The sequence below is a fragment of the Actinacidiphila rubida genome (genome assembly GCF_900110255.1).
GTDB classification, from domain to species: Bacteria; Actinomycetota; Actinomycetes; order Streptomycetales; family Streptomycetaceae; genus Actinacidiphila; species Actinacidiphila rubida.
The window spans coordinates 1-57,671 of the sequence record NZ_FODD01000002.1; the positions used below are offsets into that span (position 1 = coordinate 1).

General features: G+C 72.7%; 40 protein-coding genes and 1 pseudogene (1 of these 41 running past the window's edge). 23 read left to right on the forward strand and 18 right to left on the reverse strand.

Annotated elements, in window-relative coordinates; all coding sequences use genetic code 11:
* Positions 1-495: pseudogene (locus BMW99_RS01665) on the reverse strand (galactosylceramidase); the annotation flags it as partial.
* Between the two features lie 243 nt (positions 496-738).
* Between BMW99_RS01665 and BMW99_RS01670 the strand changes: the two are divergent.
* Positions 739-1,809: a glycoside hydrolase family 43 protein gene (locus tag BMW99_RS01670; RefSeq protein WP_075016103.1), complete on the forward strand. Its 1,071-nt coding sequence runs from the start codon at positions 739-741 to the stop codon at positions 1,807-1,809.
* Positions 1,810-1,831: 22 nt separating this feature from the next.
* On the opposite strand, the gene BMW99_RS01675 is transcribed toward BMW99_RS01670, so the two are convergent.
* Positions 1,832-2,878 carry an FG-GAP-like repeat-containing protein gene (locus BMW99_RS01675; RefSeq protein WP_079138717.1) on the reverse strand — a complete coding sequence of 349 codons (1,047 nt, stop codon included), beginning with the start codon at positions 2,876-2,878 and terminating at the stop codon, positions 1,832-1,834.
* 303 nt (positions 2,879-3,181) lie between these two features.
* On the opposite strand from BMW99_RS01675, the gene BMW99_RS01680 reads away from it, so the two are divergent.
* Positions 3,182-5,551 carry a chitobiase/beta-hexosaminidase C-terminal domain-containing protein gene (locus BMW99_RS01680; RefSeq protein WP_079138716.1) on the forward strand — a complete coding sequence of 790 codons (2,370 nt, stop codon included), beginning with the start codon at positions 3,182-3,184 and terminating at the stop codon, positions 5,549-5,551.
* Between the two features lie 141 nt (positions 5,552-5,692).
* Here BMW99_RS01680 and BMW99_RS01685 read toward each other — a convergent pair whose 3' ends face one another.
* A complete protein-coding gene (locus BMW99_RS01685; RefSeq protein WP_069465437.1) occupies positions 5,693-6,997 on the reverse strand; it encodes an MFS transporter in 1,305 nt (434 codons plus the stop codon).
* A 492-nt stretch (positions 6,998-7,489) separates the two neighbouring features.
* Between BMW99_RS01685 and BMW99_RS01690 the strand changes: the two genes are divergently transcribed.
* Positions 7,490-8,413: an alpha/beta hydrolase gene (locus BMW99_RS01690; RefSeq protein ID WP_075016172.1), complete on the forward strand. Its 924-nt coding sequence runs from the start codon at positions 7,490-7,492 to the stop codon at positions 8,411-8,413.
* Positions 8,414-8,634: 221 nt separating this feature from the next.
* Here BMW99_RS01690 and BMW99_RS01695 read toward each other — a convergent pair whose 3' ends face one another.
* The 3 genes from BMW99_RS01695 to BMW99_RS01705 form a co-directional block, all read right to left on the reverse strand.
* Positions 8,635-9,114 carry a cupin domain-containing protein gene (locus BMW99_RS01695; RefSeq protein WP_075016105.1) on the reverse strand — a complete coding sequence of 160 codons (480 nt, stop codon included), beginning with the start codon at positions 9,112-9,114 and terminating at the stop codon, positions 8,635-8,637.
* Positions 9,115-9,203: 89 nt separating this feature from the next.
* Entirely contained in the window at positions 9,204-10,010 is an 807-nt protein-coding gene (locus BMW99_RS01700; RefSeq protein WP_075016106.1) for an SDR family NAD(P)-dependent oxidoreductase, read from the reverse strand.
* Positions 10,007-10,816: an alpha/beta hydrolase gene (locus BMW99_RS01705; protein ID WP_069467194.1), complete on the reverse strand. Its 810-nt coding sequence runs from the start codon at positions 10,814-10,816 to the stop codon at positions 10,007-10,009. The genes BMW99_RS01700 and BMW99_RS01705 overlap by 4 nt, the downstream gene beginning before the upstream one ends.
* Positions 10,817-11,303: 487 nt before the next feature.
* Between BMW99_RS01705 and BMW99_RS01710 the strand changes: the two genes are divergently transcribed.
* From BMW99_RS01710 to BMW99_RS01725, 4 genes are all read left to right on the forward strand, one after another.
* Entirely contained in the window at positions 11,304-11,921 is a 618-nt protein-coding gene (locus tag BMW99_RS01710; RefSeq protein ID WP_069467193.1) for a YceI family protein, read from the forward strand.
* Between the two features lie 437 nt (positions 11,922-12,358).
* A complete protein-coding gene (locus tag BMW99_RS01715) occupies positions 12,359-13,075 on the forward strand; it encodes a TetR family transcriptional regulator (RefSeq protein ID WP_075016107.1) in 717 nt (238 codons plus the stop codon).
* Between the two features lie 7 nt (positions 13,076-13,082).
* Positions 13,083-13,874 carry an SDR family NAD(P)-dependent oxidoreductase gene (locus tag BMW99_RS01720; RefSeq protein WP_075016108.1) on the forward strand — a complete coding sequence of 264 codons (792 nt, stop codon included), beginning with the start codon at positions 13,083-13,085 and terminating at the stop codon, positions 13,872-13,874.
* Between the two features lie 22 nt (positions 13,875-13,896).
* The gene (locus BMW99_RS01725; RefSeq protein WP_069462984.1) at positions 13,897-14,937 is read left to right on the forward strand and encodes an NAD(P)-dependent alcohol dehydrogenase; all 1,041 of its coding nucleotides are present in this window, start codon (positions 13,897-13,899) and stop codon (positions 14,935-14,937) included.
* A 69-nt stretch (positions 14,938-15,006) separates the two neighbouring features.
* On the opposite strand, the gene BMW99_RS01730 is transcribed toward BMW99_RS01725, so the two are convergent.
* Positions 15,007-15,954, reverse strand: a complete 948-nt coding sequence (locus BMW99_RS01730) for a TrmB family transcriptional regulator (protein WP_069462983.1) — start codon at positions 15,952-15,954, stop codon at positions 15,007-15,009.
* A gap of 115 nt (positions 15,955-16,069) precedes the next feature.
* On the opposite strand from BMW99_RS01730, the gene BMW99_RS01735 reads away from it, so the two are divergent.
* Positions 16,070-20,242 (forward strand): S8 family serine peptidase, encoded by a 4,173-nt coding sequence (locus BMW99_RS01735; protein ID WP_069462982.1) that lies wholly within the window; start codon positions 16,070-16,072, stop codon positions 20,240-20,242.
* A gap of 141 nt (positions 20,243-20,383) precedes the next feature.
* On the opposite strand, the gene BMW99_RS01740 is transcribed toward BMW99_RS01735, so the two are convergent.
* A complete protein-coding gene (locus BMW99_RS01740) occupies positions 20,384-22,945 on the reverse strand; it encodes a tetratricopeptide repeat protein (RefSeq protein ID WP_075016109.1) in 2,562 nt (853 codons plus the stop codon).
* A gap of 171 nt (positions 22,946-23,116) precedes the next feature.
* On the opposite strand from BMW99_RS01740, the gene BMW99_RS01745 reads away from it, so the two are divergent.
* Both BMW99_RS01745 and BMW99_RS01750 read left to right on the forward strand, forming a co-directional pair.
* Entirely contained in the window at positions 23,117-23,335 is a 219-nt protein-coding gene (locus BMW99_RS01745; RefSeq protein ID WP_069462972.1) for a DUF397 domain-containing protein, read from the forward strand.
* On the forward strand, positions 23,320-24,600 hold the full coding sequence (locus BMW99_RS01750) for an MFS transporter (RefSeq protein ID WP_069462973.1): 1,281 nt from the start codon (positions 23,320-23,322) through the stop codon (positions 24,598-24,600). The genes BMW99_RS01745 and BMW99_RS01750 overlap by 16 nt, the downstream gene beginning before the upstream one ends.
* A gap of 384 nt (positions 24,601-24,984) precedes the next feature.
* On the opposite strand, the gene BMW99_RS01755 is transcribed toward BMW99_RS01750, so the two are convergent.
* A complete protein-coding gene (locus BMW99_RS01755) occupies positions 24,985-25,338 on the reverse strand; it encodes a hypothetical protein (protein WP_069462974.1) in 354 nt (117 codons plus the stop codon).
* A gap of 98 nt (positions 25,339-25,436) precedes the next feature.
* Positions 25,437-33,851 carry a DNRLRE domain-containing protein gene (locus BMW99_RS39010; protein ID WP_069462975.1) on the reverse strand — a complete coding sequence of 2,805 codons (8,415 nt, stop codon included), beginning with the start codon at positions 33,849-33,851 and terminating at the stop codon, positions 25,437-25,439.
* 388 nt (positions 33,852-34,239) lie between these two features.
* Between BMW99_RS39010 and BMW99_RS01790 the strand changes: the two genes are divergently transcribed.
* The 3 genes from BMW99_RS01790 to BMW99_RS01800 all read left to right on the forward strand — a co-directional run bounded on the left by BMW99_RS01790 (position 34,240) and on the right by BMW99_RS01800 (position 36,139).
* Positions 34,240-34,707: an MmpS family transport accessory protein gene (locus BMW99_RS01790; protein ID WP_069462976.1), complete on the forward strand. Its 468-nt coding sequence runs from the start codon at positions 34,240-34,242 to the stop codon at positions 34,705-34,707.
* The gene (locus BMW99_RS01795) at positions 34,700-35,392 is read left to right on the forward strand and encodes an RNA polymerase sigma factor (protein WP_069462977.1); all 693 of its coding nucleotides are present in this window, start codon (positions 34,700-34,702) and stop codon (positions 35,390-35,392) included. The genes BMW99_RS01790 and BMW99_RS01795 overlap by 8 nt, the downstream gene beginning before the upstream one ends.
* A gap of 171 nt (positions 35,393-35,563) precedes the next feature.
* Positions 35,564-36,139 carry an RDD family protein gene (locus BMW99_RS01800; protein ID WP_069462978.1) on the forward strand — a complete coding sequence of 192 codons (576 nt, stop codon included), beginning with the start codon at positions 35,564-35,566 and terminating at the stop codon, positions 36,137-36,139.
* Positions 36,140-36,305: 166 nt separating this feature from the next.
* Here BMW99_RS01800 and BMW99_RS39840 read toward each other — a convergent pair whose 3' ends face one another.
* The 4 genes from BMW99_RS39840 to BMW99_RS01820 form a co-directional block, all read right to left on the reverse strand.
* A complete protein-coding gene (locus tag BMW99_RS39840) occupies positions 36,306-36,713 on the reverse strand; it encodes a hypothetical protein (protein WP_079138319.1) in 408 nt (135 codons plus the stop codon).
* Positions 36,710-36,964: a hypothetical protein gene (locus BMW99_RS39845; RefSeq protein ID WP_069462979.1), complete on the reverse strand. Its 255-nt coding sequence runs from the start codon at positions 36,962-36,964 to the stop codon at positions 36,710-36,712. The genes BMW99_RS39840 and BMW99_RS39845 overlap by 4 nt, the downstream gene beginning before the upstream one ends.
* A gap of 53 nt (positions 36,965-37,017) precedes the next feature.
* Positions 37,018-37,443: a hypothetical protein gene (locus BMW99_RS39850; protein ID WP_069462980.1), complete on the reverse strand. Its 426-nt coding sequence runs from the start codon at positions 37,441-37,443 to the stop codon at positions 37,018-37,020.
* A 110-nt stretch (positions 37,444-37,553) separates the two neighbouring features.
* The gene (locus BMW99_RS01820; RefSeq protein ID WP_075016110.1) at positions 37,554-37,940 is read right to left on the reverse strand and encodes a hypothetical protein; all 387 of its coding nucleotides are present in this window, start codon (positions 37,938-37,940) and stop codon (positions 37,554-37,556) included.
* Positions 37,941-38,497: 557 nt separating this feature from the next.
* Between BMW99_RS01820 and BMW99_RS01825 the strand changes: the two genes are divergently transcribed.
* Together BMW99_RS01825 and BMW99_RS01830 are read left to right on the forward strand one after the other, a co-directional pair.
* Positions 38,498-42,688 carry a Pls/PosA family non-ribosomal peptide synthetase gene (locus BMW99_RS01825; RefSeq protein ID WP_245791132.1) on the forward strand — a complete coding sequence of 1,397 codons (4,191 nt, stop codon included), beginning with the start codon at positions 38,498-38,500 and terminating at the stop codon, positions 42,686-42,688.
* Between the two features lie 71 nt (positions 42,689-42,759).
* Positions 42,760-44,112, forward strand: coding sequence for a M1 family metallopeptidase (locus BMW99_RS01830; RefSeq protein WP_069464431.1), 1,353 nt, complete (start codon positions 42,760-42,762; stop codon positions 44,110-44,112).
* A gap of 103 nt (positions 44,113-44,215) precedes the next feature.
* Here the strand turns inward: BMW99_RS01830 and BMW99_RS01835 are convergent, their stop codons facing one another.
* Both BMW99_RS01835 and BMW99_RS01840 read right to left on the reverse strand, forming a co-directional pair.
* Positions 44,216-45,898 carry an APC family permease gene (locus tag BMW99_RS01835; protein WP_069467001.1) on the reverse strand — a complete coding sequence of 561 codons (1,683 nt, stop codon included), beginning with the start codon at positions 45,896-45,898 and terminating at the stop codon, positions 44,216-44,218.
* A 271-nt stretch (positions 45,899-46,169) separates the two neighbouring features.
* Positions 46,170-46,964 (reverse strand): SDR family NAD(P)-dependent oxidoreductase, encoded by a 795-nt coding sequence (locus tag BMW99_RS01840; protein ID WP_075016111.1) that lies wholly within the window; start codon positions 46,962-46,964, stop codon positions 46,170-46,172.
* Positions 46,965-47,125: 161 nt separating this feature from the next.
* Here BMW99_RS01840 and BMW99_RS01845 point away from each other — a divergent pair, with 161 nt between their 5' ends.
* Positions 47,126-47,551 (forward strand): VOC family protein, encoded by a 426-nt coding sequence (locus BMW99_RS01845; RefSeq protein ID WP_075016112.1) that lies wholly within the window; start codon positions 47,126-47,128, stop codon positions 47,549-47,551.
* Positions 47,552-47,611: 60 nt separating this feature from the next.
* Here the strand turns inward: BMW99_RS01845 and BMW99_RS01850 are convergent, their stop codons facing one another.
* Positions 47,612-48,718, reverse strand: a complete 1,107-nt coding sequence (locus BMW99_RS01850; RefSeq protein WP_075016113.1) for a metallophosphoesterase family protein — start codon at positions 48,716-48,718, stop codon at positions 47,612-47,614.
* A 327-nt stretch (positions 48,719-49,045) separates the two neighbouring features.
* Here BMW99_RS01850 and BMW99_RS01855 point away from each other — a divergent pair, with 327 nt between their 5' ends.
* From BMW99_RS01855 to BMW99_RS42855, 7 genes are all read left to right on the forward strand, one after another.
* Positions 49,046-49,957 (forward strand): amidohydrolase family protein, encoded by a 912-nt coding sequence (locus tag BMW99_RS01855; protein ID WP_069467513.1) that lies wholly within the window; start codon positions 49,046-49,048, stop codon positions 49,955-49,957.
* A 202-nt stretch (positions 49,958-50,159) separates the two neighbouring features.
* Positions 50,160-51,479, forward strand: a complete 1,320-nt coding sequence (locus BMW99_RS01860; protein ID WP_079175892.1) for a hypothetical protein — start codon at positions 50,160-50,162, stop codon at positions 51,477-51,479.
* A 306-nt stretch (positions 51,480-51,785) separates the two neighbouring features.
* Positions 51,786-54,515 (forward strand): YfhO family protein, encoded by a 2,730-nt coding sequence (locus tag BMW99_RS41870; RefSeq protein WP_075016114.1) that lies wholly within the window; start codon positions 51,786-51,788, stop codon positions 54,513-54,515.
* Positions 54,400-55,371 (forward strand): glycosyltransferase family 2 protein, encoded by a 972-nt coding sequence (locus BMW99_RS01870; protein ID WP_245791155.1) that lies wholly within the window; start codon positions 54,400-54,402, stop codon positions 55,369-55,371. The genes BMW99_RS41870 and BMW99_RS01870 overlap by 116 nt, the downstream gene beginning before the upstream one ends.
* A gap of 95 nt (positions 55,372-55,466) precedes the next feature.
* A complete protein-coding gene (locus BMW99_RS01875; RefSeq protein ID WP_407640257.1) occupies positions 55,467-55,895 on the forward strand; it encodes a GtrA family protein in 429 nt (142 codons plus the stop codon).
* 60 nt (positions 55,896-55,955) lie between these two features.
* The gene (locus BMW99_RS01880) at positions 55,956-56,177 is read left to right on the forward strand and encodes a helix-turn-helix domain-containing protein (RefSeq protein ID WP_069467011.1); all 222 of its coding nucleotides are present in this window, start codon (positions 55,956-55,958) and stop codon (positions 56,175-56,177) included.
* Positions 56,174-56,887: a Clp protease N-terminal domain-containing protein gene (locus BMW99_RS42855; RefSeq protein ID WP_079175893.1), complete on the forward strand. Its 714-nt coding sequence runs from the start codon at positions 56,174-56,176 to the stop codon at positions 56,885-56,887. The genes BMW99_RS01880 and BMW99_RS42855 overlap by 4 nt, the downstream gene beginning before the upstream one ends.
* Before the next feature lie 68 nt (positions 56,888-56,955).
* Here the strand turns inward: BMW99_RS42855 and BMW99_RS01890 are convergent, their stop codons facing one another.
* A protein-coding gene (locus BMW99_RS01890) for an endonuclease/exonuclease/phosphatase family protein (protein WP_245791133.1) crosses the window boundary here: on the reverse strand, positions 56,956-57,671 show its 3' portion. Its footprint extends 484 nt past the window's final position; 716 of the gene's 1,200 nt are visible here — the last part of the coding sequence; its start codon lies off the right edge, out of view; its stop codon occupies positions 56,956-56,958.

A 57,671-nucleotide genomic window follows, 5' to 3' on the forward strand; every position in this document is an offset into this window, starting at 1 on the left:
CCAGGAGATCAGGTAGTTGATCGTGTCGGTCGACCAGAACCCGCCGTTGATCCAGCCCGGGGCGGCCCACGCCAGCCCATAGAGCTTGATCGACGGATTGCGGGCCTCGGCCTGCTCGGCGAGCCAGAACTCGTACCCGGCGTCGCAGTTGACCTGGCCGCGGGTGTGCTCGACCGAAGGCTCGGAGCCGTCGGTGGAGTTGGCGTCGCCGCCGATCTCCAGCTTCAGCATCTGCAGGTTCGCGCCGTACCCCGGCTTGAACAGGTAGTCCAGGATCTGCGACTGCTGGGCCACCGGATAGTCGCGCAGCAGGCGGGAGTTGCCCCCGCCGCCACTGATCGCACCGATCCCGTCGAACGTGCGGCCGCCTTGCGTTCCGTCCACGGTGACGGTGGTGGTGGTCGCGGCCCGGGCCTGGCCGGCGCCGACGGACAGGGCGGCGGCCAGGAGCGCGAGGAGCCATAAGGGCAGGAGGAGTCTCAGGTGTCGATGCACGGCGTGGTCCTTCGCCAGTGGGGGGCGGGACAGCTCATTGGGGCTTCCCGGCCCGGGGGCGTGGGGGCCGAACGGTCCGGGAGACTGGGCGACAGTGTGAGGTCGTGTTCATTTGAGCGTCAAGGTCCGTATCAATAAAACATGTTCCAACGAAAGGGAAATCCGGCACGGCGCCCCCCGGAGCCGGACAACCTGGGTTCATACGGTTGACATGTTCACAGCCTCTGTGGAATCTGTGGGTCGATGACACTTCTGAGAAGGCTCCGGTGCGCGCTCGCGGTCACCCTGTCCGGCGGCCTGGCCGCCGCGCTCTCACTGCTGTGCCCGGCACCCGCCCAGGCATCGCAGACCACCGTCCACAACGCCGATCCGAGCGTGATCCGGGTGGGCGGCACCTACATCTCCGCGGAGTCCGCCGGCGGCGGCATCGCGGTGCGCGAGGCGTCCTCCCCCGGCGCGCTCGGGGCCGCGGCCTCCCACACGGTCTGGTCGGACGCCAAGGGCCGCGGTGAGGTGTGGGCGCCGGAAATCGTGGTCGACGGCGGCCGGTACTTCATCTATTTCACGGCCGGCACCGGCGCGGCGCACCGGATGTACGTGATCAGCTCCGCCACCGCGAACAGCGGGTACGGCGCCGAGACCCAGCTGGCGCTGCCGGACGGCAAGTGGGCCATCGACGGGAACATGTTCACCTTCGGCGGCCAGCGCTGGTTCGTCTGGTCGGGCTGGGCGGGCGACACCAACGTCGAGCAGAACCTCTACCTCGCCCGGATGAGCAGCCCGACCACGCCGACCGGCGCGCGCTTCGTCATCTCCCAGCCGCGCGAGAGCTGGGAGCGGGTGGTCGGCAACCCGTACATCAACGAGGCGCCGGCCGCCATCAAGGACCCCAACGGCCAGCTGCACATCGTCTATTCGGCCAACGGAAGCTGGAGCGACCAGTACTGTATGGCCGATCTGCGGCTGCGGCCGGGCGGCGACCCCACGTACGTGTGGGACTGGTACAAGTCCAACGGCTGCCTGTTCGGCTCGCACGCGGCGACGATGATGTCCGGCTGGGACCCCACGCTCCACGTCGACGGCCCCGGCAGCCACAGCTTCGTGCTGCTCGACGGTGACATCGGCACCAGCCCGCCGGCCGGCCCGACGTTCCCCCTGATGTTCACCGCGGTCCCGAAGGGCACCCCGTACTCCTGGTCCAACCGCTACTGGTTCACCGGCAGCTTCTGCTGGTGGGGCGGCACCACCTACACCAGGGCCGACGTGCCCGGCGCCACCAGCAGCACGGGATGGGGCCTGAAGTTCTTCGAGTGACCCGGGACCGCCCGCGGTCGCGTCAGTACGCGGTGTCCGTCCTCTCCAGGCCCACGTCGCCGTAGACCTTCTGGAAGAGCCCGTTCCCGAGGCCTGAGTAGAAGACGTAGGCGTCCGGGGCGAAGCCGTAGAGGTCGTTCGTTCCGTCGCCGTCGGCGTCGCCGGGTGCGAGCAGGAACGTGTACATGTTCCACCCGGCACCGATCCTGCTGCGGGCGCCGAAGGCGCCTCTGCCGTTGCCGGGGTAGCGCCAGAGCACCCCGGCGGAGTCCCGGGCCAGCAGGTCGCCCCTGCCGTCGCCGTCGAGGTCGCCGGCCGCGGTGATCCGCTTCATCGTGTTCCAGCCGGCGCCGATCCTGACCCGCGCGCCGAAGGCACCCCTGCCGTTGCCGGGATAGAACCACAGCACGCCGGCGGTGTCCCGTGCCAGCAGGTCCTCGGTGCCGTTCCCGTCGAGGTCGCCGTGCCGGGTCAGCGCCGTCATGGCGTTCCATCCGCCGCCGATCAGCGTGCCCTTCCCGTCGCCCTTGAGGAACCACAGGCGCCCGGCGGGCGAACGGAACAGCAGGTCCGTGTGCCCGTCGCCGTTCAGGTCGCCGAACGGCTTCGCCGCGCGGGTGACCGAGGCGTCGTCGGAGCGCCAGGTGAAGTACTCGACACCCGTCTCGCACTCCCGCCGGCTGCTGGTCAGGAGGAAGGACCGGACGTGCCGGTCGACGTCCAGGCCGTTCAGGTTGACGACGGCGTCGTTCCCGCTCATGACCCACTTCTCGGGATCGGCGTACTGCGCGGAGCGGTTGGGGCAGAAGTACGTGTACCCGGTCCGGTCCACGTAGGAGCGCGCCCGGTCGGCCCAGGTGCCCAGGGACATCTGGCTGCCGGTGTAGCCGACGACGGCACCGGTACCGTCCAGGCCGTCGAAGAGGCAGAGCTTCCCCTTCGGGCAGCGCGCCACGGGACTCGTGACCGATGTCGATGCCGAAGCCTGCGGCGCGGAGACGGCGGCAAGGCCGGTGGCGGCCGCCAGGCCGAGAACGGCGCCGACGGCAGCGCTACGGACGGTACGCATGAACCCCCCCAGGTCTGAAGAGGGTCAATGTAGCGGCTCACGCGGGCGGTTGGGGAAGCAGGGGCGCGGAAGCCGTAGAAGCAATCCCGTCCGACTTCTTGACGGTCGGCCGGGGCCACCTGACACTGCCTTACGGATCCATGGCCCCTTGAACCACAGATTGAGAGCGTTCTCTGAAAACGATTCAGAGGCGGAAACAGGAATGCTTCAGCTCATCACAAGGGAACGAGCGCGATCTACCCCCACAATCCGCGCCGCCTCGACGTTCAGTTCATGAACTCGGGTGAAAGGACCCCCCACTTCATGCGTACATCCCTCACCGGGAGCCGACCCGGTCACGCCACGCGGGCCAGACGGCGGGTCGTCGCCGCGCTCGGCGCGCTGGCCCTGCTGCTGGCCGGACTGCTCGGTCTGTCCGAGACAGTCGGGACCGCGTCCGCGGACTCCTCCGACTACACGCAGAGCGTCGCCCAGACCAGCAGCGCCCAGGCCCAGGTCACGTTCACACCGACCTCGACGTCGTCCTACGTGATCATCCACTACCTGGTGAACAGCGCGAACCAGCAGAACGTGCAGATGGCGGCGTCCGGTTCGGCCTGGACGTACACCGTCGGCGGGCTGTCCAGCGGGTCCGTGCTGACCTACTCGTTCACCTACACCAAGAACGGCCCGCAGTACGACACCCCGCAGTTCACGTACACCCAGGGCGGTGGGACCACGACGCCGCCGGGGACCGTGGCCACCCCCACCTTCAGCCCGGGCGGCGGCAGTTACACCTCCGCCCAGCAGGTGACGATCTCCGACGGCACCTCGGGCGCGGCGATCCACTACACCACCGACGGCTCCACGCCGACGGCCTCCTCCCCGGCGTACAGCGGCGCGATCAACGTCGCGAGCACCAGCACGCTCAAGGCGATCGCGGTGAAGTCCGGATCCACCGACTCGGCCGTGGCCAGCGCCACGTACACCATCGGCACCACCCCGGCGTCCTGCCCGGCGCAGTCCGACACCCCGGACTTCGGCTCGAACGTGCACGTCTTCGACCCGTCGATGGGCAACGCGGCCATCCAGGCGCAACTGGACTCCCAGTTCAACCAGATGAAGGACACCCAGACCGCGCAGTTCAGCGAGAACCGGGTGGCCGACCTGTTCAAGCCGGGCACCTACAACGTCGAGGACAACGTCGGCTTCTACACCTCGGTGGCCGGCCTCGGGCAGAACCCCGACGACGTCACCATCAACGGCGACGTCACCGTGGACGCCTTCAACGCCTCCGACGCGGGCAACGCCACGCAGAACTTCTGGCGTTCGGCCGAGAACCTCGCCATCAACCCCTCCAGCGGCACCGACCGCTGGGCCGTCGCCCAGGCCGCGCCGTTCCGCCGCATCGACGTGCACGGCAACCTGGCCCTCTACCCGGCCAGTTACGGCTACGCCAGTGGCGGCTACATCGCGGACACCAAGGTCACCGGCCAGGCCGCGTCGGTGTCGCAGCAGCAGTGGTACACCCGCGACAGCAACCTCGGCAGCTGGGCGGGCGGCGTGTGGAACATGGTGTTCTCGGGCGTGAACGGCGCCCCGGCCACCACGTTCCCCAACCCGCCGGAGACCACCCTGGGCACCACCCCGGTCTCCCGTGACGTGCCGTACCTGTACATCGACAGCTCCGGCAAGTACCACGTGTTCCTGCCGAGCCTGCGCACCAACGCCTCGGGCCCGAGCTGGGCGAGCGGCAGCACCCCGGGCAGCTCGCTGCCGATGAGCCAGTTCTACGTCGTCAAGGCCGGCGACACCGCGGCCACCATCAACAACGCGCTGGCCGAGGGCTGCAACCTGTTCGTCACGCCCGGCGTGTACCACCTGAACCAGACGCTGAACGTCACCAAGGCCAACACCGTGGTCCTGGGCGTCGGTTACCCGACCTTCGTCCCGGACAACGGCGTCAACGCGATGCAGGTCGCCGACGTGGACGGGGTCCGGGTCAAGGGCCTGCTGTTCGACGCGGGCACCACCAACTCGCAGGCCCTGCTGACCGTCGGGCCGTCCGGCTCCTCGGCGAGCCACGCGTCCAACCCGACCACGATCCAGGACGTGTTCTTCCGGATCGGCGGGGAGGTCGCGGGCAAGGCGACCCAGAGCCTGGTCGTCAACAGCAGCAACACGATCATCGACCACATCTGGGCCTGGCGCGCCGACCACGGCAACTCCGGCACGGTCGGCTGGACCACCAACACCGCCGACACCGGACTGACCGTCAACGGCGCCAACGTGCTGGCGGACGGTCTGTTCGTCGAGCACTACCAGAAGTACGAGGTGGTGTGGAACGGCCAGGGCGGCCGGACGATCTTCTTCCAGAACGAGAACCCGTACGACCCGCCCAACCAGGCCGCCTGGATGAGCTCGTCGGGTGTCAACGGCTACGCGGCCTACAAGGTCGGCGCCAACGTCACCACGCACGAGGCGTGGGGCCTGGGCAGCTACTGCTACTTCAACGTCAACCCGGCCGTGAACAACTACCACGCGTTCGAAGTCCCCAACACCGCGGGCGTGAAGTTCCACGACGCCCTGACCGTCTCCCTCGGCGGCGTGGGCACCATCACCCACGTCATCAACGACACCGGAGCGGTCACCGCCTCCAACACCACCCCGAGCAACGTGGTGTCCTTCCCCTGACCCCGAGCGCATCACTCGCCTGACGACCGTGGGCCCGCCGCACCGCCGGCCGGGCCCACGGCCGTTCCTGCGTCAGCTGCCGGTACCCGCCCGGCGCGGGCGGCTGACCGGGGGGGGCGGAACGCGCGGTGCCCGGGCGCGTCACGGACGTTCGGAGGCCGCCGGCACGCAACTCCACGCGAGGAGGGCCGCGGTCAGGTAGGCGAAGGCGCCGACGGCCATGCTGGTCCGCACACCGGAGCTGTAGCCGGCGGCGGACGCGAGCAGGCTGCCGCCGAGGGCCACACCGGTGGCGCTGCCGACCTGGCGCGTGGTGTTGAACAGCGCGGAGGCCGCACCCGCGTACCCGGGGGGCGCGGCGCCCATCACCGTGGTGGTCGAGCCGGTGAGGGCGAAGGACGTGCCGAAGCCCGCCGCCATCATCGGCGCCACGAGCAGCGGATACGCGGCCTCGGCGCCCGCCACGGCCCAGCCGGCCAGCCCCAGGGCGGCCACGAGCATGCCGCAGACCACCAGCGGGCGGTCACCGGTGCGGCGGGCCAGGCGCCCGGACAGGACGGACGCGAACATCGTCACCGCGACCGCGGGGAACAGCGCCAGCCCGGTCCGCAGCGCGCCGAAGCCGCGCTGGTGCTGGAACTCCAGGCTCGCGGTGAACACCATGCCGTAGAACCCGAAGTTGAAGAGCAGACCGATGACGGCGCCCCCGCTCATGGCACGCGAGCGCAGCAGGCTCAGCGGAAGGACCGGGGAGCGCGCCAGCCGTTCGCGCACCCAGAACGCGGCGGCGGCCAGCACCGCCAGGCCGACCCCCGCGAGGACGGCCGGATCCGACCAGCCGCGGCGCCCCGCCTCGTTGAGCGCCGCGGTCAGCAGCGCCACGGCCGCGACCACCGCGCACTGCGCCGGCCAGTCCAGCGTCCGCGACGCGTGGCGGGGCGAACGCGCCACGTGCCGGAGCGTCAGCACCAGGCAGGCCGCGCCGACCGGCAGGTTGACGAGGAACACCCAGCGCCAGCCGACGGTGGAGACCAGCAGCCCGCCCAGCAGAGGGCCGGCGGAGGCGGCGATCCCCGCCATGGACCCCCACAGCCCGAAGGCCCGCGAGCGGGCGGCCGGTCGGGGGTAGGCCTGCTGGAGCAGGGCCAGCGAACCGGGCACGATCAGCGCCGCCCCCAGCCCCTCCACCAGCCGGGCGACGACGAGGAACGCGGAGTCCGGTGCGAGCGCGCACGCCGCCGAGGCCGCGGTGAACACCGCGACGCCGCAGCAGAAGACCCGGCGGTTGCCCAGCCGGTCGCCCAGCGCGCCACCGGTCAGCAGGAACCCCGCGAAGACGAGGGTGTACCCGTCGGTGATCCACTGGATCCCGGTGAGCGACGCCGACAGCTCCCGCCCGATCACCGGCACGGCGACGTTGATGACCGTCACGTCCAGGATCACCATGAAGTACCCGGCGCACACCGCCAGCAGCGGCGCCCAGGACCCGGGCCCTCCGGACGCCGCCGGCGCCCCAGCGACCCGCCCGGCGCCACTACCGCCGGCCCACCGAGCGAGCGCCACGACCCCGACTCCGTCCCGTCCGCGGGGGAACTCCGCCGAACCCCACGACAAGGAACATATGCGGCGGCGCGTATCTCCCGCCGTCGCCTCGCGGGCCGGCCCGGCACGGTGCCGGGCCGCCGCGCCGGACGGCCGGGCCGGGCCGGGCGGCGGACGCGCGACGGAGCGGACACGTCATCCTCATGTCGCCTGCGCCCCGCGGTGCGCTATGGGCCCGAATGACTGCTTCGTCGGCGATCCGTCATTTGACTGACGGTGATCGGCCGGCCGGGACGAAAACTGGACACGGGCGGATCACACGTCCGCACGGCCGCCGGTCCCCGGCCGGGGACCGAAGGACCCAGTGCCCGACGGGCAGAGCGAGGAGTCATGAACATGAGCAGGACATCGGTGACGTTCGACAGCGCGGGAATCACGGTGGCCGCGCACCTGTACCTGCCGGAGGGAGCCGGGGGCGCCCGGCTGCCGGCGCTGGTCGTCGGGCACCCGGGCACGGGAGTCAAGGAGCAGACGTCAGGTCTGTACGCGGGGCAGCTGGCCGAACGCGGCTTCGTGGCGCTGGCGTTCGACGCGGCCTACCAGGGCGAGTCCGGTGGTTCGCCGCGCGGTCTCGAGGACCCGGCGCAGCGCGTCGAGGACTTCAAGGCCGCCGTCTCGTACCTGACCACCCGTGAGGAGGTCGACGCGCGGCGCATCGGCCTGCTGGGGGTGTGCGCGTCGGGCGGCTACGCGCTGTCCGCGACCGGCGGCGACCACCGGGTGCGGGCCGTGGCCACGGTGAGCACGGCCGAACCGGCCCGCCAGTTCCGTTACGGCGCCGACGGCACGCAGTCCCCCGAGGTCTTCCAGTCCCTGCTGGACGCCGCAGCGCAGGCCCGCAGCGCCGCCGCCCGCGGGGAGGACCCGGGGGTGATGACGATGTTCCCGCCGACCGCGGAGGAGGCCGGGGCGCTCGGCGGCGCGCACGGCGTGGAGGGCTGGGAGTACTACTGCGGCGCCCGCGGGTACCACGAGCGTTCCGCGAAGTTCCTGGCGTGGGAGAGCGTCGACCGGATGGCCTCCAGCGACGTCTTCCACGCGGTGCCGCTGATCGGCCCGCGGCCCATGCTGCAGCTCCTGGGCGAGCGCGCCGTCACCGCGTGGATGGGTCTGGAGGCGCACCGCCGCGCCACCGGCCCCGCCGAGGTCCACTGGATCGCGGGGGCCAGCCACGTGGACCTGTACGACAAGCAGGAGTACATCGGCCCGGCCGTCGACAAGCTCGCGGAGTACTTCGGCAAGAACCTGAGCGCCGCCTGAACACGAGCGCTGCCGGGCTGGCGGGGGCCGCGCGTCCGTACGGCGGCTCCCGGCCCGTCCCGGGTGGACGGCGGGCGCCTTCGGGCACCGGGGCCGGGAACGACGCGGGCGGCACCGCGCGTGTCCGCGTGGTGCCGCCGGCGCGCCGTCATCGCGTCGTCATCGCGTCGTCGCCGGGTCGTCCGGCGGGCCGCGCCGCCGTCGTGACCTGGCCGGGGAGCTCACAGGGTCGGCGGCGGCCCCGTGACGCGCAGGCGGAAGGTCTCGGCCGAGCCCACGACGGCGGCCAGGTCGAACGCCGGGGGGACGTCCCCGGCTTCGGCGACCGGGGTCCCGTTGACCTTGAACCACTCCTCGATGAGGGCCGGGCTGAAGACGACGGCTATCCGGGCGCCCTCGTCGGAGCGCACCAGGTAGCTGTGCGGCACGCCGCGCGGGCCGTACGCGAACTGGCCGGGCGTCAGGTCGTGCCGGTCGTCGCCGACGTAGAACGAGACCTCGCCGTCGAGGACGAACCAGAGCTCTTCCTCGTTCTCGTGCACGTGCTGCGGGGGCGCGTGGCCGATCGGGTCGGAGAACTCCATGACGCTCATGGCGTTTCCGGTCGCGGACCCGGGAAGCAGGATCCTGGTCTGCCCGCCGAGGAACCAGAACGGCTCGCGCTCGGGGGTGGGTTCGAAGGTCGGGAAGTGGTTGATCACGGGGGCTCCTGAGGGCGGTGCGCGCACGGGGGCGTGCGCGGTCGGTTCAGCGACGGTTCAGGCGTGGTGCGTGGTGCGGGACGGCGTGGTCAGAGCACGTCGGTCATGCCGCCGTCGATGAGGAAGTCGGCGCCGGTCACGTTGCCGGAGCGCCGGCTGGCCAGGTACACGACCAGGTCGGCCACTTCGGCGGGCAGGGTGAACCGGCCGGTGACCGCGTCGGCCGCGGCGGTCTCGGCGACGGCGGCCGGATCGAGGCCCAGGCCGGCGCCGACGGTCGCGGCCACGCCGCCCGCGCCCTTCCACAGCGGCGTCTCGACCGGCCCCGGGCTCACCGAGTTGACCCGCACGCCCTGCGGACCCACCTGCTTGGACAGCGCCTTGCAGAAGTTCGACAGGGCCGCCTTGGCGGCGCTGTAGTCGAAGACCAGCGGGTCGGGAAGGCGTGCGTTGACCGACGAGACGGTGACGATCCGGCCGTCGCCGGCCGCGATCAGGTGCGGCAGCGCGCTGCGGGTGGCCCGTACGGCGGCCATGAGGTTGACGGTGAACGTCCAGTCCCAGTCCGCGTCGGTGGTGGCCAGGAAGCCGTCGACCCGCGGCCGTACCGCGCCGACGTTGTTCACCAGGACGTCGAGCCCGCCGTGCGCGGCGACCGCGGCGTCGACGAGGGCGGCCGGACCGTCGGGGGTGGCCAGGTCGACCTCAACGACGGTCAACTCGGCGCCCTCCTCGACCAGGTGGTCGAGTTCCCCGGTGCGGTTCCTGGTGCCGGCGACGACCCGGGCGCCCGCCGCGAGGAGACCCTCGGTGACGGCCAGGCCGATGCCGCGCCCGGCGCCGGTGACCAGGGCGCTCTGCCCGGCCAGTCCGAGATCGTAGGCGGGCGCGGTCACCGCCGGCCTGCCAGGTCCTGCCGCCGCAGCCAGGCCAGCGCCTCGCCCGCGACCTCGCGCCAGCCGCCGTCGATCGTCAGCGAGTGCCCGCGGTCGGGGAACGTCATGAACTCGGTGACGGCCTCGGAGTGCCGGTACTGCTTGAGCGTGGCCCGGGTGACGGTCTCGGGGACGGTGTGGTCCTTGCCGCCCGACATCAGCAGCAGCGGCCCGCGCCCGGAGTTCGCGGTGTCGACCTCCGCGGGCGAGTGCGGGTTGAAGTTCGCCGCGGCGGCCTCGAACAGGGGCTTGCCCGGCGCGGGGATGGTCCACTGCTCCCACAGCGCCAGGGACTCGTCCTCGCTGACGGCGTTGCCGAACGAGAAGCGGAACTGCTCGGCCGTCAGGGACACGGCGCGGCGCTTGTTCGCCGGGTTCTTGAACACCGGGAGCGTGGAGCGCAGCGCGGACAGCGGCAGCGGCAGGACGCCCTTGATCTGGGCGGCGTCGATGGCCACGGCGGCCAGGGCCAGGTCCTGCCCGAGGAGCTTCTGCGCGATCATCCCGCCGAAGGAGTGCCCGACGAGGATCGGCAGCGTGTCCATCCCGCGGATGATCGCCGCGTAGTGCGCGACGACGTCGTCGATCCCGTGGTCGGCGATGCTCTCCGGGTTCTGCCGGGCCTCCTCCACGCTCTCGGGGTCACCGGGCCAGCCGGGCGCGGACGGCTCGTACCCCTCGGCGCGGAACAGGTCGATCCAGGGCTGCCAGGACGTGCTGTGCAGCCACAGGCCGTGGATGAAGAGGACGGGGGTCGGACCGCTCATGGCGTGACGCCTTTCTCGGGCTGGTCGGGAAGCGGGCGCGGCAGGGCGCGGCTCCGGTGCCCCGGGCCGGGGAGCGAGCCGCTGCCGTCAGCACACCACCCGCACGCACGCCCTCGAACCCTGGAAACACCCCAGTTCCCCAGCCCCCTGGCGCCGGACCGACCCCGGCACGAACCCCGCGGGACGCCTGCGGGCCGATGGGGCCGGCCTGGACGCGGGATGACACGGGCGGCGCTTCGCCTGGTCAGCGCAATGCCGCACCTCGGACGGCCCAGGAGCGCGTCCGATCCGCGAGTCCACCTGGTCGAAGGGCGACCGGCCGGACCGGGCGGCGGGCGCCGGACCCGGCCGCGGGTGACGGCGCCCGGCGATCGCCGCGGCCCACGCGGGGTGACCGGCATCACGCAAAGACGACAGTTCCGGCGGAATGGGACAAAGGGGCGGCTGGTTGAAATGCGAACCAACCCCGTCCCCCAGGGAGCACATCATGGGCCTGTTCACCCGCAAGACCGCCGTCGCCACCCCCGCCGCCGCTGCCCCGGCCGCCGCCGTCACCGCCGCCGATCTGACGCACCTGACCGGTGACTACGTCATCGACACCACGCACAGTGAGATCGGTTTCTCGGCGCGTCACGCCATGGTCACGACCATCCGCGGACGCTTCACCGGTTACGAGGGCACGCTGCACCTCGACGGTGCCAACCCGTCGGCGTCCCGCGCGGAGCTCACCATCAAGGTCGCCAGCATCGACACCGCGCTGGCGGCGCGCGACGAGCACCTGCGCAACGGCGACTTCTTCGCGGCGGACGAGTTCCCCGAGATCACCTTCCGCAGCACCAGGGCGGAGCAGGTCGACGACGAGACGTACCGGATGCACGGTGACCTCACCGTCAAGGGCATCACCCAGCCGGTCTCGATCGACCTGACGCTCAACGGCCAGGTCATCGACCCGTACGGCAACGTCCGTGTCGGCTTCGACGGCTCCGCGACCGTGAGCCGCAGCGACTGGGGTCTGACGTACAACGCGGCACTCGAGGGCGGTGGCGTCCTGATCAGCGACAAGGTCAAGCTGACCTTCGACATCTCCGCGGTCAAGCAGGCCTGACCCGGCCTCACTTGACGAGATCCGGCCCGGCGGCGGCGCATTCACTGCGCCGCCGCCGGCCGCGTTTCCCCGGCGCCGGCCGGATCCCCCCGCGGCGCTCGGGCCCCTCCCCGGTCCGGGCAAGGACGCGTGCCGCAACGCGGCCGTCCGTCGCTGGCGCCTGCGGACCCACGATCGGCCTGCACCGCATCGAGCTGGCCCACTCGACGGCCGACACACCCTCCTGCCGGGTCGCCGCCCGGGCGGGCTTCGCCCACGAAGGCACCAAGCGCGCGCAGGGTCCGCACCTCGACGGCTGGCACGACATGCGCGCGCCCGCCCGCCCGCGCGACGGCTGAGGCACGGCCGACGACCACGGCCCACCCCATGTCCCGGTGGGACATATGTCTCATCGGGAAAGATGTCCCATGGGGACATCGCGGCGTACGGTCGGGGACATGGACGCCGACGAAACCGAACCGGGCACCGCCGCCGTCGCGGACCGGCGCCTGCTGCGGGCGCGCCGCACTCGCGAGGCGCTCGCCACCGCCGCCGTGGACCTGATCCTCGAGCGGGGACTGGCCGCCACCACGGTGGAGGCGATCGCCGAACGCGCCGACGTCACGCGGCGCACCTTCAGCCGGTACTTCACCGGCAAGGAGGACGCCGCCCTCGGCTTCGTCCGCGACGACGGCGAGCGGATCAACGAACTGCTGCGCGCCCGGCCGGCCGGTGAGCCGCCCCTGGTGGCCTACCGCCGGGCCGTCCGCGCCTGGCTGGCCGACCGGCACACCCCCGCGCGCCACCTGCGCCCGCGGATGCGCCGGATCGTCGGCCTCCTCGACGAGGAGCCGACGCTGTTCGCCGCGTACGAGCGCATCCGCGTCGACGCCCAGGAGGAGTCGATCCGGATCATCGCGGCCCGCCTCGGCACCGACGACGTCCGGGACCTGCGCCCGGCCGTCGTCGTGGAGGCCGCGGCGGGCGTGCTGACCGCCGCCCTGCGCGCCTGGGCCCGCGGCCCGGACGAGCACGGCGGCCCGCACGCACCGGGCGATCACGCAGGGTCCGGCGCCGATCTCGCCGACCTCGTCGAGCGGGCCTACGACGTCCTGTCCACCGAGGCCGCCTCGGCGGCCGTCCACACCGAACAACCCCGCACTACCGATGAGTGAGACCACCATGAGCACCACCCCCACCACCCCCAACACCACGGCCACCGCCGGCGAGTTCGCCGGCCGCACCGCCCTCGTCACCGGCGCCGCGTCCGGCATCGGCCTGGCCACCGCCCGGCTGCTGGCCGACGGCGGCGCCGCCGTCGTCATCGCGGACTTCGACGTCCCCGGTGCCGAGAAGGCCGCCGCCCGGCTGACCGCCGAAGGGCTGACGGCCGCGGCCACCGAACTGGACGTCACCCGGCCCGAGTCGGCCGAGGCGGCGGTCCGCTTCACCACCGAGACGTTCGGCGGCCTCGACCTCGCCGTGAACAACGCCGGGATCGGCGGCCCGAGCGCGCCCACCGGCACCTACGACATCGCGGCGTACGACCGGGTCATCCGCACCAACCTCGACGGCGTCTTCTACTGCATGCGCCACGAGCTGCCCGCCATCGAGGCCACCGGCCGCGGCGGCGCCGTCGTCAACGTGGCCTCCATCCTCGGCTCCGTGGGCTTCGCGGGCTCACCCGCGTACGTGGCCGCCAAGCACGGCGTCGTCGGCCTGACGAAGACCGCCGCCGCCGAGTACTCCGCCATGGGCATCCGGATCAACGCGGTCGGCCCCGGCTTCATCGAGACCCCGCTGCTGAGCCGGATGGACGAGCAGGCGCGGGCCGCGCTGGTCGCGCTGCACCCGGCCGGGCGGCTGGGCCGGCCCGAGGAGGTCGCGGAACTGATCGCGTTCCTGCTCTCCGACCGCGCCTCGTTCGTGACCGGCAGCTACCACCTGGTCGACGGCGCCTACACCGCCGTCTGAGCCACCGGAGAGGAGACCCACCGTGAAGGCACTGCAGTACCGCACCATCGGCGCCGCCCCCGAGGTGGTGACCGTCCCCGATCCGGAGCCGGGTCCCGGGCAGGTGCTCCTGAAGGTCACCGCCGCCGGGGTGTGCCACTCCGACATCGCGGTCATGAGCTGGCCCGCCGACAGCTTCCCCTACCCGCTGCCGCTCACCCTCGGCCACGAGGGCGTCGGCACGGTCGTCGCGCTGGGCGCCGGCGCCACGGGCGTCCGTGAGGGCGACGCCGTCGCCGTCTACGGCCCGTGGGGCTGCGGCCGGTGCGCCAAGTGCGCCGAGGGCAAGGAGAACTACTGCCTGCGCGCCGACGAGCTGGGCATCCGCCCGCCCGGCCTGGGCGCGCCCGGCGCCATCGCCGAGTACCTGCTCGTCGACGACCCGCGGCACCTCGTGCCGCTGGACGGGCTGGACCCGGTGGCCGCGGTCCCGCTGAACGACGCAGGCCTGACCCCCTATCACGCCATCAAGCGGGCCCTGCCCAAGCTGGTCCCGGGCTCGACCGCGGTGGTCATCGGCACCGGCGGCCTGGGGCACACCGCGATCCAGCTGCTGCGGGCCCTGAGCCCGGCCCGGGTCGTCGCGCTGGACGTCAGCGAGGACAAGCTGCGGCTGGCCCGCGAGGTCGGCGCCCACGAGACGGTGCTGTCGGACGACGCCGCTCCCGCCGTCGTCCGCGGACTGACCGGCGGCCTGGGCGCGCAGGCGGTCTTCGACTTCGTCGGCGCCGCCCCCACCGTCGCCGTCGCCGCGGCCGTCGCCGGGGTCGAGGCCGAGGTGTCCCTCGTCGGCATCGGCGGCGGCACGCTGCCGGTCGGGTTCGGCGTGCTGCCGTTCGAGGTCTCGGTCAGCGCGCCCTACTGGGGCACCCGCGGCGAGCTCCAGGAGGTGCTGGCCCTGGCCCGCGCCGGTGCCGTCTCCGTGCATACGGAGACCTTCTCCCTGGACGAGGCGCCGCGGGCGTACGAGCGGCTGCACGCCGGAACGGTCAACGGCCGCGCGGTGATCCTCCCCCACGGCTGACCCCACCCGCCGCGGCGGGCCCCGGAACCTCCGGGCGCCCGCCGCGGCGTCGCGCGTGCCCGCGGAGTGTCAGATCCAGCCGCGCCGGCCGGCGATCACCCCCGCCTGGAAGCGGTTGGACGCGCCGAGGAGTTCGTGGAGCCGCCGGGTGCGCCGCCGCATCGTCCGTACCGACCAGCCCAACTGGCGTGCGATCGCCTCGTCCTTCAGCCCGCTCACCAGCAGCACGAGCATCTGCCGGTCCTCCTCGCCCAGCGGGTCCTCGGCGGGCGCGTTCAGCGGCAGGGCCTGCCGCCAGCACAGTTCCCAGTAGTCGACCACTGCGTCCAGCAGCGCGGACGGCCGGATGATCGCCGCGCGGACCTGGGTGAGGTCGAGGGACAGCGGGATCAGGGCGAGCCGGTCGTCGGCGATGGCCACCTTGACCCGCAGGCCCGGCAGTACCCGCGCCTGCTCGCCGCGCTTGACCAGTTCGCGGATGTCGTCCAGGACGCCGGGCCACTCCAGCGCCTCGGGCGCGTACACCGCGCGGTAGACCACCCCGCGGGACATCGCCGCCGCCTCCACGGGATTGGACGTGGTCAGGGCGTACGGCGGGCGGTCCAGGGTGCGCACCTGCTCCCTGGCCTGCTGCTGGAGCGTCACGAACCAGCGGCCCAGCGCGTCTCCCCCGGTGGCGATCTCCACCTCCTCGACGTCGTCCTCGCGGGCCGCGGCGAACATCCGGGACAACTCGGATGCGGCGACCCGCACATGCTCCAGCTCGCTGGTCCGCGACCGGACCAGCGCGTCCAGTGCGGTCTGCGGCTCGATCGCGGCGTAGCGGCGCCGCGCGCCGGCCAGCCGTCCCACCAGGCCGTGTTCGCGCAGCCGGTCCAGCGCCCGGCCCACCCGCTCTGCGGAGCAACCGAGTTCGTCGGCTATCTCGGCGGGCGAGGCGACCCGCCTGCTGACCGCCGCGTAGTAGACGGATTCGTCGAATGGGTCGATACCGGCCGGAGTCAGGTCCTGGGGCATCCAGGTATGGTGGCTCATTTGTGCCAATGGCTGCAACGGGCCAGGCAGGAAGCGTTGTCCAGCGGTGCACCCGGGACGTAGGAACTCACCTATGCCAATCAACCCAAGAAGGCCCGTGGCCTTCGCCGTTGCCGCGGTGACCGCCGGCGCGCTGCTCACCGCGCTGCCGCCGGCCGCCTCTGCGGCGCCAGGCGGGGCCGAACGCCGGGTGATCGTCGAGCTGTCCGGTACCCCGGCCGCCGTCGGTGCCCGCCTGGACACGGCGGACCGCGCGGGGAACTCCCGCATCGCCGCCAGGCGCCAGACCCTCGCCGCCGCCCAGGACACCTTCCTGTCCGGCGCGCGGCAGGCCGGCGTGCACGCAGGCTCCGTACGCCGGTTCGGCCTGCTGAGCGACTCGGTCGCCATGACCGTCCGCGCGGGCGACCTCGCCTCGCTGCGGCGCCTGCCGGGTGTGGCGGCGGTCGTCCCGGACACCCCGATGCACACCCTCACCGATGTGAGCGTGCCGCTGATCGGCGCGCCCGACGTGTGGAAGATGAAGGGCCCGGACGGCTCGCCGGTGCGCGGCAAGGGCGTCACGGTCGCGCTGCTCGACAGCGGGGTGGACTACCGGCACCCCGATCTCGGCGGCTGCTTCGGTCCGGGCTGCAAGGTGGTGGCGGGCCACGACTTCGTCAACGACGACGACGACCCGATGGACGACAACGGCCACGGCACGCACGTCGCGGGCATCGTCGCGGCGAAGGCCGCGGAGCCGGGCGGCATCACCGGCGTCGCCCCGGACGCGACCCTGACCGCGTACAAGGTCATGGACGACAGCGGCAGCGGCTACATGTCCGACATCATCGCGGGCCTGGAGGCGGCCACCGACCCGGCGAACCCGCACCGCGCGGACGTGGTCAACATGAGCCTGGGCGGTCCCGGTGACGGCACGGACCCGCTGGGCCTGGCGGCAACGGCCGCCGTGCGCGCGGGAGTCGTCGTGGTGGCCGCCGCCGGCAACGAGGGCCCCGGCCCCGAGACGGTCGGCACCCCCGCGGCGGCCGACGGCGTCATCGCCGTCGGCGCCTCCACCAGCGGCGTGCGGCTGCCCTCCGCGTCGTACGTGGCGGGATCGAAGCGCGAACTCGTGCAGTCTCAGGAGTGGCTGATGTCGGCCAACGGGCCGGTGAAGCCGGAGACGGCCCAGGTGGTCGACGTCGGCACCGGCGACCCGGTGGACTGGGACGCGGTGGGCGACGTGCACGGCAAGGCACTGCTGGTGCAGCACGCGCTCAGCCCCTTCTACGACCCCTGGTTCGCCCAGTTCGCCCAGGAGGCGGAAAAGCACGGCGCGGTCGCCGTGTTCGCCGGTGCCCCCGGCGGCTCGGCAGGCCCGCAGTCCGTGCCCGCGCAGCGCCGCGCGGCCCCCGCCGAGCCCGGCGTGGTCACCGCGCAACCCAGCTCGCCGCACGTCAGCGCCTCCGGCGACGACACGCGCTTCGACTCCGTCGTCCTGATGAGCCTGGACCAGTTCGCCTACCAGGAGATGGCCGCGAAGGCGGCGAGCGGGCAGGCGACGGTCGAGATCACCGGTACCGACGTCACGGACCGGATGGCCTCGTTCTCCTCCCGCGGCCCGGTCGCCGGCACCTACGCGCTCAAGCCCGACATCGTCGCGCCCGGCGTGCAGATCAGGTCCACCATGTACGGCGCCTGGGCGCCCGGCGTCTACCGGATGTCGGGAACCTCGATGGCGTCGCCGCACGTGGCCGGCGCGGCCGCGCTGATGCGCCAACTGCGCCCGCACGACACCCCGCAGCAGATCACGTCCGCGCTCGTGGGTTCCGCCAAGCCGCTCGACGGCCCGGGCATCGCCACCCAGGGCGCCGGCCGGCTCGACGTCGCCGCGGCCGCCGGCACCGTGCTGACGGCCTCGCCGGCCACCGTCTCCCTGGGCCTGGCCGACATGGCGCGCACCACGGTCGGTGCGGACGGCACGGTGACGCTGTCCAACCCGGGCAGCGGCAGGATCTCCGCCGCGGTCTCGGTGACCGGGAGCGCGACGGTGACACCGCGGCACGTGACGATCGCCGCGGGCGGCACCGCGCGGCTCACCCTCCATGTCTCCGCCAAGCGGCCGGACGCGGACACCGACCTCGACGGCCGCATCTCGGTGCGTCCCGACCGGGGTTCGGCGCTGACGGTCCCGTACCTGCTGGCGGTCCGGCCGATGACGGTGCGGGTCTCCCCCGACCCCAGTGACGGCCACGCCACCGCGTACGTCTACAGCCCGACCCCGCTGGCGTCCGCGCCGGTCCTCACCGTGACGCCGCCCCACGGCCGTCCCGTCACCGTCACGGCGGCGCTCGACCACGGGACCTGGTACACCGCGCCGCTGACCGGCAGCACGCCGGGCGTCTACCGCGTGGCGGCGAGCGCTCCGACGGCGACCGGCCGGGAACTGGTGGGCTCCGACGCGTTCGAGGTGACCGCGCCGACCCCCTCCGGCCGCGCATGGCAGCCCGTCGGCCCCAACGACGAGAGCGGCACCCTCACCACGTCACCCAGCGCCGCCGGCCAGGCCGTGATGACCGAGCCCGGTGAGTCCGCTCTGTGGTTCACCGGCGACAAGGGCGCGTCCTGGAACCGGATCAGCCGGCTGCCGGTGACCGAGGGCACCGGCAGCGTGGTGATCGACCCGAAGGACGCCGCGCACTGGTGGTACGCCGTCGACGGCGGTACCCCCGGCCGGAGCTACCTCATGGAGACCCGCGACCACGGCGGCACGTGGCAGGTCCTGGACACCCTGTCCAGCGACATCGTGTCCTTCGTCGCCGACGAGCAGGCCCACACCCTGGTCGCCGTCACCGGCACGGACCTCGTGGTCAGCACCGACGGCGGAGCGACCTGGACCACCGTTCCCAGTGGCGTCTCCGGCATGGTCCGGCAGGCCGTCTTCGCCGGCGGCATGCTGTACCTGGAGACGTACGACAACGGCCTGTGGGCCGTGCCCGGCGTCCAGGACGGCACGCCCGGCACGCCTCGGCAGCTCCTCGCCGACTCCTTGCTGTCCGGCTTCGCCGTCGTCGGCGACACCGTCGCGGTCTGGCAGATCGGCAACGGCGTCAAGGTCAGCCACGACCTCGGTGCCACCTGGGCGACCACGCTGGACCTGCCCTACAGCGGCGGCTTCGGCCTGATCGCGTCCGGCGGCGACCTGTACATCGGCGCGGGCAGCGACGACACCAGCTGGGTCAGCCACGACCAGGGCCGCACCTGGAAGCAGCTCCCGCTGCCCTCCTCACGTGCCCTGATCACGGACTACGACCGGTGGGCCGACGGTACCGTGACCGTGTCGTCCGACGAGGACGGCGTGTACCGCAGTGCAGCCGACGGCACGGGCGCGCACCGCATCGGCGTGCAGGGCCAGACGGTGTTCGACCTCGCGGTCAGCGGCGGCAACCTGCTGGCCGGCACGTACAGCGGTAGCTACCGCACCCGGCTCCCGGTCGCGTCCCCCGAGTGGGGCCGCTCGGGCAACGAGGGCTGCGTCGGCTGCGAGGTGACGCTGCTGGCCTCGGCGGGGAAGAACGTGGCGTGGCGGGTCGTCACGCTGGCGATCGGCCAGTTCAACGTGCAGCGCAGCGCGGACGCGGGCGCGACGTGGACCACCATGGGCACCTACGGGGAGACCCCGGACGCACTACTGGTGGACCCGACCGACCCGAACCGGGTGACCGTCGCCTACCACGTGATCGGCGAGTCCGGCCTGTACACCACCGGCGACGGCGGCAAGACGTGGAAGGTCCTGCACCAGCAGCACGTCTACACGGCGCTGGCGGGCGACCCCGCGCACCCCGGCCGGCTGTGGATGGGCTCGGCGGACGGCCTCTACCGGTCCGACGACAACGGCACGACCGCGACCAAGGTCGCGGACGGCTCCGTCGCGTCGATCACGCTCGACGGGTCGCGGCTGATCGTCGGCGGCGACGGCATCCGGATCAGCTCCGACGGCGGGCGGACGTTCACGGCCGCCGACCTCGGCGGACTGCCCACCTCGGTGTCGGACGTCCTGCGGGTCGGCGGCGCGCTCTACGCGGCGACGGCCGAGACCTGGCCCAACGGGCTGCTCAAGGGCGGCCGGGGCGTCCTGCGCAGCACGGACAACGGCCGCACCTGGTCGAGCGTGTCGGCGGGGCTGCAGGATCTCGACGCCACACGTCTGGCGGCGGCGCCCGACGGCAGCGCGTTGTACGTCGGCACGGTCGACGGAGGTGTCCACCGCCTGCCGCTCACCCGCTGACGGTAGGTGGCGCCTTCCCGAAGCCCGCGGATTCCGCGGATTCCGCGGGTGCCTCGGCTGCCGCGTCCGGTGCCCCGTACGAACCGGCGGGTTCGTACGGGGCACCCGTGCGTCGCGGCGCCATGTCGCCTGCGGCGGCGCTCAGTTCGGCGGCGGCGGTCCCGCGAGGCGGCCACGCAGTTCCGTCGCGCGCTGGACGTCGAGGTCGTGCGGGCCGTAAAGGGCCTCTGCCTGGGGCAGGTTGTCCCGCAGGAGCGCGGACGCCTGCTCGGGTCGGCCCGCCTCGGCGAGCCGTTCGGCGTACAGCACGCGGGCCTTGACGGTGAGCGGGTGCGAGACGCCGAGGAGGCGTTCGCGTCCTTCGAGGGCTTCGCGCATCAGGGCGAGCGCGGTCTCGTGATCGCCGGACAGCGAACGGGCCCAGCTGAGGACGAGTTTCGCGGAGTGGACGAGCGGGTGCCCGTCGCCGTAGAGGTGGACGCGTGCCTGGAGGGCCCGTTCGGCGGCCGCGACTTTGGCGTCCTTGGACGCGTCGGTGCGCAGCAGCCCGTAGGCGTAGTTGCTGTAGGCGATGGCGGTGACCACATGGCCGGTGCCGAGGCTGCGCTCGGCGTCGGCGATCGTGGCGGGGCCGTCGCGCAGGAAGGTCTCCGTGCGGCCGGCGTGCGCCAGGAACTCCAGGGCGTAGGCGCGGCTGCGGAGGGTTTCGACGTGGTCGTTGCCGAGCGTGCGCCGCTGCCCGTCGACGGCCCGCCGGATCCAGGTGAGGGACTCCTCGGAGCGTCCCATCAGGTAGAGCGTCATGCTCAGGGCGGCCGCGGTCTCCAGGGTCTCGTGGTGACGGGCGCCGAGTGCGGCCGCGCGCCGCATGTGCACGCCGCGCAGCACCTGTTCGGCCTCGTGGTAGGCGCCGAGGCGGCGCAGGTGGTCGCCCTGGTGGTGGCGGGCGGTCATGGTGTCGTGGTGGTCCGGGCCCTGCAGCCGGGCCGAGACGTCGCCGGTCAGCGTGGCGGCCTCCACGGCGCCCCGGTAGTCCCCGGCCTCGCAGATGAGCTGGGCCGTACGGATGCCGAGCGCGGCGGCCTGCGGGCACGTCTCGGCGTCCGTGTGGTGCAGCAGCGCCGTGACGTGCGGGACCAGCAGCCGCAGCCGTGCGAGGTGGGCGGGAGCCGCGTCGGCGGGCAGGGCCGCGTCGAGCAGGTGGATGGCGGTGAGCAGGTAGCTGGAGCGTTCCTCGGCCTCGATGCCGGCGTGGACGCTCTCCAGGACCAGGCCGTGGACCTGGAGGCAGGGCGTCGTCGTGGCGGCGGACGGCGGCCCGGTGTAGGAGTGCGCCGAGACGAGGGAGTTGTCGATCAGCGCGCGCAGGGCCGTCTCGGCCCGGGCCCAGAAGTGGTCGTCCGCGGCGGGTTCCGCGTCCGGCGCCGGATGGTCCGACAGGACGGCCTGCGGGACGGGGGCCTGGCTCCAGCAGGACAGCAGGCGCAGCAGGGTGCCGGCCTCCGGCAGTCCCCGGGCGGTGAGGTCGTCGAGCGTGATCTGCCAGGTCCAGGAGAGCCGTTGGCGCAGTTCCCCCTCGGTGGCGGGCGCGCCGTCGTCCTCGACGTAGGGGAGTTCGGCGCCCTGGTCGGCGAGGAACATGCCGTCCCGCTCGAAGCGCGCCCGGTAGTCGTTCAGGGACCACGTCTCCAGGGCCTGGCGCTCCAGGTAGCTGCCGGCCAGCCGCAGTGCGAGGGGCAGGCGGCCGAGCCGGTTCGCCAGGTCGAGGGCGTCCTGCGGGGTGCCGCGGCCGGGCGCGAAGTCGGTGATGACGCGCGCCGCGTCCTCGGGTGGCAGGACGTCCAGGTGGTGGAGTGCCGCGCCCTGCCACTGCGGGGCGCGGGCCCGGCGGGTGGTGACCAGGACCGTGCCGGTGCGGCCGGAGCGCAGCCAGCCGTCGAGGAGTTCGGGGTTGTCGGCCTTGTCGACGACGAGCAGCCAGCCCTCGGCCCGTGCGAGGTGCCGCCACACCAGGTCGGCCGCCGCCAGCCGTCCGTCGTGGGCGGCCTTCAGGTCCGCCGGATCGGCGCCGAGTTCGGCCGCCACCGCGAGCATCCCGCGCCGCAGCCCGGCGCGGTCGGCGGCGACGACCCACAGGCCGGTCAGGCCGGCTGCCTCGGCCGCGCGGAACACCTCGGCGGCGAGCGCGGTCTTCCCGCTGCCGCCCATGCCGTGGAGCACGTGCGGGGCGCCGGGTATGCGTGCCGCGGCGCTCAATTCGGCCAGCAGCTCCGCGCGTCCGCGGAAGACCCGCGGCGGGCTCTCCACCCGCGGCGTGCGCACCGACTCCTGCCACAGACCGGTCTCCCGGTCGGCGGAGGTCACGAACGGGTCGCCGGACGCGTGGGAGTGGTCCCGGTACACGGCCCGCGGTCCCCCGTTCCGGAACGGCTCCCGCGCGGCGTCGGGCCCGGGTTCCGGTTCGGCGGCCGGCTGTCCGCCGAGCGGCCCGGTCGCGGAACCGGAGGGGCCGGACGGGCCGGAGACGTGGGGCGGCCCGGTGGCGGGACCGGACGGTTCGGCGGCGGCCTCGTCCGGGAGGCCGCGCACGCGACGTGCGAGCAGGGTCGCCTCCGTGCGGGCCCGCTGCCACACGGCGGTGACCGTCAGAGTGACCAGGGTCGTGCCCGCCGTGACGGCCACAGTGGTCAGTGCCGCGTTCATCACTGCCTCACCGTCATCACGACATCCCACCAACCACAGGAGTATAGACGCACTTTCACTCCTCGCGTGGGGGTTTTGGCCGGTATTCGACCCGGGCCCCTTGCTGGCCGCCGCGGTCGCTGGCTCCATGGCCTCAACCCCGACGGCCGCTCTCCCCCTCAGGAGGAATCCGTGTCCGACCCGATATTCGACGGCGCGTTCTGGTTCAAGGCGAACGGAAGCGGTGAAGGCGGCTGCGTGGAGGTGGCTTTCACCCCCACAGTGGTCGGTGTGCGCGACACCAAGGACAAGGGCACCGGCCCCATTCTCAGCTTCGACCGGCAGGCGTGGACGTCATTCGTCCGGGACCTGCACCACGGCGAGTTCGTTCCCGAGTGGCTCTCCCTCTGAGGTCCGGCCCCCGCGCGGTTGACCCGCCCGCCGCGCGGGGCGCCGGCTCCCTCACTCCGCTGCTCGCCGCGGCCGGCGTCTCCGTCACGGGGGACGGCGCGTTCCTGGTGGCCGCGCCCCTGCTGGCCGCCTCGCTCACCCGCGATCCGTTCGCCGTCTCCACGGTGACCGCGGCGTTCTATCTCCCGTGGCTGATCGCCGGTCTGCCCGCGGGCGCGCTCGCCGACCGGTGGCCGCGCCGCCGGGTCATGCTCGCCGCGGATCTCGTACGGGTCTGCCTCATCGGCCTGCTGGCCGCCCTGGTCCTCACCGGCCACGCCGGCCTGCCCGTCCTGCTGTCCGTCATCCTGCTCACCGGCGTCGCCGGCTGCTTCTTCGACGCGTCCTCGCAGGCGGTCATCCCCACGCTGGCCGGACGGGACAAGGACGTCCTGGCCAAGGTCAACGGGCGCTACTGGTCCATCGACACCGTGGGCCGCTCGTTGCTCGGCCCGTCGAGCGGGTCCCTGTCCTTCGCCGCCGGGCGCGCGTTCCCCTTCGTCGGCGACGCGTTCTCCTTCGCCGTCTCCGCGCTGTGCATCAGCCGCCTGCCGAGCATGCCGGCCGCCGGAACGAAACAGCCGCTGGTCAGCGCGATCCGCGAGGGCCTCGCCCACCTGCGGCGCACCCGGCAGCTGCGTGAACTCGCGGCGACCATGGCCGCGTACAACTTCTCCTACAACGTGGCCATGGCCACGTTCGTCCTCTACGCCACCGGGCCGCTGCACATCGCGGACTCCGGCTACGGCATCCTCCTGGCGCTGGGCGCCCTCGGTGGCATCGCCACCGGCTGGCGCGCCGCCCGCATCACCCGCGACCTGAGCCACCGCCAGACGATGACGCTCGCCACCGGACTCCAGGCGATCGCCTGGCTGGGCATCGCCACCGTCCGCGCACCGATCGCCATCGCCGTCTTCCTGGGTGTCATCGGCGGCGCCTCCACCCTGATGAGCGTCGCCGCGAGCTCCGCCCGTGCGGCCCTCACCCCCGACCACCTGCTCGGCCGCGTCGTCTCCGCCTTCCGCCTCTTCGGCATCGGAGCGGCCGGGCTGGGAGCCCTCGCGGGCGGCCTCACCGCCCAGCAGACCGGCCTGCGCACGCCGTTGTGGGCAGCGGTGGCGCTGCTCGCGCTCACGGTGGCGGCCCACCGGCCCTGGCGCCGCGCCACTCCCGTCCCCGCCCCCGCACCGGCCCTGGGGACGCGACGGGCGCCGGCGGCGCAATAGCGGCAAGTTCGAACTCCGCATCGAATCGGCCAATTTCGAAGGCAATGCGTCAGCGGGACGCCGAGGGAAGGAAACGGCATACGCCGACCCAGGGCATATTCGAATGCCGTATGCCCGAAGCAAGTGGGCCCGACCACACCGGACTTCCGCGACGACGCGGAATTCCCCGGCGGAATGCGCGGCGGACCTCATTATGCCTCCGAAAGAGGGGCCGCCGCGCGGATTCCGGTTTCTCCACTCCCTCCCGCCCGGCGGCGAGTCCGGAGCGGGGTCCGCGCACGGAAGCGGGCGCGGGCGGGCCGGGCGCGTGCCTGGTCCCGAGGCCCCACGGGCCGATGGCCCGTCCCGGCACCGGTCGACCGCCGCGCGGCCGAGGCCCGGCCGCTACTCCGTGAGGTGCTGCGGAAGCTTCCCGCTCTCCCAGAGGGCGTCGAGCTTGGCGAAGTAGGACTCCAGGTCGGCCTTGAGCACGCGCAGTTCCGCGGGGTCGAGCTCGGCCATGGGGTCGTGGTCGAGGGTCATGCCGGCGCCGGACACGGTCGAACCGTCGTACCCGTGGCAGGACGGGCACCACAGATAGGTGATCAGTGAGGTGCGCGCGGGGCCCTCGAAGATCTTGTAGTACCTGCGCATGCCGACATGGCCGCAGCGGGGGCACCGGCGCTCGGCCAGATCCAGCCCCGCGCGGGCCTGAGCGCCCAGCGCGGTGATCTCGCTGGAGTCGTACGGGAGAACCATCCCCGCATCCCTTCCTCGTGTGTTCCGGAGGTGATCCGGACGTGTTCCGGGGCGGTCGGAATCGACCGCCCCGGAATCCTGTCACCGCTCCCCGGTCGCTAGAACCGGGACTTCAGCTTCTCCCACATCGCCTGCCCGTAGGCTTCCGCGTCGTCTTCCAGGCCCTTGCTCGTGCCGTGGCTCAGAGCGATGGTGTCCTGATGGTAAACCTCGTGGTAGAAGGTGGTCACGGCCTCCTTCATGCTGCGCAGCCCGAGGTTCGCGAAGCGGATGATGGGCCGGCCGCTCTCGCCGCGGATCACTGCGAAACGCTCGGTCTTCTGACTGATCGTCACCAGACTGTCCCCGAGTGCCGGCCGGCCTTCGGCGTCGGTGTACTCCGGCTCGTAGATGTACTCGTACTTCTCGAAGTCCTCGCTCAGCCCGGCCCGTCCCATCGCCATGCGGAACCGGTTCAGGCTGATGATCGGCCCGTCCTTGTAGTACGTCGGCCGGCCCTTGGCCGCACTGCGGTAGGCGTTGCTGGGGACGTTGTCCGACGCCGCGGCGGCGGCCTGCTCGTCGGCTGCCGCCGACCCGGCCGAGGCTTCGACCGCCCCGGCGTCCGCGGCCACCGACTCCTCGATGGCGGCCGCCGTCCCGGCGCCCAGAGCGCCGGCCCCGACCGCGGCCACGGCGCCCTCGGCACCGAGGAGGCCGGCGGTGGCGCTGACGCCCTCGACGATCGACGAGATCACGGCCGCGCCCACCGAGGCCTCGGCGCCGAACGCCGCGGCGTCCGCCGTGGCGGAGGCGATCGCGACCAGGCAGCCGCCCCCGGTGGCCACGGTGCAGATGACCGCACCGGCCACCGCAGCCGCGACCAGGCCGACGCCCAGCCACGTCTTCCACCCGTGCCCGTCCATCTCGACGTTGCTGACCGGGTTGCCGCCGGCGAAGCCGTACGGGGTGCCGAGGGCGGAGATCCCCGCGTCGGCGCCCGCGCTGTTGAAGGTGTCCCGGGTCAGGAAGCGGTTGATGTTGGGGTCGTAGGAGCGGGCTCCCATGTTGAGGTTGCTGGTCGACACGTCCACCCGGGCCGCGTTGAACCGGTAGGCGTTGAACGGCAGGGTCGCCGTGGCCGCCGGTGGCGTGGTCGGCTGGTCGGGCCCGGAGTCCGGGGTGTTGGCGTCGCCGGTGTCGGCGTCGGCTCCGTAGGCGGTGTAGCCGTAGGTGGCGTCCGTCGACCCGGAGGTGTCGGTCAGCGCCTCGACGTCGCCGTGCCCGTTGTACGTGTAGTAGTTCTCCGACGTCGCACCCGGACCGCCGGCGGTGTAGGTGTTCGTCATCTCCAACCGCTCACCGGTGGGTGAGTAGTTGTAGACCTTGTCGGCGGCGTTGTACCCCGTGCCGTTCTCGTCCAGGACGAGGTTGCTGGTGCCGAGGTAGTCGAACGACGACGTCTGCGCGGTGGCGGTGCCGTCGTTGAGCGTCTCCTTGGCGGCCCGGTTCATCGAGTCGTACGTGTACTGGGTCGTGTTGGTCGTGGCGGTGCTGGTCTTGGGGTCGGTCGTCGTCGACGACGAGGACAGGATGTTGTCGTAGCCGTCGTAGACGTTCTTCTGGGCCGCGGACCCGACGTAGCCGGTGAAGTTGCCGTTGGCGATCTCGGTCAGCCGGCCCAGGGTGTCGTACTGGTAGGCGCCGCTGGTGTCGGACTGGACGAGCCGTCCGCGGTCGTAGGTGTACGAGACCTGGGGAGCGCCGTTGATCGTCTCGTCGATGATGTCGCCGGAACTGTCGTACGTGTAGTTCTGGTCGAACTTCCCGTCGGGAGCGTTGGTGACGCCGGTGACCTGGTTGTCGGGGCTGTAGGTGCGGGTCGTCGTCCGGTCGAGGGCCGGCAGGCCGCTGGCGCGTTGCAGCGTCGACTCGTCGGAGATGACGTTGTTGTTGGGGTCGTAGCCCAGCTGGTGCGAGTCGACGGTGGTGCCCGAGCCCGTCACCTCGGAGCTGGACCGCAGCGTGCCGTCGAGGTTGTAGCCGTAGGTGACCTGGTTGCCGTTCGGCTTGCTCTCGGTGGCCCGCTCGCCGAGCGGGGTGTAGGTGTAGCCGGTGGTCAGCCCCGGGTCGGCGCTGGACTGCTTGTTGGTGACCTGCGCCAGATGGTTCAGCGCGTCGTAGCCGTAGGTGTCGATCCGCGAGTCGGCGGTCTGGCTGGCGACGTTGCCGTCGGCGTCGTAGCCGTAGCCGACGGTGTGCTCGACGGTGGAACCGGACGCCTCCTGCACCTGCTTGAGCCGGTCCAGGTGGTCGTAGCTCTTGACGTAGTTGCTGAACGCCGCGTTCGGCGAGAGGTCGGTGGTCCCCACGGTGTTGCCGTCGGCGTCGTACGCGTAGGTCAGCCAGGTCGGGTTGGGCTGGGTGTCGGTGCTGGTGTTGCGGACCAGTTCGACCGCGTCGGCGGCCACCGTCGTCCCGCTGAGCGGGGTGAGGACGACGCTGCCGGTGGTGCCGGCCGCGCCGAACGTGAAGTTGGAGCCGAGCGTCACCCAGGTGCCCTGGCTGGTGCTCTGGGTGACCGTGATGTCGCTCTGCACGGGAGCGCCGTTGTAGTTCACCGTGTAGCTCGCGGACTTCACGCCGTTCAGCGAGCTGTTGTTCGGGACGAACACCTTGATGCTGTAGGTGCCCTGCTGCGGGACGGTGAAGTTCCAGGTCACCGGGTTGGTGGTGTTCTGGCTGACGAAGTACGGCTCACCCTGGTAACCGCCGTTCGACGGGGTCCAGTTCAGCGTGTTCTGGGCGTTGGGCCCGGTCGAGGTGATGACCTGGTCCTGCCAGCCGGCACCGAGTCCGGTGTCGGTGAACGACTGGGTGCTGCCGTCGGGGAAGTACGACCACGACATGGTGCGCTGCGTGGTGTTCTCCGCGGGCGTGAGCGTCCGGCTGGTCTGCCGGCCCGCGTTGTCGTAGCCGTAGGCCGTCTTGATGCCGAACGGGTCGGTGATGCTGCGCGTCTGGCCGTTGTCGAAGTAGGCGTACGTCGTCGTCGCGGTGGACGTGGTCGGGGCCGCGTTCGTTCCCGGGTACGGCGTCACCGTCCTCTGCGTGACCGTGCCGACCTGGCTGTCCGGGGTGTAGCTGTAGTCGCTCTCCGGCTGCTCGGCCGCGCCGTAGACCGGATCGCCGGGCAGGATCGCGCCGAGCTTCTTGGCCACCCGGTTGTCGGCGTCGTACTGCGTGGAGGTGGTGTACGCGCCGGTGACGCCGCTCGCGGCGGAGACCACGCCCTGCGGCGAGACCACGCTGGTGTTGTTGCCGACCTGGTCGTACGTGTACTGCGTGGTGTTGTAGGCGAAGCTGGTCGTGCCGTTCGAGGCGTGCAGCACGTCGGCCTGGGTGACCTGGCCGTTCGGGTCGAGCGTGTAGGTGTCGGTGCTGCCGTTCTGGTCGGTCGTCGAGGTCTTCAGCCCGTCGAGGTCGTACCCGATCGACGTGGTGTACTTCTTCGCGTCGGTGGTGCCGGTCGGGCGGTGGTCCAGGTCGAACCCGAACGTGGTGACGTTGTTCTTCGGGTCGGTGACGGACGTCTTGTCGCCGACGGTGTCGTAGCCGATCAGGGTCTTCTGCCCGAGGGCGTCGGTGACCGAGGTCTCCTGGTTCTCCGCGTCGTAGCCGATCGTGGTGGCGTGGTCCGCCGCCGTCGCACCGGGCACGTTGCCGAGCGGAGACACGGTGCTGGTCGTGTTGCCGACCTTGTCGTACCCGTAGGTGATGGTGCGTGCCGGGGGCGAGGCCGAGTCGTCGGGCGGCAGCGTGGTCGAGGTGACCCGGCCGTCGGGGTCGTAGACGTGGGTGGTCACCGCGCCGGTGGCCGACGTGGACTGTGTGACGTCGTTGTTGCCGTCGTACCCGGGTGCGGGATAGGCGATCGTCTGCCCGGCCGCCGTGTCCTTGGGGATGTGGGAGTCCAACTGACGCAGGAACACGTCGTAGTTGGCGGTGGCGGTGTGGCCTTCGGGGTCGGTGGTCGAGGTGAGCTCGCCGCGCGGACCGTAGACGAACGTGGTCGTGTTGCCCGCGGCGTCCGTGACGGAGTCCGGCTGCCCGGTGGGCTCGGGGAACTGGGTGCCGGAACCGGGCAGGGAGTGGCTGTTGGTGTAGTAACTCGTGTGCCCGTTGGCGTCCTTGACGGACGCGACCTGCCCGTACATGTCGTACGTGTACGTGGTGAGGTAGGAGTTCGGCGGCGCGTTCACCGCGGTTCCGCCGGGCGCCTGGGACGTCTCCAGGTTGCCGGCGTACCCGGCGGTGGCGACGTAACCGGGGTCGCCGGGGCTGAGCGGGTAGTAGGTGAGGTGCGTGCGCCGGCCCTGCGGGGAGGTCCGGTCGGTGAGGAACGCGATGTGGCCGGACAGCGTCGAATCGGCGCTGTCGTCGGTGGCGTAGGTGTACGTGCTGGCGGCGGTTCCGTTCTTGACCGCGAGCGCGTCCTTGTACGTGAGCGGGTAGCCGGTGTTCGGGTCGTACGTCCACGCGTTGTGGGCGCCGTTGTCCTCGGTGAGGTCGGTGACGTTGTTGTCCGCGTCCCACTTGAGGGTGGTGGTCTGGGCGTGCCCGCCGGCCGTGGGCGCGGGGTCGACCTCCTGGATCAGCCGGCCCGCCGCGTCGGTGTGGTGGATCCACGTGCCGCCGTTGGGGTCGGTGACCGTCGCGGTGGTGGCGGCGCCGGTGACGGTCCCCGGCTGCACGTAGGCGAGGCCGGTGGCGTACCCGTCGCGGTCGGTGACGGTCTGCGTCCACCACTTGGTCGGCGACGAGTCCGGGTAGTAGGCGACGTGCGTCGTGTTGCCGCGCGGGTCCTGGACCGCGACCAGCTTGACGTTCTTCATGCCCTGCGTGGCGTCGTACGTGAAGTTGAACGTCTTGGCGACGCCGGTCCCGGCGCCGTCGACGAACCGGCGGAGCAGGCCCTGGCTGGTGTAGTAGAAGTCGAGCGTCCGGCCGGAGACGTCGGTGATCGACCTGACGTGGTCGATGATCGCCGGGTCGGTCAGGTTCGTGCCGGCCACCAGGGCGCCGGTGGAGTCGATGTACGAGTAGCTGTCGCCCTTGGCGTAGTACGACAGCGTGAGGGTCTGGATGTGCAGCGGGTCGGAGATGGAGTCGAGGAACTCCTCCGGCTTGTTCTCACTCTGGCGCGAGGTGTAGGCGAAGTCGGCCTCGTTCCCGTTGGCGTCGACCTGCGCGGTCGGATAGCCCTCGCAGTCGAAGTAGTACGTGGTGCGGTCCGGCCGGGTCATCTTCCAGGCGCGGGCGTTGGTGTCCTGCGGCTTGCAGGCCGTCCCCTGGAGGAACAGGTGCACACCCGGTGGCGACGTCCATGTACTGGTGGTGGCGTTCCAGTTCCACTGGTGGGCGTTGCCCGTGCCGTCGACCATCACCACGGAGGTCGGCTTGGTCGCGGGGTGGAACTGCAGGGCCTGGCCCAGCCGGATCGGCGCGGACGCCTCGATGCTCCAGCCGAACCCGGTGCTCGTGTCCATCGTGGACATCGAGTTGTACGACAGGCGCAGGGCGGTGTCGAAGCCGACCGACGGGTTGCTGAACAGGTCGTCGTTCCACACCGTGTTGCCGGACGCCTCGTTGGAGTAGAGCGCGGAGCCCGACCCCGTCGGCGTGGTCGCGTACGGGTAGAACTTCTCCAGCCCCAGCTGGTTGTTGCCGGTCGGGTCTACGCTGACCTGCTGCTGCAGCGATCCCGCGCCGCCCGAACCTGCCGCGGCCGCGGCCGGCCTGGCCCCGTGCGCCATCGGCGCGGCGCCCGCCGTGCCGGACGACAGATAGGTGCCGGTGGTCTTGTTGTACATGTCCCACGCGAGCGTCGCGCCCTCGTCCTGGTTGCCGTCCGCCACCGCGGGCGGCGTGACCTGCGCGTTGAGGGTGACCGTGTCCGCGGGGACCAGGTCGGCGGGCAGCGCGGTCTGCAGCTGGTTGCCGCTGGTGGTGACGTCGGTGCCGTCGGGCAGCAGCCAGTGGTAGGTGAGCACCTCGCTGGACGCGCTCCAGGCGGCGGCGGTGGTGTTGTTGATCGTCACCGGCACGGTGTAGGTGGTGCCGGGCACCATCCCGGACGGGGTGGTCGGCGCGTAGTACGTGGAGCCGGGTGACGTGTCGAGGTAGGTGACCACCAGTGCCGGCGCCAGGGCCGGTTCGGCGGTGGCGGGCCCGGCGAAGATGGTCCGCTCCTGCGGGGACGTGGTGGTCTCCGCGGCGAGCTTCACCAGCAGGCCGTCGTCGGTGGACGGCGTGTTGATCCAGCCCTGCACGATGCTGGTCGCGTCGAACGTCTGCCGGTTCGGGTCGTTGGTCAGGCCGCCGACCGTACCGTCGGCGGCGGCGGTGACGTCGCCTCCCGCCTTCGTCCACGCGGTTCCGGTCGCGGCGCTGTTCCAGGTGGCCTGGCTGCCGGTGAACGGGCGGGTCAGGGCGTGCAGTTCGTAGACGGCGCCGGACGTGCCGGTGGTGGTGGTCTCCTGCCACAGCTTCAGGTGCGCGTCCAGCACGGTCGAGCCCGCGGGAACGGCCGACAGCGCCGGGAAGTTGACCACCGAGCGCGCGACGCCGTACGTGGCGGAGCTGTTGCCTACCTCCAGCCACGGCTCCGAAGTGCCGCCGTTGCTCAAGGTGTTGAGCACGGTGCCCGGTTCCGCGGACGACAGGGTGGTCGCCGACTGCGCCGGGACGATGAGCGTGGTGCGCCCGGCCTTCGGGAGCCGGACCAGCTGCGTCGGCCCGGGGATCAGTGCCCCGGACTTCGTCTTCACCACGACCATGTAGTAGTAGGCGTTGCCGTACGGGTCCGCGCTGTCGGCCGCGGTGGGCACCGCCGTCGAGTCGGTGAACGCGGTGGTCCCGGGCTTGATCGGGGCGATCCGGGTCGACGCGGACGGGGTGAAGGTCTGGTAGATGCTGCGGTGCACCTCGTACCCGGCGAGGTCGTTGCCGGTGTCACCGCTGGTGTTGGTGTAGGTGGGCCAGGACAGCTCGGCACCGGTGGCGTGGATCACCGTCGGCGCGCTGAGTGCCACGCCGGGAACGCCGTAGGTGATCACCAGCTTCGGGTAGTTGGCGGCCTCGCCGCCGTAGGCGTAGGCCGAGCCCTCGTAGCGCGGTCCGCCCTGGCCGAGCGTGCTCTCACCGGCGGCCTTGAGGACGAACCCGTTGTTCGCCGTCGTCCCGTTGAGCCAGCCCTGCACCGTGGAGGTGACGGGGAAGTCGTTCCACACGCCCAGCGCGTTCGCGGCCATCGACGTGGTGCCGGCGACCGGTCCGCCGATCCCGCTCGCGCTGTTCCAGGTGGCGTTCGCCGGATTCCACGACGCGTTCGCGGCGAGCGCCTGCATCGGCACCGTGTTGGTGCCGGTGGTGAACGTCTGGTCGTAGTACAGCTTCAGATCCGCGGAGGTGACCGTGGTGCCGGCCGGCACGGACGGCATCGGGAACCGGATCAGCGAACGCGCTGCGCCGGTGGTCGTCGTCCCGACCGACAACCGCCACGAGGACGCGTAGTTCGTCGTCGGGCTGTCGGCGAGGACCATCACGTTCGCGGCGTCCGACGGGGCCGGCGACACCACGATCGTCGGGTCGATGGTCACCGGGTACCGCCGGTGCGCGTCGGCCAGCCAGCCGGCGTCGGGGGTCACCTTCAGGTGCAGGACGCCCGCCTTCGCGTCCCAGCTCATGGTCTGCGCGACCTTCGTCGAGGAGACCTTGCCGTAGGGCGAGTTCGCGTCGTCCCTGGCGTCGGACATGTACGGCGCGGGGATCGTGAACAGCGGGGTGTTCGCCTCACCGCCGTAGAGCGCGATCGCGCCGTCCGCCAGCTGCCGGGGCGTGAGTCCCGGCAGTTTCAGCGTGAACGCGTACGAGGCGCCCGCCGCCGGCGCCTTCGCCAGGACGATGGACTCCTTCACGCCTGACGGACCGGTCTGGTAAGTCAGGTCGGCGCCCGGATACGCGCCCTTGTACGCGACCCGGTCGCCCGAGACCTTCGGACGGGACGTGACCGCTCCGTCCGCGCCGAGCTCCACGACGCCATTGCCGCGCTCGAGGCGCACCAGCCGCGACGCCTCCGGCGAGAAGTACGTCCGGAACGCGTTGCCGGTGCTGCCCGCGGTGTACCCGTCGTGGGCCAGCGACCGCACGGACGGGTCGATGTCCCGCCAGACGCCCTTCGCGTCCCGGTAGTGCACCGGGACCGCCGAGACCTCCTCCTGGACGCTCCCGTCGGACATCCGGAAGAAGCTGGAGTCCGCGGTCCGGCGCCCGGTCAGCTCCTTGACGCGATGGGCGTGCGGATCGGTCTTCACCACCTTGACGCCGCGGCCGGCCGGCGACTTCCAGGAGAACGGCGCGGGTTTCGGCGCCGACGTCCCCTTCCAGCCTCCGTCGCCCTTCGGCTGCACCTGCGCCGAGTGCGCCGCCCCGTGGGCGCTCGCCACGGTCGCCGACACCGCCGGCAGTCCCATGCTCACCAACGTCACTGCCAGAACGCGTGCTGACCACCGATGCAGCCGACCCATGCGAACCTCCGTCCAACGGGGGCGCACAGGGACCGCAGCGCCACACCTATGTCCGTGGCCGGCCGCGATTGTGTTACGCCGCCGCTCTGACCTGCGGCGCAGCGGCGCCCGTCACCTCACGCACCGTCAGGTCGGCGCCGGCAGGACTCCCGCGGCCGGCCGGACGGGCTCCGCGCACTCCGGGTTCAAAGTTTTGGTAATGCCCCGTCAGCCACGTCCCGGATTGGGCCGGTTCGAGCTCGGCACGACGTTCGAGAACCCCAAAAGGTTGCCCTGGCGACGGCGGCAACTTGCACCTACCGTTGCAGCCCGGCCAGGGAGGGAGCTGGGGTTCATGGTCCACACGGGGCACACGTTCCATGCCGGCAGACGGCACGGACGGACGAGACCGGACGAACCACCCCCTCGACGCATCGGGCGCGCCGTCGTCGCGACCGCACTCGCCGCACCCCTGCTCCTCGCCGGGTGCACCGGCTCGTCCCACCACGACGGCGCCACGTCCGCCCCGGCCGGCCCGAGCCACCGGGTCGCGTTCCAGGTCGACGGATCCGGAACCGCGGACCTCGGCTACAGCACCGGCACGACGGCCAGGTCGGGGAAGGTCGCGCACGCCGTGCTGCCCTGGACGAAGACCGTGTCGGCGACGGGCGCGGGGTACGTCCTCACGGTCGTGCTGGGGCCGTCCGGCGGCGACGCCGCGTGCTCGATCAGCGTCGACGGCCGCAAGCTCACCGGGTCCCGCGCCCACGGCCCCTACGGCCGGGCCACCTGCACGACCGGCACTTCGCGGGCCGATGGCTGAAGCCGTCGCCGGCCCACCTGAGGAACGACCGACCGCAACGGCACGCGAATCCCTCGTCCGCGACCTGGCGGACCGCGCTCGGCGCGGCGACCAGGACGCGTTCCTGGCGCTCTACCGCGCCACCTCCTTACGACTGCTGAACTACCTGCGGGCCATGGTCGGCGAGAACGACGCCGACGACGTCGCGTCGGAGACCTGGGCCCGGATCGTCACCGACCTGCCGGCCTTCCGCGCCGAGCGCGGCACGTTCCTCGGCTGGGCGACCGCCATCGCCCGCCACCGCGCCATCGACCATCTGCGGCGCCGGACGTTGTCCACCCCGCAGCCCCACCACCTGCTGCCCGACCGCAGGGCACCCGACGACACACCCGCCGACGCGGCGGAGCGCATGTCGACCGCGGAGGCGCTGCGCCTGATCGGCGGCCTGCCCCCCGACCAGGCGCAGGCGGTCCTGCTCCGCGTGGTCATCGGCCTGGACGCCCGCACCGCCGGCCGGATCCTCCGCAAACGCCCGGGCGCCGTCCGCACCGCCGCGCACCGTGGTCTGCGGGCGCTGGCGCTCCAACTCGACCGCGGGCTCGCGGACACTCCCGCATCCGGTGCGCCGGACGTCCTGGACGTCCTCGACGCCATCAGCGCCCCCGTCGCGATCGACGCCCTGGCCACCTCCCCCGGCGTGCGGTGAGGAACGTCCTGGCAGGAGGCCCGCGCGTCCGCTTCCGGCCGCACGCAACGGCGTTCACGGTCCCGTCCCGCCCTCGTCGGGCAACACCTGTGCGACTGGGGCGCAACAGTGTCATCACAGATGCGCCGGGAGGGCTTTCCGCTGGTCAGGCGACCTGCTTTACTCCTCGGCATGAGCGAGAACCAGCCTCCATACGGCGGTACTCCGGGGGGCCAACCCGGACCTTACGGCCAGAATCCCTACAGCCAGGACCCTTACGCCCAGAACCCGTACGGTCAGGGCCAGGCGGGCCCCTACGGACAGCCCGGCATGCCGGCGTACCCCGGCGGAGGTCCGCAGGACCTCAGCGCCTACGGCCAGGCGCCTGCGGGCATGCCGCCGCTGGCTTCCTGGGGCTGGCGTTTCCTGTCCGGTCTGATAGACGCCGTCATCACCCTCGTGGTGAACGTCGTGGTGTCCGTGGCCGCCGGCAGCACGGCGGGCTCGCTGGCCGGCCTGGTGGTCCTCGTCGTGCTGGCCTACATGGAGGGCACGAAGGGCCAGACGCCCGGCAAGATGGCGGTCGGCACCCGCACGCTGCGCGAGGCGGACGGTCAACTGCTCGGTTTCGGGCGGGCCTTGGGTCGACGCCTCCTGCACATCCTGGACGCGCTGGCGTGCTTCCTCGGCTACCTGTGGCCGCTGTGGGACCAGAAGCGGCAGACCTTCGCCGACAAGATCGTCTCCTCGGTCGTCATCAAGCCCTGACGCCCGTCCCCGCACCACTGACCATCACCCCGCGCCGGGGATCCGCGGCCTTTCCGCGGGTCCCCGGCGCGGTGGCGTTTCCGGGACGACTCGGTGGGGCCGGGACACCAGCCCGGGCCACGAGTCGGCGGGTGCGCCAGGCACGAACAGTCGGGCCGGCCCGGCGTCACGCCTCGGCGATCGGCGCCTCGGTGTGCGCGATCCGCGGGCACACCTGGCAGGCGGAGCCGCCTTGTTCGTGCCACCAGCGGCAGGACGGGCGGATCGCGCAGTGGGCCACCTTGGCGGCCGGCCCCCGGCTCTCCGCGGTGCGGGCCACCGCGTCGCCGAGTCCGCAGCGCTCGTCCTTCCAGTGCAGGCAGTCCGAAGTGACGCACGGTCCGGCGAACCGGAAACGTGCCTCCGGGGGACGCCGGCCCGCGGCCGAGGCCTTGTCGGCGAACGTCTGGGTGACCGGGAGCGGCGGCTGCAGCGCGACGACCCGGCCGTCCGGGCGGATGATGCCGAACAGCAGGTTGCCGGGGCTGCACATGCTGCTCGGGCAGGCGAGTTCCGACCGGTCACGCGTGGTCACTCGACCGCGTCCGGTTTGAGGATGATGCCGAGGAAGGGGCGCAGCGGATCGAGGATGCCGTCGACCCTGGCGGCCTCCGGCATGGACTCCGGCGGCTCCGCGAGGGGCCACTCGCGGAGGTGCGGGGACAGGTCGAGTTCCGCGATGCGTTCCAGGGCCGCCTGACGCACGGCGTCGGCGACGCTGTTCAGGACCTCCGGTGGGAGATCGCCGTCGACCGTGACGCGCAGGCCTTCGGTGTTCGAGGGCATGGCTGTTACGCCTTCCGGGAGTTGGGGGGCACGGCGGCCGGGACGCGCCTCGGCTACTGCGGGGTGCCGGCGTCGCTGCCGGAGCCGGACGACTTCGGGGGCGACGAGGACTTCGACCCGGAGTCCGAACTGAGCAGCAGGGCCGCCGCGATGGCGATCACGATCACCACGCCCCACTGCGCGCCGCCCTGTTGGGTCAGGGCCGCCTCGGAGACCCCCACCTTGTCGGCGATGGCGAGTGCCTTCGGCAGGTCCTGCCGCAGCAGCGCGTTCTGCAGCTCGACGTGTTCCCTGGGGTGTTGCTTCATCGACGCGAGGATCGCTTCGAGATCCTTCACTGCGTAGTCGATGTGCTCGGTGCCGATCGTCGCCGGCGGGGTGATCTTCATGAGCCGGTCGCTCGCCACCTGCAGGCCGTTGACGTCCTGCGGGGTGTTGGTCAGACCGATCACCAGGTTCGTTCCCGCGGTACCAGGCATGGCGTGTCCTTCACGTGTGCGGCTGGACCCCCTGCCTCAACCATGCCGAGCTCACATTTTCCGGGCAATTGCAGTCATGCCATCCGGGGGTCGGCGCGGAAACGGCCCGGCTACCTGGTGGGGCGGGGCTCCGCGTCCGGCGGCGGGGCGGCCGGGGCCGCCTTGGCGTCCGACTGCGCGCAGGGCGCGGACCAGGTCCCGCCCTGGTGCTCCCACTCGCCGTGCCGGTCGAATCCGCACCCGCGCAGCGTGGCGTCGATCTCGGACGGCGGCGGCCCGTCGTCCGGCCTCCTCGCCGCCACCGTGACGACGACGGAGTCCACCTCGCCCCGGTCCGGATGGTCGTTCAGGCTGTCCACCGCCAGGTGCCACTGCCCGTCCGCGTACTCCACGCGGACGTGGTACGGCGGCACGTCCGCGTGCCGGCCCGCCGCGTCGCCCGAACGGTCACGCTCAGGTGCCGCTTCCGGCACGGCACGGGGTGCGGGTTCGGGCACGGCGGGTCTCCTTCTCGTCCGGTCAGAACAGCGTGTGCCCACGCGCGAGGCCGGCATGCGCGGTGCACCCCAACTCGCGTGGGCCCAGCGGCGGGACGGGCTCACCGGGCGGGCGGCCACGGCCGGCCGTTCCCGCGGTGCGGCGAAGGGCGGGGAGAGCGGGGCGCGTTGAGGCCCGGGAGAAAGCCGGGGAGGAACCGGGAAACGGGGTCGCACCGTACCGGGGACGACGTTTCGGGCACCCGGCAGGTCGCCGCGACAGTGCGTGACGGCCGCCCGCGGTGTGTGTTGCGGCACGTTCCCGTCCCTGACGGGGCGTCAGCACGGGAGGCCACCCCGCCGCTCCCGGTGCAGGTCAGAGGGGTCGCGCGTGCGGCCCGGAAGGACTCGGAGGGGTCGCTGGCACTTCCGGCTCAGGAAGCGCCGCGTACGCGAGGCACTTAGTATTGGTCGGCTTGGCTTGCTTTGGTACGGATGCGACGCCCGCAGGGGCATTCCCATCGCGCGCCCGGAGCCGGGTGCAGGCCCCCCGGAAGGGGACGAGGGACGAGGAGCGCATGAATCTGAAGGTGCAGAGCGACCCGCTGCGGGACGCGGACCTGCTGATGGGCGAACTCGACGGAGCCGACACGATGGCCCCGGTCGACATGACGGGCGCGGCCGGGACGACGACGGCCGTGAAGGACGCGATCGACACGATCGGCGCGGCCGACGTGCTGAGCCCCGCCGGCACGATCGGCGCCGCTGACATGCTCGGCCTCGCCGACGCGATCGGCCCCGCCGGCCCGATCGTCGCGGGCGTGCGGCCCACCGTTCCATGTGCCCACTTCACGGGCAGCCCGGCGGCCGCGCCGCGGACGCTGATGGACGTGCTCCACGCGACGGTTCTCGCCCACCCGCAGGAGCCGGCGCTGGACGACGGCCGCACCGCCCTGACGTACCGAGCGCTGGCCGCGGAGGTCGACGGGCTGCGGCGGACGCTCGTCGCGGCCGGGATCGGCCCGGGCGACCGGGTGGGCGTGCGGGTGCCGTCGGGCAGCAACGACCTCTACCTCTGCATCCTGGCCACGCTCGCGGCGGGTGCCGCGTACGTGCCGGTCGACGCCGAGGACCCGGACGAGCGGGCCGAGCTGGTGTTCGGCGAGGCCGGTGTGGCCGCCGTACTCGGCGCCGACCGGGCCCTGACCCTGACGGGCCGGCCCCGCGACGCCGCGCCCGCCGCCCGCCGCCCCTCCCCCGACGACGACGCGTGGATCATCTTCACCTCCGGCTCCACCGGCCGCCCCAAGGGCGTCGCCGTCACCCACCGCAACGCCGCGGCCTTCGTCGACGCCGAGGCCGCGCTGTTCCTCCAGGACGAGCCGATCGGCCCGGGCGACCGCGTGATGGCGTCGCTGTCGGTCGCCTTCGACGCGTCCTGCGAGGAGATGTGGCTGGCCTGGCGCAACGGCGCCTGCCTGGTGCCGGTGCCGCGCTCGCAGGTGCGCGGCGGCAGCGACCTGGGCCCGTGGCTGACCGAGCAGGAGATCACCGTGGTGTCCACGGTGCCCACGCTCGCCGCCCTGTGGCCGGCCGAGGCGCTCAACGAGGTGCGGCTGCTGATCTTCGGCGGCGAGGCCTGCCCGCCCGAACTGGTCGAGCGCCTGGTCACCGAGGGCCGCGAGGTCTGGAACACCTACGGTCCGACCGAGGCGACGGTCGTCGCCTGCGCGTCCCTGCTGACCGGCGAGGGGCCGGTGCGGATCGGCCTGCCGCTGGACGGCTGGGAACTGGCCGTGGTCGACGAGGCCGGCGAGCCGGTGCCCATGGGCGGCAGCGGCCAGCTGATCATCGGCGGCGTCGGGCTGGCGCGGTACCTGGACGCCGAGAAGGACGTGGAGAAGTACGCACCGCTGGAGTCGCTCGGCTGGCGTCGCGCGTACCGCAGCGGCGACCTGGTGAAGGCCGAGCCGGAGGGGCTGCTCTTCCTCGGCCGGGCCGACGAGCAGATCAAGCTCGGCGGCCGGCGCATCGAGCTGGGCGAGGTGGACGCCGCGCTCCAGGCGCTGCCCGGCGTCGCCGGCGCCGCCGCGGCCGTCCGCACGACCCGACACGGCAACCAGCTGCTGGTCGGCTACGTGGTGGCCGGCGACGGCTGGGACCGGGCCGCGGCCGTCGCCGAGCTGTCCGCGCGGCTGCCCGCCGCGCTGGTGCCGCTGCTGGCGACCGTGGACACGCTGCCGACGCGGACGTCCGGCAAGGTGGACCGGGCCGCGCTGCCCTGGCCGCTGCCGGAGTCCGCGGGGCCGGCGGCCGGCGAGGAGGCCGCCGAACCGCTGCGCGGTACCGAGGCGTGGGTGGCCGAGCAGTGGAGCGAGGTGCTGGGCGTCCCGGTCCTCGACTCCCGTGACGACTTCTTCGCCATGGGCGGCGGCAGCCTGACCGCCGCGCAGCTCACCACGCTGCTGCGCACGCGCTTCCCGTCGGTGGCCGTCGTCGACCTCTACCAGGCGTCGACGGTGCGCAAGCTGGCGCGGATGCTGGACCGTTCGGTGCGCGAGAACCGGCCGCCCCGACGGATCGCGCCGGTCCCGAACCGCGCCAAGGCGGTGCAGCTGCTCGCGCTGCTGCCGCTGTACGCGCTGGCCGGGCTGCGCTGGACCACCGGGCTGCTGGCCCTCGGCAACGTCCTGGCCGTGGTGGGCGACTACCCGTGGGCGCCGACCGCGTCGTGGTGGCTGGTCGGGGCCGCGGCGCTCCTCTTCTTCAGCCCGCCGGGCCGGCTGGCGCTGGCCGCCGGCGGGGCCCGGCTGCTGCTGCGCGGGCTGACGCCGGGCAGCTACCCGCGCGGCGGCGGCGTCCACCTGCGGCTGTGGGCGGCCGAGCGGCTCGCCGAGGTGACCGGGGCGACCGACCTGTCCGGCGCGTGGCTGATCCGCTACGGCCGGGCGCTCGGCGCGCGCATCGCCCCGGACGTGGACCTGCACGCGCTGCCTCCCATCACCGGCCTGCTCAAGCTCGGCCGGGGCTGCGCGATCGAGGCCGAGGTCGACCTCAGCGGCTACTGGCTCGACGGCGACCGGCTGCACGTCGGCCCCGTGAAGGTCGGCTCGGGGGCGGTGGTCGGCACTCGCAGCACCCTGCTGCCCGGCGCGCGGATAGGGAAGCGCGCGCAGATCGCGGCCGGCTCCAGCGTGACCGGCCAGGTGCCCACCGGTCAGCGCTGGGCGGGCGCGCCCGCGGCGAAGCAGGGCCGCGCCGAGCGGCGCTGGCCCAAGCAGCGTCCCGCCCGCCGGGCGGGCTGGTCTGCGGCCTACGGCGCCAGCGGTGTGGGCCTGACGTTGCTCCCGCTGGTCGCGGCTCTCGCGGCGCTGGCCGTCGCGGGCGCGCTGGTGCCGACCGGCAGCGGCCTGGCGGAGGCGGTCAGGGGCGTGCTCATCGCCCTGGTGCCCGCCACGCTGGCGTTCGGCCTGACGTACGCGGCGCTGCTGCTGGCCGCCGTCCGGCTGCTGAGCCTGCGCCTGCGTCCGGGCTGGCACCCCCTGCACAGCCGGGTGGGCTGGCAGTCCTGGACGGTGATCCAGCTGATGGACACCGCCCGTGACAAGCTCTTCCCGCTCTACGCGGGCCTGATCACCCCGGTGTGGCTGCGGGCGCTGGGCATGAAGGTCGGCAGCGGGGCCGAGGTCTCCACGGTGCTGGCGATGCCCAGCCTCACCACCGTCGGCGACGGCGCCTTCCTCGCCGACGACGTGCTGGTCGCCCCCTACGAGCTGGGGGGCGGCTGGCTGCGGATCGGCCCGGCCGAGATCGGCGAGCGCGCGTTCCTCGGCAACTCCGGCATGACCGCGCCGGGGCGTGCGGTGCCCGACCGCGGCCTGGTGGGCGTGCTGTCGGCCACGCCGAAGAAGGCCAAGGAGGGCCGCTCCTACCTCGGCATGCCACCGGTGCGGCTGCCGCGGACCGCGGACGACGGCGACCAGAGCCTGACGTACGCGCCGCCCGCCCGCCTGGTGTGGGCGCGCGGGCTGGTCGAGGTCTGCCGGCTGGTGCCGGTGGTGTTCTCGGCGGCGCTGGCCGTACTGGTCCTGACGGTGCTGGCGCGGCTGGCCCAGCACGGGCTCGTGGTGGCCGCACTGCTGTCGGGACCGCTGCTGCTGGCCGCGGGTGGCGTGGCCGCCGTGGTGTCGATCGCCGCGAAGTGGCTGCTGGTCGGCCGCTTCCGGGCGGTGGAACGGCCGTTGTGGAGCGGCTTCGTGTGGCGCAACGAGCTGGCCGACACCTTCGTGGAGGTGCTCGCGGTGCCGTGGCTCGTCGGGTCCGTTCCGGGCACACCGGTGATGAACCTGTGGCTGCGCGGGCTGGGCGCGCGGATCGGCCGCGGCGTGTGGTGCGAGAGCTACTGGCTGCCGGAGGCCGACCTGGTCACCCTGGAGGACGGCGTGAGCGTGAACCGCGGCTGCGTCCTGCAGACCCACCTGTTCCACGACCGGATCATGAGGATGGATACGGTGGTGCTCCGCACGGGCTCGACGCTCGGTCCCGGTGGCATCGTGCTGCCCGGCAGCGAGGTCGGGGCACGGAGCACGCTGGGCCCCGCGTCGCTGGTGATGCGGGCGGAGTCCATCCCCGCGGACAGCCGCTGGCTGGGCAATCCGGCCGAGGCATGGCACGACGAGGAGCCGGAAGAGGGGCCGGAACCGGTGACGGGACCGGTGGCGGTGACGGGACCGGTGCCGGTCGACGAGCCGCGGCGGAACGAGGCATGACGCGAGGGCCGGGTGGCGGCGCCGGGGCCGCCACCGGTTCCGGCCCGCGAACACGAGGGAGCGAAGGACTGTTGACCCAGAAGCGAGCAGCGGCGCCGCAGGCGGACCCGTACTTCCCCGCCCAAGGCGACACCCGCTACGGGGTCCATCGCTACGAACTCGCCCTGGACTACCGGCCCGCCGCCAACCGCCTGCGCGGCACCGCGCGGCTCAGCGCGGTGGCCGGCGGCGCGACGCTGCGGGAGTTCGCTCTCGACCTGGCCGATTTCCGGCTCCAGCGGGTCGTCGTCGACGGCCGGCCCGCGCACTACGCCCACCGCGCGGGGCGGCTGCGGGTCCGGCCGGCGAAGGCCGTCGAGGCGGGCGCGGCCTTCACCGTCGAGGTGCACTACACCGGCAATCCCCAGCCCGTCACCAGCCAGTGGGGCGGCCTGGGCTGGGAGGAACTCACCGACGGCGCCCTCGTGGCCAGCCAGCCGGTCGGCGCGTCGTCGTGGTATCCGTGCAACGACCGGCCCGCGGACAAGGCGACGTACCAGATCTCCGTCACCACCCCGTCCGTGTACACCGTGGTCGTCAGCGGCAGGCTGCTGTCCCGGACCACCAGGGCCAGCAGCACCACCTGGGTCTACGAGCAGACGGCGCCCACCTCCACCTACCTGGTGTCCGTGTCGATCGGACGCTACGAGGCGGTGCAACTGGTCGGCGGCGGCTCGGTGTTCGCCCCTCGCCGCCCGGTACGGCAGACCGGGTACGTGCCGTCGCGGCTGCGCCGCGAGTTCGCCGTCGACTTCGGCCGGCAGACCCGCATGATGGACTTCTTCGAGGACGTCTTCGGGCCGTATCCGTTCGACGAGTACGCGGTGGTCGTCGCCGACGAGGAACTGGACGTGCCGGTCGAGGCGCAGGGGCTCGCCACTTTCGGCGCCAACCACCTGGGCGGGCGGCGCCATTCGGAGCGGCTGGTCGCCCACGAGCTGGCCCACCAGTGGTTCGGCAACAGCCTGTCGATCGGCGACTGGCGGCACATCTGGCTCAACGAGGGCTTCGCCAAGTACGCCGAGTGGCTGTGGTCCGAGCACAGCGGCGGCCCGCGGGCGGCCACGCACGCCGCCAACGCCCACGAGCACCTGGCCCGGCTGCCGCAGAACCTGACGCTCGGCGACCCGGGCCGCCGGCTGATGTTCGACGACCGGCTCTACCAGCGCGGCGGGCTGGCCGTCCACGCGCTGCGCCTCACGCTCGGCGAGGGCGCGTTCTTCCGCATGCTCAAGGGCTGGACGGCCGTGCACCGCCACGGTGTGGTGACCACGGCCGGACTCACCGCCCACGCCGCCCAGTACACCGCCCGCCCGGTCGCCCCGGTCCTCGACGCCTGGGTCCACCGGGCGGCACTGCCCCCGTTCCCCGAGCCCGCCGCCTGACCGGCCGCACCGACGTCCGGGACCGGGGACGGACGTCCGGGACCGACGGAAAGCGCGGTGGCCGGCCCTCGCGGGGGCCGGCCACCGCGCTTTCCGTCGGCGCTCAGAGCGCCTGGCCGAGCTGCTCCTCCTCGTGGCGGGACTCGGCGGCCGCCTCCCTGATGTGCTCCTCCACCCGGGGCACCGGGAGCCGGACCCGCAGGGCCAGCAGGTACACGATCGCGGCGAGCACCAGGTTGACCGCGAAGCCCCAGCCGAGGCCGATCCAGCCGCGGCCGCCGTCGTAGTCGCCGGCGTAGCTCGTCAGGGCCAGACCGCCCAGCCACGGCAGCAGCCACGTCGCCCCGGCGCGCAGGTCGAGCCGCGGCGCGCGGTCTCCCCCGGTGACCTCGAAGACGACGAGCAGCACGAGGCCGATGCCGATGGTGGCGAAGAGCTTCCAGTTGGTGTTCCAGCCGGCCCAGTAGACGATCAGGTTCGACGAGTACAGGGCGAGGAACGGGATGACGTCCCCGCCGGGGACGCGGAAGACCCGCTCGTGGTCCGGGATCTGGCGGCGCATCGCGGCCAGCACCAGCGGGCCGGAACCGAAGGACAGCACGGTCGCCGAGGTGATGAACCCGACCAGCTGCTGCCAGCTGGGGAACGGCAGGAACACGATCAGGCCGAGGACGAACGTCACGACCAGGCTGATCAGCGGCGCCCCGCGCGGTGTGGTGCGGGCCAGTGCCTCGGGCGCGTTGCGGTTGCGGCCCATCGCGTACGAGATCCGCGCCGTGACGGTGGTGTAGATCAGGCCGGTGTCGGCCGGGGAGATGACCGCGTCCACGTACAGCAGGTACGCCAGCCAGCCCAGGCCGATGGCGCTGGCTATCGCGGCGAGCGGGCCGAAGTCGTTGGCGAACTGGAGGTTCAGCCAGCCGTGCGAGGCACTCAGGTCGTGGCCGGGGACGGCGCCGAGGAAGGCGACCTCCAGCAGGATGTAGATCGCCGCGGTGATGACCACCGACCCGATCAGGGCGAAGGGCACGTTGCGCTTCGGATTGTCGGTCTCACCGGCCAGCTCCACGGCCTGCCGGAAGCCGAGGAAGGAGAAGGTGATCCCCGCCGTCGAGATGGCGGTGAAGATGCCCTTGCCGCCGCCGGGCGCGAAGCCCCCGTACTGCTTGGTGTCGAAGTTGTGCCCGTGGAACGCGGTGAGCAGGAACGCGACCACGACCAGCAGGATGATGCCGAGCTTCCACCACACCAGGACGTTGTTGACCCGCGCGAACCAGCGGATGCCGAAGTAGTTCAGCGCCACGAAGAAGGCCATCGCGACGACCGCGACGACGTAGCCGAGACCGGTCAGCGTGTGGGTGCCGGTCGTCGGGTGGGCGACCGTGAAATCGGCCCATTTCGTCGCGTACTGCAGCGCGCCCTCGACCTCGATGGGTGCGACCGTGGCCGCCGCGATCCAGGTGATCCAGCCCATCGTGTAGCTGGCGAAGGACCCGAAGGACAGGTGCGGAAAGCGCACGACGCCGCCCGAGACCGGGAACATGGTGCCCAGCTCGGCGAAGCAGAGCCCGATCAGCAGGATCATCACGGCCGCGAGGGCCCAGGAGAACACCGATGCCGGTCCGGCCTCGCGCGCCGCGTTGAGCGCGCCGAACAGCCACCCGGAGCCGATGATCGAGCCGACGCAGGCGAAGAGCAGGCTGACCCGTCCCAGGTCGCGCCGCAGTCCGGGTTGGTGCGAGGGCGCGCCCGTCGCCCCTTCTGTCTCTGTGGATGTCGCGCTCATGCACCACCGTCCTTGCCGTTGCGATCGGCAGGAGCGGGGTCGCCGGACTCGCCGGACCCCTGCTCCTGCCGCATGTCTTACGCAGGCGGCCTGCCCCGGGATCGCCGGGACATGCTCGGACGGTCCGCGCGCACGACACCTTCACATGCTGGTCGGACGGGGTGCGGGGGCGCTCCGCGCCGGCGGAGGCGGGGTGCGGCGAGAGCCGCGACGAGCGGGTGAACGGGGACGGCGTTCCGGTGTACGGCTACGGCTACGGCTACGGCTACGGCTACGGCAGGATCGCGTCGACGTATCCGCCGTCGACGCGGACCGCGCCGCCGGTGGTCGCGGAGGCGAGCGGCGAGCTGAGGTAGACGGCCATGTTGGCGATCTCCTCCGGCTCGATCAGCCGCTGGAGCAGCGACTGCGGGCGGTACCGGCGCATGAAGGCGTGCTGCGCCTCCTCCCACGGCAGCTCGTCGCCGACCAGCTGCCGGACGAAGTCCTCGACGCCGCCGGTGTGCGTCGGGCCGGCGATCAGCGAGTTGACGGTGACCCCGGTGCCGGCCGCGTCCTTGGCGAAACCGCGCGTCACCGCCAGCAGCGCGGTCTTCGTCATGCCGTAGTGGATCATCTCCGCGGGGATGGCCACGGCGGAGTCGCTCGCGATGTTGATGACGCGCCCCCAGCCGCGGTCCTTCATGCCCGGCAGGTAGGCGCGGATCATCCGGACCGCGGTCAGCACGTTGACCTCGAAGTAGCGCCGCCACTCCGCGTCGCTGATCTCCAGCGGTGCCTCGGCGCCGAAGATCCCGAGGTTGTTCACGACGATGTCGGCGTCGGGGAGGGCGCGGACCGCTCCGGCCAGGCCGTCGTCGCTGGCGAGGTCCCCGGGGACGGCGACGCACTCGGCGCCGCCCGTCTCCTCGCGCAGGCGCGCGACGGCCGCGTCCACCGACCCGGCGCTGCGCCCGTTGACGCCGACGCGGGCCCCGGCCCGGGCGAGTCCGGCGGCGATGGCCAGGCCGATGCCCTGGGTGGAGCCGGTGACGAGCGCGGTCCTGCCGGACAGGTCGATCCTCATACGTCTGCTCTCCCGTGAAGCCGCCGTGCGGTCCCCCTCAACCTGCCCCGTTCCCGGTGCGTGCCGCATCCGCCAGTCGGGGGGTTCGGGGACGACAGACGATGCGAGGGCCCGGCGGCCCGGCTCGGCCCTGCGGGGTCATGATCGGATAGGGTGCGCCGATGTCATCGATCAAGCAGTTCCAGGTCACTTTCGACTGCGCGGAGCCGCTGCGCGTCGCCCGCTTCTGGTGCGAGGTGCTGGGGTACGTCGCACCTCCGCCGGAGGGTTTCGCCACCTGGGACGACTTCGACCGGTCCCAGCCCGAGGAGGAGCGGGGATCGTGGTGCGCCTGCACCGATCCGTCCGGCGTCGGCCCGCGGCTGTACTTCCAGCGCGTTCCCGAGGGCAAGAGCGTGAAGAACCGGGTGCATCTCGACGTGCGGGTCGGCACCGGGCTCGTGGGCGAGGAGCGCCTCGCCGTGCTCGAGGCCGAGTGCACCCGCCTGCTCGCGCTCGGCGCGGTCCGCGTGCAACTCCTCTACGACGGCACCGACTCGTGCATCGTGATGCAGGACGTCGAGGGCAACGAGTTCTGCGTCGACTGACCACCGGCCAGGCCTCGTCGGCGAGGCCGGGCCGGTGGGGGCGTCGGCGGGGTGGGGCGGTCAGTCGCCGGAGGGGCCGTGGCAGTGGGCGCTGCCGGAGTCGGTGTAGCCGGTGCCGTTGGCGGCCTGGTAGTTCCAGGAGTAGCCGGTGGGCTGCAGGGCGAAGCGGCTGACGCCGTACGAAGTGTCGTTGCCCGTCACGCGGTTGGGCGCCTGGGCGGCCGGCGCGAGGGTGTCCAGGCCTTCGCCTCCGGTGCCGATGACGAACTCGGTGATGCCCTTGTGCGGGTCGGCCTGGCCCTGCGGGTTCTGCGGCGCGAACCGCGCGTACAGGTGCTCGTGGCCGTTGAGGACGACGTCGACCCCTGCCTTGTAGAGCAGCGGCCACCACGCGGACTGCGTCAGGGTCCCCTCGCTGGAGGGCGACGCGCTGGCGCTGAACGCGGGCTGGTGCCAGTACGCGAGGGTGCAGGAGGCGTGGTCGGCGGCCAGGTCGTCGCGCAGCCAGGCGGTCTGCTCCTTGACCCAGGCGCCGTCCGTGGCGCACCCTCCGCTCTGCACGGCGCACTCGGCGTTGAGCGAGATGATGTGCCAGGAGCCGAGGTCGTAGGAGTACCAGCCCTGGCCGCTGGTACCGGCCTGGCCCTGGGGCCGCGGCACGGGCTGCCCCTGGGCGTCGGCGAGCGGGCTGCCGGCGGTGTCGAGGCTGCGTCCGTTGTAGTACGAGTAGTAGCCGGAGCCGTCGACGCCCTTCTCGCCGTCCTTGTAGTCGTAGAACTCGTGGTTGCCGGGCGCCGGGCGCTGCAGGTACTTGAACGCGCCGTAGGTCCGGTCGAAGGACCCCATGAAGTCGTTGTAGCGGCCGACTTGGTACTGCTCGTCGCCCAGCAGGGCCACCAGGTCGGGCTGCATGGCCTCGACCTGGTCGGCGGTGAGCGTCTGCGCGCTCTGCCGGGTGCCGTCGCACAGGTACTTGGCGTCGACACCGGCGTCGTCCCCGTCGGGCTCGCACGCGATGTCCCCGACCGCCGCGAGGACCGCGGTGTGGCCCGAAGTCGGCTGGTACGGCCAGGGGTTGTGCGCGTTCGTCGTCGCGGTCGCGGCGGTCGCGGTGAGCAGCAGGGCTCCCGAGGCGGCGGTCAGGGCGGCGACGGTACGGCGTCTCATTGCAGCAGGCTCCTTCCCCGCCCCGTCGCATCGGAGCGGACGGGGTGCCATGTTCACGATCACCGGGGCACGCCACGGCACGGGAAGGGGAACAACAGGCGTCACGTGGATGGCCGTTGGCCGTCGGGCACGTAACACGGCCCCCACGGGGATCAGGGGGCCACCTCCGCCCGACTACAGGACTGTAGTCACTACGTGGCCGTCGCGCCATTGCCAATGCCGACGCCGACGCCGACTCCGACTCCGACTCCGAGGTGACGAATCCCTCACCCCCGCAGAGCGGAGAAGGCTGGCCCCGCCCCCACGGGGGAGCAGATCGTGGACGCCATGAACGATCAGCACTCCGCCGCCGGCCCGACCGCGCCCGAAGAGGCCGCCGGGGTCCGCCGCTTCTGGACCCGGCTCGGCCTTCCCGGACTGATCGACGTCCACACGCACTTCATGCCCGAGCGCGTCCTGCGCAAGGTCTGGGACTACTTCGACGCACAGGGGCCCCTGACCGGCGGGCGGGAGTGGCCGATCACCTACCGGCGGGACGAGGCGGAACGCGCCGCCGTGCTGGAGGAGTTCGGCGTCCGGGCCTTCACCTCCATGCTCTACCCGCACAAGCCCGGGATGGCCCGGTGGCTGAACGAGTGGGCGGCCGGCTTCGCCCGCCGCACGCCCGGCTGCCTGCACACCGCCACCCTGTACTGCGAGCCGGACGTCGGGAGCTACGTCCGGGAGGCCGTCGACGCGGGGGCCCGCGTGTTCAAAGCGCACGTGCAGGTCGGCGCCTACGACCCGGCCGACGACCTCCTCCAGCCGGCATGGGGCCTGCTGGCCGAAGCGGGGATCCCGGTGGTGATCCACTGCGGCTCCGGGCCGGCGCCCGGCAAGCACACCGGGCCGGAGCCGATCGCCCGGGTCCTGGCGCGCAACCCCGGCCTGCGGCTGATCGTCGCGCACCTGGGCATGCCCGAGTACGAGGACTTCCTCGACCTCGCCGAGCGCCACCCGCAGGTGCGGCTGGACACGACGATGGCCTTCACCGACTTCACCGAGGCGTTCATGCCCTTCCCCGCCCAGGCCCTCCCCCGGCTCGCCGACCTCGGCGACCGCGTCCTGCTCGGCTCCGACTTCCCCAACATCCCGCACCTCTACCTGCACCAGCTCGACGCCCTGGAGCGGCTCGGCCTCGGGCCGGACTGGCTGCGGGCCGTGTGCCACGACAACGCGGCGGCGCTCTTCGGCGTCTGACGCCGCCGGGCCCGGCCACCTCGCGCGGCCGCCCCGGGCGGCCGCGACCACTCCGGTGACCGCGGGCCGGCCTCCTCGACCGCTCGGGCATGTCCGACATGCGCGCTTCGGCCAGCTCTGTCTATATTTCCGGTGAGAATCCGCCGTCGACGCCCGCTGGCGTCCGTCCGGCGTGACGGCGACGAGACAGCGTGAGGCCGCGGTGAGCACACCGAGCAGCGCGCCCGACGGCGGGCCCCTGGTGGACCCCGGCGAGCCGGGCCGCCGCCTGCTGCCCGAAGGCACGGGCGAGTCCGTCCTGGCGTCGCTGCGTGCGGCCGGCCCGGCGCTGCTGCTCTTCGTCGCCGTCCGGCTCTTCACCGTGGCGACGTTGGCCGCGCTTTACCACGGCAGCTTCACCCAGGTGCTGCACCACCTCGCCGTCCACTGGGACGCAGGGTGGTACATGGACGTCGCCCGGCACGGGTACGACCGCACCCTGCACACCACGCTGGTCCACGGGCACGTCCACCGTCCCAACATCGCCTTCTTCCCGCTGTACCCCGCGCTGATCCGGCTCACCCACACGGTGCTGGGCGGCGTGGTGCCATGGGGCGCGTGCGGGCTGCTGGTGGCGGGCGGCAGCGCGCTGGTCGCCGCCTGGGGCATCCACGCGGCGACGTCCCACCGCTACGGTTCGCGGGTCGGGACGTTCACCGTCGTGCTGTGGGGGATCGGCCCGGCGGCCGTGGTGGAGGGCGCCGGCTACAGCGAGGCGACGTTCACCGCGCTCGCCGCGTGGGCGCTCCACGCCACCTTGACCCGCCGCTGGTTGTGGGCCGGTGGCCTGTCCGTGCTGGCCGGGCTGACCCGCCCGACGGCCATCGCGCTCGCCCTGGCCGTCATGGTCCCGGCCGCCGTGGAGATCCGCGCGCGCCTGCGCGCGCCGCGCCCCCTGCCCGGGGGCCGCCCGCACGACGCCCGGAGCCCGGCCGCGGGCCGCGACCGGACCGCCGGCCGGACCTCGACCGCCGCCGCGCTGTGGCGCCCGGCCGCGGCCGTACTGCTCGCCCCGCTCGGCTGGCTCGCCTTCGTCGTGTGGACCGCGTGGAGCCTGCACCGCTGGGACGCGTACTTCCGCGTCCAGGACATCTGGCACTCCCGCTTCGACTTCGGCCACTCCACGGTCCTGCGCTTCAGGACGCTGGTCACGCGTAGCGCCCCGGTGCACCTGTACGTGCCCGTCGTCACCGCCCTCCTCGTCGGTGCGGTGGTGCTCGTGGTCATCGGCGTGCTCCAGCGCCAGCCCCTGCCGTTCCTGGTCTTCAGCATCGTGACGGTCGTGATCGCGCTCGGCGACGCCGCGTACTTCAACTCACGCGCGCGCTTCCTGCTGCCGGCCTTCCCGCTGCTGGTGCCCATCGCCACGATGCTCGCCCGCCTGCGCAACCACGCCACCCTCATCCCGATCCTGGCGTCCGCCACGCTGGGCTCCGCCGCCTACGGCACCTACCTGATGCTGTACTCCTCCGCTGCACCGTGACGCCTGGCCCCCGGCGCCCGCCTCCGTTGCACCGGCCCCTCACGCACGGCTCACCTCGCGCACCGGCACCGCTCCGGCCGCGCCTGGACCCGCCGCACTGGTCCATGCGTGTGGGCCGGTCATCACGGTGGGGTACGCCAAGTGGCCACCGGGCGGGGCGAGGACGTGTGCTGGAGTCATGGGCCGCCGGCTCATGAGCCGTCGAGCCACGGGCCGGCGAGCCACGAGCCGGCGGCCGGCGCCGGAGGCCATGACGAATTCATCGCCGTCATCGTTACTACAAGGAGTAGAAGAACGGTTGCAGTGATGAGAACAGATCCGCACGAGGGAGCGAGGCGCTCCGCGCCGACCACCGGTCGGTCCGTCGGGCCGGACACGGCGGCATCCCTCCGGGGCACCGCCGAGCGGCCCGGCGCACAGGTCCTGGCCGCGCTGGTCGCGGCGCTGTCCGCGATGGGCGCCTACTGCCTGGCGATGGCCGTCCACGGCACCTACCCGTTCGGGCCGCGCTCGCGCGCGGTCAACGACCTCGGCAACCAGTTCGTCCCGCTGCACGCCCACTTGTGGGACCTGATGCAGGGCCACGCCTCCGGCGACCTGTTCTTCAACTGGAACAGCGGGTACGGCGTCCCCTTCCTGGCGGACTTCTTCACCTATCTGACCAACCCGTTCTCGTCGCTGGTCGCCTTCTTCCCCCGGGACGCGGTCCAGCTGCCGGTCTTCCTCGTCACCCTGCTCAGCCTCGGCCTGGGCACGGCCCTGATGACGGTCTTCCTCGGGCGGCTGCACCGCGGCTCGGCGTGGCTGCGCGCCGCGCTGGCGATCGGCTACGGCGTCAGCTCCTGGATGGTCTCCGACGGGTTCTCCGACCCGATGTGGATGTGGGTCCTGGTCTCGCTGCCGGTGCTCGGCATCGTCGGCGACTGGGCGCTGCACGGCCGCCGGTGGGTGCTCGGCGCCGTCCTGGTGGCGGTGTGCTGGGCGGGCAACTTCTACACGGCCGCGATGGCCACCCTCGGCATGGGCCTGGTGCTGCTCGTCCGCCTCGCGCTGGACGCACGCCCGCTGCGCGAGCGCGGCCGCGCCCTGCTGCGGGCCGTCTCGATGACCGCGGCGGGTGTCACGCTGGCCGCGCCCGTCCTCACCGTCACCTTCCTGGCGAGCAGGGCGTCGCAGCCGAGCCCGCCGGCCACCTACGCGGGGCCGCCGAGCCTCACCACCTACGTGGCCCACCTGCTGCCCGGCGGTCCGTACCCGACCGCGCCGCGGGTCTCCGTGGGCGTGCTGGGGCTGCTGCTGGTGCTCACCTTCCCCTTCATGCGGCGGGTGCGCGTCCGGGAGCGGGTGCTGTGGGCGGCGCTGCTGCTGGTGGTCGCGCTGTCCTACGTGTGGGAGCCGACGATCCTGCTGTGGCACGGCCTGGCGATGCCGAACGGCAGCCCCTACCGGGCGGCGGTCACCATGACGGCCATGCTGACGTCGGTCGCCTGGCTGGCGCTGGCCCGCCGGCCGCGGCCGCGCGAGCTGCTGGGCGGCGCCGCGCTGCTGGCGCTGCTGTGCGCCGCCGCCGGCGGCAGCCGCTACCTCACGGCCGGCGACTGGATCCTGGTGGTCTCGCACGCCGTGCTGCTGGTCGGGCTCCTGCTGCTGCTCCGGCGCGGACCCGGCCGGCCTGCCCGGGCGGCGATCGTCGGCGCGCTGGCCGGCTCGGTGGTCCTCGCGAGCGCGTACAGCGTCTACTCCGTCACCGTGCTGCGCGACCAGAACATCCACTGGCAGCCGAAGCGGACCTTCGACGCGCAGTCGCTGAACGCCGCCGGGGTGATCGCGGCGCGGGACGACTGGCCGGCCTCGCGCACCGACACCGGACCGCACGAGTTCGCGGACAACGACCCGCTGCTGCTGGGCGGCGAGGGCGGCTCGTACTACAGCAGCTACGTCCCCGAGCGCAGCGCCCGCACCCTGCAGGCGCTGGGCGCCGCCTGGTACATCCAGGGCCGCCACGTGCTCAGCTACAACGATCCCGTCAGCCGGGCGATCATGGGCGTGAGCAGCTACCTCGTCAGCCCGCCGCACGCCGCGGGTCCCGTGCGCCGCGTGGTCGCCGCGCCGCCCGTGGTCACCCTGCGGCCGGGTGCGGCCTTCGACTCCGCCGCGCGCGACACCTCGGTCTTCGCACGCCAGGAGCGGGTGCTGGGCAGCACGGTCTACACGGTGCCCGCCCTCACTCCCGCGGCGGGTTCGGCCGCCACGGCCCGCGGCGACAGCTGGCATCTGCCCGGCACCGCGGGCGGCCGTCCCGCGGCGGCCTTCACCGCCCGCTGCGCGCCGGGCCGCCTCGCGTACGTCTACGCGCCGTGGTTCTCCGGCGAGCTCCGCGCCGACGGCGTCACCTACCGGCCCGGCGGCGCCTACCCCATGACCGACAACGGGATCCTGCCGGTCGGCACGGTCCCGGCGAGCGGCGTGGTGACGCTCCAGCTGTCCGGCAGCCGGGCCCAGGACATCCCGCGCCTGCCGCTCGGATGCCTGGACCGCAGCGCGCTCGACCGCGCGATCACCGGCCTGCGCGCCTCCGGGCCGCTGACGGTCGCGGCGGGCGGCCACACCATCGGCGCCACGTTCCGCCCGGGCAGCACGGGAACGGCAGTGATCGCCGTGCCCGCGGTGGACGGGTGGACGTGCGGGGTCGGCGGGTCGGCGGCGCGGGCGCCGGGCACCCTCGGCGGCCTGATGGCGCTGCGCCTCGACGGCGCGTCCCGGATCGCCTGTTCGTTCCGACCCCCCGGGCTGGACCCGGGTCTGCTGGCGAGCGGCCTGGCGCTCGCCGTCCTGCTGGCCGTCGCCGTCGCCGGCCGCATCCGCAGCCGTTCGTCGCGTGCCGTCACGGAGAACGCCGATGATGAAACTGTCGCTCGTCGTGCCCTGCTACAACGAGGAAGCGGTCGTCGACCGTTTCGACGCCGCCACCCGGGAGGTGCTGGACGCGCTGCCGGTCGCGTACGAGATCTGCTACGTGGACGACGGCAGCAGTGACCGGACCCTGGCCAGGCTCCGCCTGATCGCCGAGCGACACCCGCACGCGACCCGCTACGTGTCCTTCAGCCGCAACTTCGGCAAGGAGGCCGGCATGCTCGCCGGGCTGCGGGAGACCACCGGCGACGCCGTCGTCATCATGGACGCCGACCTCCAGCACCCGCCGGAACTCATCGGCCGGATGCTGGAGTTGTACGAGCGGGGCCACGACCAGGTCATCGCCCGGCGCGGCCGCCAGGGCGACGGGGCGCTGCGCTCGGTGCTCAGCCACGCCTACTACCGCGCGATCAACAAGTGGGTCGACGTCGAACTCACCGACGGTGTCGGGGACTTCCGGCTGATCTCGCGGCCCGTGGTCGAGGCGCTGCTGGCCCTGCCGGAGTACAACCGCTTCTCCAAGGGCCTGTTCTCCTGGGTCGGGTACGACACGGTCAGCTTCGACTACCGCAACGCCGCCCGGGGGGCGGGCGAGTCCAAGTGGCGGTTCGGCGCGCTGCTCAACTACGGCATGGACGGCCTGGTCTCCTTCAACAACCGCCCGCTGCGGCTGGCGATCTGGCTCGGCCTCACCCTGGCGGGTCTGGCCGGGCTCTACGCGGCGTGGATCATGGTGACCGCCGTCACCTACGGCGTCACGCTGCCCGGGTACGTCACCCTGGTCGCGATCATCGTCGGCCTGGGCGGGGTGCAGATGGTGATGCTGGGGCTGATCGGCGAGTACATCGGCCGCATCTACTACGAGACCAAGCGCCGCCCGCACTTCCTGGTCAAGGAGCGGAGCGGCCCGGTCCTCGGGAGCGCGGCCGCCGCCCACGACCCTCGTCACCAGGCGCTGCGGCGGGGCAAGGTGCTGTGAGGGTGGGCCCGGGCCGGAGGTCGGGCAGGGCATCGGACAGGGGGTCGGGCCGCCGGGCGCAGTCCGCGCAGATCCTCCGGTTCGTCCTGGTCGGCGTGGTCAACACCGCGACGTTCTACGGCTGTTACCGGCTGCTGCTGCCCGCGCTGCCCTACTTCGCCGCATACACCCTCGCGTTCCTGGTCAGCATGGCCGGGTCGTTCCTGATGAACACCTACTTCACCTACCGCACCCGCCCCAGCTGGCGGAAGTTCGCCCTGTTCCCGCTGACGAACGTCACCAACTACCTCGTGCAGAGTGCCGGGTTGTTCGCGCTGGTGGACTGGCTGGGCATGAGCGAGAAGGCCGCCCCGCTGGTCGCGGCGGCGGTCGCCGTACCGTTCACGTACCTGCTGTCGCGACGGATCCTGGTCCCCCCGGGCGCTCGTCGCGCACCGGCGCCCGATCCGACCCCCGCACCGGCGCCCGATCCGGCCCCCGAGCCGGACCCCGGCCGGGGGACGGCCGGGCCGGCGGAGCGCTGACGGCGCGCAGCTGTCAGCATGTGTTGACGCAATGCGAGGCGTCAGCATATGCTGACAGGCATGCAGAGCACACTCGAAATCGCCGAGGGCGCTGCCAGCAACGACCCGGAGGTCGGGCTCCGCGCGGTTGCCGCCCTGAGAGAACTCACCGAACGCCTGGAGATCCTCCAGATCGAGAACGCACGGAAGCTGGGGTGGACCTGGCAGGACATCGCGGAACGCCTCGGTGTCACCAAGCAGACCGTGCACCGCAAGTACGGCCGTCTGATCGGGAGGCGATGATGTTCGAACGCTTCGCCCCCGACGCGCGCACGGTGGTGGCCCACGCGCAGGACCACGCACGGCGGCTCGGGCACCAGTACATCGGCTGCGAGCACCTCCTGCTCGCCCTCGTGTCCACCGACCAGCCGGCGAGCGCCGTGCTGCGGGAACACGGGGTGACGTCGGCGCGCGTGGAGGAGGAGATCGTCCGCCAACTCGGCCTCGGGCCGGGGTCCCTGCTGTTCGGGAGCCTCAACCGCGACGCGCTGGCCTCCATCGGAATCGACCTCGACACCGTGCGTGCCAGGATCGAGGAGTCCTTCGGCCCGGAGGCCCTCGTCCGCGCCGGCCGGACCGTCCACGAAGGCGGCCACCGCTCCCGGTTGAGCCCGTGGCGTGCGGTTCCCCCGGGCCTCACACGCCATTTGCGCCGGCGGCGGCCCACCGGGCAGAAGGTCCTGACGGGACCGGCCTCCGCTGCCGGCGGCCGCTACCAGGCCGCCGGCGCCCCCCAGGGCCACATCCCCTTCGCGCCGCGCGCGAAGGAGACGCTGGCGGACAGCGTCCGCGAGGCGGAGGCGCGGCACGACGCGTACATCGGCGCCGAACACCTCGCCCTCGGCCTCATCACCAGGGCCGCCGGGCCGGTGCCCTCCCTCCTGTCGGCCCTCGGCGCGTCGGGCCCGGCGCTGCGCGCCGCGATCCTCGACCGCTACCGCCCGGCCGGCTGACCGGATGCCCCCGCCCGGGCGGGGGTCCGCGTCACCGGTGCGCGTTCACGGCCTGCCCGGCCCGGTGGTCACCAGCCGAGGCGGGCCGCGACCGGCAGGTGGTCGCTGCCCGTGGCCGGGAGCACCCACGAGCTGTCCGGCGTCACACCCCTGACGAGGATCTGGTCGATCCGCACCACGGGGAACGTCGCCGGCCAGCTGAAGCCGAAGCCGTTCCCGGCCACGTCCTGGGCCGAGCGCAGCTGCGACGTGATGCCGTGGAACGCCCGGTCGCCGGTGCTGCCGTTGAGGTCGCCGAGCAGCACCACCCGCCGGGTGGGGTCGGCGGCGACGGCCGAGGCGAGCGCCTGCACACCCCGGTCCCGCTGCCCGGTCCCGAAGCCCGCCCGGGGGTTGACCCGCACCGACGCCAGGTGGGCCACGTACACCGCGAGCGGCCCGTGGGCGGTGGCCACCGTGGTGCGCAGCGCCCGGTTCTCGGCCATGCTGACGCCGGCCGGCTTGGTGGCCGCGAGCGGCCCGTAGTCCATCCCGGCGTCGATCGGCCTGGTGCCCGACAGGGGCAGCCTGCTCCAGATCCCGACCGTGCCCAGCACGGCGTGGTACGGGTACGCCGTCGCCAGCTCCTTCTCGTACACGATCCGGGCCGGGTCGGCCAGTTCCACGAGGGCCAGCACGTCCGCCCCGGAGGCGGCCAGGTCGCGGGCGGTGCCGGCCGGGTCCGGATTGCCGGCGTCGACGTTGTGCTCGGCCACGGTCAGGTCGCCGCCCGGGTGCGAGCGGT

What these genes read in the sequence shown, in the direction of transcription:
- BMW99_RS01670 (WP_075016103.1), top strand. Translation starts at nt 739, where the DNA reads ATGACACTTCTGAGAAGGCTCCGGTGCGCGCTCGCGGTCACCCTGTCC.
- BMW99_RS01675 (WP_079138717.1), bottom strand. Translation starts at nt 2,878, where the DNA reads ATGCGTACCGTCCGTAGCGCTGCCGTCGGCGCCGTTCTCGGCCTGGCG.
- BMW99_RS01680 (WP_079138716.1), top strand. Translation starts at nt 3,182, where the DNA reads ATGCGTACATCCCTCACCGGGAGCCGACCCGGTCACGCCACGCGGGCC.
- BMW99_RS01685 (WP_069465437.1), bottom strand. Translation starts at nt 6,997, where the DNA reads ATGGTGATCCTGGACGTGACGGTCATCAACGTCGCCGTGCCGGTGATC.
- BMW99_RS01690 (WP_075016172.1), top strand. Translation starts at nt 7,490, where the DNA reads ATGAGCAGGACATCGGTGACGTTCGACAGCGCGGGAATCACGGTGGCC.
- BMW99_RS01705 (WP_069467194.1), bottom strand. Translation starts at nt 10,816, where the DNA reads ATGAGCGGTCCGACCCCCGTCCTCTTCATCCACGGCCTGTGGCTGCAC.
- BMW99_RS01710 (WP_069467193.1), top strand. Translation starts at nt 11,304, where the DNA reads ATGGGCCTGTTCACCCGCAAGACCGCCGTCGCCACCCCCGCCGCCGCT.
- BMW99_RS01715 (WP_075016107.1), top strand. Translation starts at nt 12,359, where the DNA reads ATGGACGCCGACGAAACCGAACCGGGCACCGCCGCCGTCGCGGACCGG.
- BMW99_RS01720 (WP_075016108.1), top strand. Translation starts at nt 13,083, where the DNA reads ATGAGCACCACCCCCACCACCCCCAACACCACGGCCACCGCCGGCGAG.
- BMW99_RS01730 (WP_069462983.1), bottom strand. Translation starts at nt 15,954, where the DNA reads ATGCCCCAGGACCTGACTCCGGCCGGTATCGACCCATTCGACGAATCC.
- BMW99_RS01740 (WP_075016109.1), bottom strand. Translation starts at nt 22,945, where the DNA reads ATGAACGCGGCACTGACCACTGTGGCCGTCACGGCGGGCACGACCCTG.
- BMW99_RS01755 (WP_069462974.1), bottom strand. Translation starts at nt 25,338, where the DNA reads ATGGTTCTCCCGTACGACTCCAGCGAGATCACCGCGCTGGGCGCTCAG.
- BMW99_RS39010 (WP_069462975.1), bottom strand. Translation starts at nt 33,851, where the DNA reads ATGGGACTGCCGGCGGTGTCGGCGACCGTGGCGAGCGCCCACGGGGCG.
- BMW99_RS01790 (WP_069462976.1), top strand. Translation starts at nt 34,240, where the DNA reads ATGGTCCACACGGGGCACACGTTCCATGCCGGCAGACGGCACGGACGG.
- BMW99_RS01795 (WP_069462977.1), top strand. Translation starts at nt 34,700, where the DNA reads ATGGCTGAAGCCGTCGCCGGCCCACCTGAGGAACGACCGACCGCAACG.
- BMW99_RS01800 (WP_069462978.1), top strand. Translation starts at nt 35,564, where the DNA reads ATGAGCGAGAACCAGCCTCCATACGGCGGTACTCCGGGGGGCCAACCC.
- BMW99_RS39845 (WP_069462979.1), bottom strand. Translation starts at nt 36,964, where the DNA reads ATGCCCTCGAACACCGAAGGCCTGCGCGTCACGGTCGACGGCGATCTC.
- BMW99_RS39850 (WP_069462980.1), bottom strand. Translation starts at nt 37,443, where the DNA reads ATGCCTGGTACCGCGGGAACGAACCTGGTGATCGGTCTGACCAACACC.
- BMW99_RS01825 (WP_245791132.1), top strand. Translation starts at nt 38,498, where the DNA reads ATGAATCTGAAGGTGCAGAGCGACCCGCTGCGGGACGCGGACCTGCTG.
- BMW99_RS01835 (WP_069467001.1), bottom strand. Translation starts at nt 45,898, where the DNA reads ATGAGCGCGACATCCACAGAGACAGAAGGGGCGACGGGCGCGCCCTCG.
- BMW99_RS01840 (WP_075016111.1), bottom strand. Translation starts at nt 46,964, where the DNA reads ATGAGGATCGACCTGTCCGGCAGGACCGCGCTCGTCACCGGCTCCACC.
- BMW99_RS01845 (WP_075016112.1), top strand. Translation starts at nt 47,126, where the DNA reads ATGTCATCGATCAAGCAGTTCCAGGTCACTTTCGACTGCGCGGAGCCG.
- BMW99_RS01850 (WP_075016113.1), bottom strand. Translation starts at nt 48,718, where the DNA reads ATGAGACGCCGTACCGTCGCCGCCCTGACCGCCGCCTCGGGAGCCCTG.
- BMW99_RS01855 (WP_069467513.1), top strand. Translation starts at nt 49,046, where the DNA reads ATGAACGATCAGCACTCCGCCGCCGGCCCGACCGCGCCCGAAGAGGCC.
- BMW99_RS41870 (WP_075016114.1), top strand. Translation starts at nt 51,786, where the DNA reads ATGAGAACAGATCCGCACGAGGGAGCGAGGCGCTCCGCGCCGACCACC.
- BMW99_RS01880 (WP_069467011.1), top strand. Translation starts at nt 55,956, where the DNA reads ATGCAGAGCACACTCGAAATCGCCGAGGGCGCTGCCAGCAACGACCCG.
- BMW99_RS42855 (WP_079175893.1), top strand. Translation starts at nt 56,174, where the DNA reads ATGATGTTCGAACGCTTCGCCCCCGACGCGCGCACGGTGGTGGCCCAC.